We start from the raw sequence: 57,671 nt of genomic DNA on the forward strand, positions 1-57,671 counted from the left end.
CCCGAAGGGTCAATGTTGTCGTTTCCGCTCGACTTGCATGTGTTAGGCCTGCCGCCAGCGTTCAATCTGAGCCATGATCAAACTCTTCAATTTAAGATTTTGTCGGCTCAATGAATACTGACTTCAAAACTGTCCCTTACTTAAAAAGTAAGAAGTAATTTTAAAGCTATTAYCGTTCCAACAGAACGATAATGAATTTTGACTGTGTGACAGTAAGCGAGCTTACTACCCTTAGGTCACGTGTTCATTGAAAACCATTTTACTTCCGAAGAAGTGGTTCGTTTCTACTTTGCAGCAGAAGCAAACATAATGATTATCATCAACAAGTGTCCACACAGATTGATATAGGTCTATATTGTTAAAGAGCTTGTTTCGAGGCTTGCTCAAAACGGACGGCCATTTTAGCTAGATAAGCTTCAGTGTCAAACACTTTTTAAAACTTATTTTGCTAAGCTCATTGAGCTTAATAACCTTCTGACTCGTTCTCGGTTTTTGTTGAACCGTTCCCGTGTCAGCGAGGGTGCATTATAGAGATCCGAATCACATTGGCAAGCCCTAAAAGTCACTTTTTCAACTTTTTTTATCTGTCTGATTGTTTTTTATTCTTAATGGTTAAAAAACCGCTTAAAATCAGCATAAATCACATTACAAACTCTCAACTAAGAGATAAATATGACTTCAGTTCGTAGTTTCAAAGGAATTTGCCCGCAATTCGACTCTTCTGTCTATATAGATATGACTAGCGTTATCGTAGGAGATGTTCACCTTGGTAAGGATGTGAGCATTTGGCCATTCGTCTCTGCACGTGGCGATGTCAATCGTATTGAGATTGGAGACAGAACGAATATTCAAGACAACTCCGTCTTACATGTTACCCACAGAAATATGGATAACCCTGAGGGTTATCCATTATTAATTGGTAGTGATGTCACTATTGGTCATCAGGTTATGCTTCACGGCTGCACCATTCACGACCGCGTGTTGATTGGAATGGCTAGCATCGTATTAGATGGTGCCATCATTGAATCCGATGTAATGATTGGTGCGGGAAGTTTAGTTCCACCAAATAAGCGCCTCGAAAGGGGCTACCTATACGTGGGAAGCCCGGTAAAACAAATTCGTCCACTAACAGAAAAAGAAACCACATTTTTACAGACGTCATCAAACAATTATGTACAGAACAAAAATGACTACATTAATCATGTTGACGTTATTCGCTAGCCCACTTTAATATTACCTTGGTCATCGAAGTCCTCATCTTCAATGAGGGCTTCTGCGCACTCTTCAATATCAAACTGCGCTTTTTTATATGCTTCGATAGCCTCTTCTTCATTATTCACTCGCATAGAGGCTAACTGACCTAGCTTTTCAGCATCAATAGTACAAGTAATTAGCATGCCGGACTGATTGGCATGAAATGCTAATGTCTGCGTGAGGGAATTCCATACAATGTCATCAGAAAACAATATTGATTGATTCATTTTACTAACTTTCCAGATTTCTACGAAGTTCGCGCAAGATTTGTCGAGAGCCCGGGCGTAGCCCACGCCATAGCATGAAGCTTTCAGCGGCTTGCCCCACTAACATACCCAGTCCGTCATAAGTGACCGCAGCACCTGATTGACTGGCCCACTGATTGAATGTCGTTAGTCCTTGACCGTAGGCCATATCATAACTCACCGTCTGCGGACCAAAAATTGCGTGACTTATACTTGGACGTTCGTTGTACAGACTTGCAGATGTAGAGTTGATAACAACATCATAGCTTTTCGAAACACTCGACATTTCGATGGCATTGATAGCCCCAAAGCTGGAAAAAATACCCACTAAGTCTTCTGCTTTTCCAAAAGTGCGGTTGGTCAAGGTGATTGAGGACGGTTTTTGATCTAAAAGCGGTTTCAGCACACCACGAGCGGCTCCACCAGCCCCTATGACAAGAATTGATGCGCCCTCGAGCATCACTTGATGCTGTAATAAGTCCTGAACTAATCCTTCACCATCAGTATTGTCTCCAATGATCTCACCATCATCGACTTTCTTTAACGTGTTAACCGCTCCAGCCAATTGCGCTCTTTCTGTTAGGCGGCTTGCAAATTGATAAGCTTCTTCTTTAAAGGGGGCAGTGATATTGCACCCTTTACCACCCTCATTAAAAAACACTTCAACTGCAGATATAAACTCTGTGTTATCCGGCTGCTGACGACCATACTCCATATTTTGCGCAGTCTGCTTAGCAAACAAGGTATGAATAAAAGGAGATTTACTTTGAGTGATAGGATTTCCGAAAACAACATACTGATCTGGCTTGCTCATGTCCCTGCCTGCTGCATACTAAAGTGATATTAAAGACACTATCACTTCAGCATGCTTTCGCCAAGTTACCAGTCTCTTGGCTTCAAATAGTCCGAGTAAAGCGTCGCTTCTGGTGTATTTTCTTCAGGCTGATAACTATATTCCCAGCGCGCTAATGGTGGCATCGACATTAGTATCGACTCAGTCCGCCCGCCACTTTGCAAGCCAAACAGTGTTCCACGGTCATAAACGAGGTTGAACTCGACATATCGACCACGGCGATAGAGTTGAAAGTCACGTTCACGTGAGCCAAACTCTAAACTCTTACGTTGATTCACTATCGGCAAGTACGCATCGAGGTAACCATTGCCAACCGCCTGCATATACTGAAACGACTTATCAAAGCCCCACTGATTTAAATCATCAAAGAACAAGCCCCCAATACCGCGGGTTTCATTTCGGTGCGGTAAGAAGAAGTAGTCATCACACCATTTTTTATGTTCGGCATAGACGTCATCGCCAAATGGCGCACATAAATCCTTAGCTACCTGATGCCAATGCTGACAGTCTTCCTCAAAAGGGTAAAAGGGGGTTAAATCAAAGCCACCACCAAACCACCAGATGGGTGCTTCGCCCTCTTTTTCTGCCACAAAAAATCGCACGTTGGCGTGCGATGTAGGCACATAAGGGTTCTTGGGATGCAACACTAAAGAGACTCCCATGGCTTCGAACTTGCGTCCCGCCAATTCTGGGCGGTGAGCGGTAGCAGACGCTGGCATTTTATCTCCAAAGACATGGGAAAAGTTTACGCCACCTTGTTCAAACACCCCACCATCTTTAAGCACGCGACTTCGCCCGCCGCCGCCAAGTTCTCTTTGCCATTCATCTTCAACAAATTGCGCTACACCGTCTACGCTGGTTAGTTGTTCACAAATGGAATCTTGTAATTGCAACAAGAATGCTTTCACTTGATATTTATCTACGCCTGACATTGTCTATCGACCTCTCTACCCTTGCCTAATCATTTTCCCGGTTCTTGCGTCACGAATTTCGCTCGGGTTTTCACGCCCACCCACTTCACCATTAAGAATACCCGCTAGGCGCTCTCCAAGTTGAACCTTCACTTCATTTACCGTCATACATGAAGGCATACCGGTTAAGTTAGCGCTCGTCGATGTCACTGGCTTACCAAATTCTTGGCATAATGCTTGAACAAGAGCATGGTCGGTCACCCTTACTGCAATCGTATCAAACTGACCACTCAACCAAGGAGATACCTTTCTACTGGCTGGCATCACCCAAGTATAAGGGCCTGGCCAAGTAGAAAAAACACGTTCAAGTTGCGTCTTGCTGAGTTGAGTCTCGTCAATATAGGGACGCAGCTGTTCATAACTACTCGCAATCAAAATCAGCCCTTTCTCTACAGGTCTTTCTTTCACTGCCAATAACTTTTGAATCGCTTCTATGTTGTCCGGATCACAGCCGACACCAAACACCCCTTCCGTTGGATAAGCAATCACCTCACCCAACTTGAGCATATCGACAATAGAGAGAACGTTATTCACTGCGCCTTCCTTTCCTTAAATCTAAACATTTTTTTTACAATTCACCGCACTATGCTCAAAACCCTGCCTAGAATCCAGAAAAAAACCCAACTTTAACTCACGCAAACGTTTTCCTATGAAAAAAATACTCGTATAATGCGCGCAATTTAGTCCATTTGAACATGCTTTGAAGGAGCTTCGGATGAAAGTCGGTATTATTATGGGTTCAAAATCAGACTGGCCAACAATGCAACTGGCTGCTGATATGCTAGACCAATTTGGTGTGGAATATGAAACGAAAGTTGTTTCCGCTCACCGCACACCACAACTACTAGCAGACTACGCGACTTCTGCCAAAGAGCGCGGTATTTCCGTTATCATCGCAGGAGCTGGCGGTGCTGCACACCTTCCAGGTATGGCTGCAGCATTCACGAGCATTCCTGTATTAGGTGTGCCAGTGCAAAGTCGTGCGCTAAAAGGAATGGACTCACTGCTCTCTATCGTTCAAATGCCAAAAGGCATTGCAGTCGGTACTTTAGCCATTGGTGAAGCTGGTGCTGCAAATGCGGGCATCCTAGCGGCTCAAATCATCGGCATTCACCAACCAGCGGTTATGGAAAAAGTCGAAGCATTCCGCCAAACACAAACGGATACTGTACTCGCAAACCCTGATCCATCAGAGGATTGATAATGAAGCACGTATTGGTTTTAGGAGCTGGTCAGTTAGCACGAATGATGGCTCTGGCTGGCGCACCTCTCAATATCAAGATATCGGCGTTTGACGTAAACAGCGAAGACATCGTCCACCCCTTAACACTTGAAGTGCTGGGTAACGGTTTACAGCAAGCTATCGACCTTGCCGACGTGATTACGGCTGAGTTTGAGCACATCCCGCTTGCAGTTTTAGACATCTGTGAAAAAAGTGGCAAGTTTCTCCCTTCGACACAGGCGATCAAAGCCGGTGGTGATCGACGCATTGAAAAAGCCCTGCTTGATCAAGCAGGTGTAAAAAATGCCAAGTACGCCATTATCCGCTCACGACAAGATTTCGATGCGGCCATTTCTCATGTCGGCTTGCCGATGGTGCTAAAAAGTGCGCTTGGTGGCTACGACGGTAAAGGTCAATGGCGACTTAAAACCCTAGATAACGTCGAATCAATTTGGGCGGAAATGCTAGTGTGTATTGAACAGTCAGAGAACCAAGCGATTGTCGCGGAAGAATTTGTCCCTTTTCAGCGTGAGGTCTCACTGATTGGCGCTCGTAATCAACAAGGTGATATTGCGATTTATCCTTTGGCGGAAAACGTGCATACCGACGGCGTATTAACACTATCAACCGCGATTGATGAAAGTGAGCTACAGCAACAAGCAGCCAAAATGTTCACCGCCGTTGCAGAGTCTCTTGATTATGTCGGTGTACTGGCGTTAGAGTTCTTTGACGTCAATGGTGCTCTACTCGTCAATGAAATTGCCCCGCGCGTGCACAATTCTGGACACTGGACACAACAGGGCGCCGATACTTGTCAGTTTGAAAACCATTTACGCGCGGTTTGCGACATGCCACTTGGCTCAACGCAGCTCACCCGCACAACGTCAATGGTCAACATCTTAGGCGAAGATTGCGTCCCAGAGGCGGTACATCAGCTACCAGGTTGTCATGTACATTGGTATGGCAAAGAGAAACGAGCTGGGCGTAAGATGGGGCATATTAATGTGTCAGCCTCTGACAACGCAGAACTGAAAGCGACGCTCATTAAGCTCGCTGATATTCTCGACCCAGCGGCATTTCCGGCACTAAAGCCTGCGGCGCACGCGTTGTAGCTGCCCAAGCATACTCTCCGGTCAGTGATTATCTCATCCCAATAAAAAACGGCTCATTAAGAGCCGTTTTCATTTTGAATTTTATGACACGAGCGTGAAGCACATTCAAGTACCACTCCAGACGCCCGTTTCTTTTCCGTCAATAACGGATAACCACAACCATCGCAGCTGCCAACCACAGGCGGGTGGTTCACTGCAAACTTGCATTTCGGATAGGCATCGCAAGCGTAAAAAGCTTTACCAAATCGTGATTTTCTCTCTATTAAGTGTCCCTTCCGGCACTCAGGACAAGAAACATCAGCGACACTATTCTGTTCGTTGTCTTCAGGTTTATTGGGCGATTGAATAAAATGACATTCCGGATACCCGCTGCAACCAATAAACATTCCGTAACGACCTTGGCGAAGCAATAGCTCACGACCACAGTCTGGGCATGACACCCCTAATGATTTAATGATATGGCCATCATTTTGATGCAGTGGCTTAATAAATTCACAGCTAGGGTAATCACTGCAACCTAGAAAAGGGCCGTGCTTACCATTCTTTAGCTGTAACGTACCGCGCTGGCATTGCGGACATGACTCTTTATCGAGCGCATGTTCATGAGCCGAAAACAGTTGATGATCAATTTTACCGCTCATGAAACTCTCTTCTGTAAACGTTAGGGGGCGGGTTTCTAATGAACCATGCCTTGCTCCGTGGTGTAGATCAGCTCTTCCATCAGCGTATATTCATTTTCATTACCGGGAACATTGAACAATACCATTAAGATAATCCACTTCAGATCATCCAATTCAAATTCACTTGTTTCCAGTCCCATCACTCGATCTATCACCATCTCACGAGTTTCTGTCGTCAAGACACCCACTTGCTCTAAAAACATCAAAAAGCCTCGGCTCTTAACGTCAATACGAGACATTTCTTTGGCGGTGTAAATACGAGTTGAGGTGGATGCACTCATCGAGATAGCAGAGTGCTTATCGGTATCTTGCAGTTCCGCTAAGTCTTCTAACCATTGCAGTGCTTTGTAAATATCTTTTTGCTGAAAGCCTGCTCGAAGCAATTCATCTTCCAGTTCGTCTTGGTCTACCTGTAGTTCCGCATCGCTATGGATATAGGTTTCAAACAGGTACATCAGTATGTCCATCATCATAGCTTGCCTCTCCCACTAAGAATATAACCACCGGTAACGGCAACAATATGGCCAAGTAATTCAAGCTCAAGGAGCTGTTGCATGACCTCATGCACAGGAATATGGGTCTTTTGAGCCAAAATATCAACAGGTGTCGGCTCTATTCCTACGTTAGCCAACAGTTCTTGATATGGCAATGCTTCTTTATCAGACACTTGCCTCTCAGGTGGTGAGTCAAAAAAACTCGGTTGATGATCTTTAGACCAGTTTGTCAGCGATTCTATTTCATCCAACACATCCTTTGGTGATTGTACGAGACAAGCACCATTTTTTATCAATGAGTGGCACCCGTTATGAAAAGGGTGTCGGATTGAGCCCGGAATAGCGAACACATCTCGACCTTGCTCAGCAGCATATCGCGCTGTAATTAATGAGCCACTTTTTTCTGTTGCCTCAACCACCACAACACCAGCCGCCAAGCCACTAATAATACGATTTCGACGTGGGAAAAACTCCGGCCTCGGTTTACTGAAAGGGGGATGCTCGCTAATTAAAGCGCCTTGTTCCTGAATTCGACTCGCAAGTCCTTTGTGTCGATGAGGATAAATATGCGCTAAGCCAGAGCCCAATACCGCCACCGTTTTACCACCGGCATTCAACGCCCCCTGATGAGCGTGTCCATCCACACCCAGCGCCAAGCCACTCGTGACAACAAACCCTTGTTCAGAAAAAGTATGCGCATAACTCGATGCTGTCTCTAGCCCTTCTATTGTGGCATTTCGGCTGCCAACCATCGCAATTTGCGGAGCACTCAATACTTGTGGATGACCAATAACGAACAGTATCGGTGGATACCCCTTTGTTTCTTTAAGTAAAGCAGGGTAATGAGGGTTTATCGACAACAATATATGGTGGTATGGGCGATTCTGCCATTCTAAGCAAGCTTGCACGACGTTCGTGGCATCATGGCGAATAAAACGAATTTGTTTTTCTTTTAGACCAATAGCACGTAGCTGAAGTTCATCAAAATCAATCAGCGTTGAGGGTGCCGCAATCGCGCATAACTTATGAAACGTCACCGAACCAATACCCGGACACAAGGCCAACGTCAGCCATGCGGCTAATTCGTCTTCTAACGATTTACGCTCAACCATCAGTGTCATTACCGTTCTGGTGCTTCAATGATTGCCATCATTGATACCGGTTCTGTCGATGTCGTGATCACGGCGATACTAAAATGCGCATACGGACGAATCACCATCAATTGCCCAATTTCAACTTTAGGGAATGTGGATACCTCCGTGGCTTTGGTGAGTCCTTTCTCCCCTGATGAAAAGCGAAAATCTTCCGAACGCCGCTTGATAAGGTAAGTACTTCCCTGCTTCACGCTATCCAATGCACCAACATTGAGCACCACTGTCTGTCCTTGCACGGCATAGTTCAACGAATTTAGCGAGCCCAGAAGCTGAACTGGCTTAGACGTAATATCGGGTCCAGGTTGAGGAGAAAAACTGGCGGCTAGAGACATATCCTGATGGACGCTAAACGGAATAACGAGATCACCTTTTTTAAGCTCTCTTTTAAGGCTGGTTATAATTAACGTCGTCATTCCTTCTTTCTGATCAACGGTATGGGCTTCCGCCAATAGGCGAATTTCCGTCATTTCAACCTGCTCATCGCTCGATATATACGCTTTACCAACCCGATAAATACCCCACTTACGCTCTGCCCCTTTATATTGAATGTAGAGCTCATCACGATCCGTCACATAGTCCAGACCACGACTTGACCCTGCAACAACCGGGAATGCCTCTAATCGAGAGGATTCGACAAGCCCTTCTTTTTCTAGATAACGAGTCACCGTAGAGCGCTCCGCGCCCGAAATGGCAACTTTTTGGTTAGTACGAATACGAGGTGATAGCTTTTCAAAGGCCTTCTTTGTCAGACGAGGCTTGCCATCAATCCAGATGAGCGAGAGTCGATCGCCAGGGTAGATTAGGTGTGGGTTATCGATGTGCTGGTTTTGCCCCCAAAGTTCAGGCCATCGCCATGGTGACTGCAAATATAATGTAGAGATGTCCCACAACGTATCTCCTGCCACAACCACATAAGACTTAGGGACATTGGATTTGATCTTCAACTCATCGGAATCCACAGGAAAGCAAACAAATACAGAGAGTGTAAGCAGAATAAAATGCCACTTTGATCTCAATATTTGTTGTTTCATCGTCAGCATTCCCTTGCTTTGTTTCATGGGATGCTGTCATTTAGGTGCGAAAATGTCTAGAATTGAACCAACGAAGTCCGTGCCTATTCGGCACAGTTCAATATTTTGAGTGTATATGTCTGTATTACAAGTATTAACTTTCCCGGATGAGCGCCTAAGAACAGTCGCAAAGCCTGTCACTGAAGTCACTCCGGAGATTCAAAAAGTCGTTGATGACATGATTGAAACCATGTACGACGAAGAAGGAATTGGTCTAGCGGCAACGCAAGTAGACTTCCACCAGCGTATTGTTGTGATCGATATTTCGGACACACGCGATGAGCCTATGGTCCTTATCAATCCAGAAATCACCGAAAAACGCGGTGAAGACGGCATTGAAGAAGGCTGCTTGTCCGTGCCTGGCGCACGCGCACTCGTAGCTCGCGCAGCAGAAGTCAGCGTCACTGCGCTTAACCGCGATGGTGAAACGTTCTCCTTTGAAGCCGATGACTTACTCGCCATTTGTGTTCAGCACGAATTGGACCATTTAGAGGGCAAACTTTTTGTCGATTATCTTTCCCCTCTAAAGCGTAAGCGTATCAAAGATAAATTAGAAAAGATTCAGCGCTTCAACGCGAAACAATAATAACTTAAGTGAGGTTTCTGTGAGCCAATCATTACGCATTGTGTTTGCCGGTACTCCAGACTTCGCCGCCCGTCACTTGGCGGCGTTATTGTCTTCGGAGCACGACATTATTGCCGTTTACACCCAACCAGATCGACCGGCGGGGCGCGGCAAAAAGCTAACCGCTAGCCCTGTAAAAACGATGGCGATTGAGCATGATATTCCTGTCTACCAGCCAGTGAATTTTAAGTCAGATGAAGCCAAACAAACGCTGAAAGATTTGAATGCTGATCTTATGGTTGTCGTTGCGTATGGTTTATTGCTCCCACAAGCAGTCCTTGATACCCCTAAATTGGGTTGTATCAATGTTCACGGTTCTATTTTGCCTCGCTGGCGTGGCGCAGCGCCAATCCAGCGCTCTATTTGGGCGGGCGATGCAGAAACAGGCGTGACTATCATGCAGATGGATATCGGTCTTGATACTGGTGACATGCTAAAGATCGCGACACTTCCTATCGAAGCCACCGACACTAGTGCCACTATGTATGACAAGCTCGCCGAGCTAGGTCCCCAGGCTTTAGTTGACTGCTTAGGTGACATTGCTGTTAACAATACAAAACCAGTAAAACAAGACGACGAGCAAGCCAATTACGCCAGTAAGTTGAGCAAAGACGAAGCGAAGATTGACTGGTCGCTAGACGCGGAGTTTATCGAGCGCTGCGTGCGTGCCTTTAACCCGTGGCCAATGAGCTTCTTCTCGGTGGAAGAGAACAACATCAAAGTTTGGCAATCTCGTGTCGAGGCAAGTACGACAGAAATGGCAGTAGGCACTATCCTTAAGGCTGATAAAACAGGAATTTACGTTGCTACTGGAAAGGACACCTTAGTTCTGGAGCAGATCCAGATCCCAGGAAAGAAAGCCATGCCGGTCAGTGATGTACTAAACTCCAAAGCCAGCTGGTTTGAAGTCGGCAGTATCCTAGGTTAACGATACTCCCTACATACAATCTTTAGGGCCAGTACTGACCAGTGCAGGCCCTAGTTTGTTTTAATAACAACACAATTTTAGGTAACTAACATGAACGTTCGCGCTGTTGCGGCCAACATCCTGTTTCAAGTGGTTGATAAAGGTCAATCCCTATCCAATGCGCTTCCTGCCGGTCAACAGCAGGTCAAACCACGTGACCAAGCTTTACTGCAAGAAATTTGTTTTGGCGCCCTGCGAATCCTACCTCGCTTGGAATCCATTGCTTCTGAGCTCATGGAAAAACCTCTTAAAGGCAAACAGCGTGTTTTTCATCACCTGATCCTTGTCGGCATTTACCAAATTGGCAATATGCGCATCCCAGCACACGCCGCAGTAGGTGAAACGGTTGAAGCAACGAAAACGCTAAAAGGCCCGAAATTGCGTGGGCTCATCAATGCGGTATTGCGAAATTATCAACGCAATCAAGAACAGCTCGATGAAATATCCATGAGTCACAATGCCGGTAAATATGGTCACCCAGGCTGGCTGCTAAAACTGCTCCAAAATAGTTACCCAGAGCAGTGGGCGGATATTCTAGAAGCGAACAACACCAAGGCACCGATGTGGTTACGTGTGAATCACCAGCATCACACAAGAGATGAATACCTAGAACTGCTCAAAAATGAAGGCATTGATTGCACAGCACACTCAGAAGCGCAAGATGCTCTAAAATTGGCCGCACCTTGCGACGTCAACAATTTGCCAGGCTTTGATAAAGGCTGGGTATCGGTACAAGATGCCGCAGCGCAACTCTCTCTTAATTATCTCCAACCTCAAGATGGTGAGTTAATTCTAGATTGCTGCGCCGCGCCAGGTGGCAAAACGGCTCATATTCTTGAACGCACGACAGGCAGCAAAGTCGTTGCCATTGATTGCGATGAAACCCGCCTCAAGCGCGTTCACGACAACCTGCAGCGTTTGCAACTTCAAGCGACTGTCGTTTGTGGTGATGCAAGAACACCACAAGAGTGGTGGCAAGGTGAACAGTTCGACCGCATCTTGTTGGATGCGCCTTGCTCTGCAACGGGCGTTATTCGTCGCCACCCTGATATTAAATGGCTGCGTCGAGCTGAAGACATTGCGGCTCTTGCTGAGCTGCAGCGTGAAATATTTGATGCAATGTGGCAACAGCTCAAAAGCGGCGGCACCATGGTGTATGCAACATGCTCAATTACACCGCAAGAAAACGTAGAACAAGTGAAAGCATTCTTGGCGCGAACCAGCAATGCCCAGCTAGTAGATTCAGATATCAACCACCCAGGACGTCAGATTTTGCCTGGAGAAGAAGATATGGATGGCTTCTATTACGCAGTATTAAAAAAAGCATAGAATGCTAAGGTATTGATAGTTATTCTAGCGACTCGTTGAGTCGACATAATCAAAAGAGCGAAACGTTATGAAAATCATCATTCTTGGTGCAGGGCAAGTCGGTGGCACACTCGCAGAAAACCTCGTGGGTGAAAACAATGATATTACCATTGTAGATAAAAACAGTGACCGTCTGCGTGAACTACAAGATAAGTATGATTTACGGGTGGTCAACGGCTATGCCAGCCACCCCGACGTATTGCGTGAAGCTGGCGCTCAAGATGCCGATATGTTGGTTGCCGTCACCAATATGGACGAAACCAATATGGCAGCCTGTCAGGTGGCGTTTTCGCTCTTTAACACCCCAAACCGTGTCGCTCGTATTCGCTCACGTGAGTACCTCATTGAAAAAGAAACACTGTTTAATTCAGGGGCGGTACCCGTTGATCACTTAATTGCGCCAGAAGAGTTGGTCACCAGTTATATCGAACGCTTAATTCAATATCCCGGCGCGCTGCAAGTGGTCAGTTTTGCCGATGAGAAGGTCAGCCTAGTGGCGGTGAAGGCCTACTATGGCGGTCCACTGGTAGGCAATGCCCTATCAACATTGCGTGAACACATGCCGCACATCGACACGCGAGTCGCTGCCATCTTTCGACAAGGTCGCCCTATTCGCCCTCAAGGCACCACAATTATTGAAGCCGACGACGAGGTGTTTTTTGTTGCGGCCAGTAACCATATTCGTTCGGTCATGAGTGAGCTTCAACGTCTCGAAAAACCTTATCGTCGCATCATGATTGTTGGTGGGGGTAACATAGGTTCAAGCCTGTCGAAACGCCTAGAACAAAACTACAGCGTTAAGCTCATCGAACGCAGTTATCAACGAGCTGAGAAGCTTTCTGAGCAACTCGAAAACACCATCGTGTTCTGCGGTGACGCGGCGGATCAAGAATTGCTTGCCGAAGAAAACATCGACCAAGTTGATGTCTTTATTGCGCTAACCAATGAAGATGAAACTAACATCATGTCTGCAATGTTAGCGAAAAAGATGGGCGCTAAAAAAGTGATGGTGCTCATTCAACGAGGCGCGTACGTTGATCTCGTTCAAGGTGGCACCATTGACGTAGCAATATCACCTCAGCAAGCCACTATTTCCGCGCTGCTAACCCATGTAAGACGTGCTGACATCGTTAATGTATCGTCATTAAGACGCGGCGCTGCTGAAGCCATTGAAGCCGTCGCTCGTGGTGATGAAACCACATCCAAAGTGGTAGGCAAAGCCATTGGTGAGATCAAGTTACCACCAGGCACCACCATTGGCGCGATTGTTCGTGGCGAAGAAGTGCTGATTGCTCACGATCGTACCGTCATTGAGCAAGATGACCACGTGGTCATGTTCCTTGTGGACAAAAAGTATGTTCCCGATGTAGAAGCACTATTCCAACCAAGTGCATTCTTCTTATAAGGCACATTTATGGTCAATGCTCGTCCAGTCGCGTTCGTTATTGGGTTAGTTCTTTCAAAACTGGCCCTATTTATGTACGTCCCGACATTAGTCGCCTTTTTCACGGGTACCGATGGTTTTCTTGATTTTGGTTTAGCGGTAGCCATTACCCACCTTGTGGCATTTCTATGCCTATCAATAGGTCGCACCAAGAATTTTCACCTAAGTGTGCGTGATATGTTCCTGATTACCAGCCTCGTCTGGATGATTACCAGCGCATTTGCCGCACTACCTTTTGTGTTCATCAACCATATCAGCTTTACCGATGCGTATTTTGAAACCATGTCAGGCATTACTACGACTGGCTCAACCGTTCTCAGCGGGCTCGACAATATGGCACCAAGTATTTTGCTATGGCGTTCTATTTTGCAATGGCTTGGTGGTATTGGCTTTATTGTTATGGCGGTGGCGGTATTACCGATGCTTAATGTCGGGGGGATGCGCTTATTCCAAACCGAATCGTCCGATTGGTCAGATAAAAGCAGCCCAAGAGCAAAAACCGTCGCTAAAAATATTGTCTTAGTCTATTTGGTATTGACCGCGCTGTGTCTGCTTGGTTACTTAGCAACTGGCATGTCATTGTTTGATGGCATTAATCATGCCTTTACAACGCTATCTACTGGGGGCTATTCCACCTCCGATGGTTCGATGAACCACTTCTCCAATGGTGCCCATTGGGTGGGCACTATTTTTATGTTTTTGGGTGGGTTACCTTTCCTACTCTTTGTCTCTGCGCTCACTAAACGCAATCTTCGTGTCATCATCAATGACGCGCAAGTTCGCGGTTTCACCTATTTGTTCTTAGTATCCAGCACCATTGTTGCACTGTGGCTCATTATCAAAAACGATTACGCATTGACTGATGCGTTTCGAGTCGCGATGTTTAACATCGTCTCTGTCGTGACAACCACTGGCTTTGGTTTAGAAGACTTTACCGCGTGGGGAGCCTTACCCAGCGTTATTTTTGTATTTATAATGATGGTAGGCGCTTGCTCTGGTTCTACGTCTGGTGGCATCAAAATATTCCGTATTCAGATTGCCATTACGCTCTTAAACAAACAGATGATGAAGCTTATCCATCCATCAGGTGTCTTCGTACAACGCTACAACCATCGCCCCGTCAATGATGATATTGTTCGCTCTGTTGTCGCGTTTGTATTGATGTTCTTTGTTACTATTATAGTGCTTGCGGCATCACTGAGCGCGATGGGACTTGACCCAGTCACCAGCATTTCAGGGGCAATTACGGCCGTGGCTAACGTAGGGCCAGGAATGGGAACCATCATCGGCCCTACAGGCAATTTCTCATCACTGCCCGATGCCGCTAAATGGTTATTAAGTCTCGGCATGTTAATGGGACGCCTCGAGATTTTGACACTACTTGTGCTCTTTTTCCCTGCGTTTTGGCGTCGTTAACATCAGTGCCCTTATGACTTAACGAGGCTGTACATACCAATAAATAGCGAAAAAGTGACAGGCTGCGCCTGCCAAAACAAACACATGCCAAATAGCATGATTGAATGGAATGCGCTCACACGCATAAAATACCGCCCCCAAGGTATACGTCACCCCGCCCAGCGCCAACAACATAACACCTGACGGATCTAAGCTTTGAGATAACTGATACAACGGAATAAGCGATAGCCAACCCATGGTTAGATAAGTCAGCAATGAAAAACGCTTAATACGGTGGGCATAAAAAAGCTTCATGACAACACCCACTACTGCCAACAACCAAACAATGACCATAACTGACACGGCAAGAGGTGTTCGCAAACACACCAGCATAAACGGTGTATAACTCCCTGCGATCAACAGGTAGATAGCACAATGGTCAAAAGTCTTCAGGCGACGTTTTTGCGTGGGGTCATCAATAGAGTGGTAGAGTGTCGAAGCCAGAAATAATGTCACCATGCTGCAGCCATAAACACTCATGCTAATGAATGTGAGCGCATCGGCATTAGCTTGAATCGATTTCAATACAAGTAACACTAAGCCAACGGCAGACAAAGCGACACCAAGTGCGTGGGTAACACTATTCGCGCGCTCTTCGTGCAAACTATACAATGAAGCTGATGACATGGTACATACTCAAGATAGGACTTGTTTGCAGCATGACACATTCAGCTTACAAATGTAAGCTGAATGATTGAGCATTCCTTTTCTAAGAGGTTTGATCGAGATAATCGAGCACTTTCTTACCCGCTTCTTCTGCAGTCATTGAGCTTGGTAGGGTTAGTTCACGCTTTAACTGCCCCAACCCAATCAAGCTAGAAAGCATTCCGCCAATGCCATCTCTATTTCTATCAATTTCAAACCACAATTTAAGTTCGCTTTCATCCCGGTAAGCTACTATTTCTAGTTCTCTCCAACGACCATGGTAAGGCCCGGTGGTCGGCACAAATTCAAACTCTTGCACAAACGGCATCGCAAATCCTTTTGCCGCTTCGCATTCAACTTGTCGAATTCGCAACCCTTCATGCTCTAGCGTAGAAAAAATTCCATCAAGCAAAGGATCGGGTCTCACGGTAAGTAAATCTTTATCTGTGGGGTCGGCGGCTAGTGCGATATCAAGCCCTGTTTCGAGCCACACTTTAGAGTCACCCAAAGTGACGGGAGTATTCCAGGGAACCGCCAGTTCTACTTCAAAATCTCGCGTTTCACCGGGCTCAATCGTAAACGCGTAAGGTAACGTCCACGTTTCCAATTCATAGGTTTTCGCTACACGCTTCTTAGGACTGCCTGGCTGATTCTGGTTATCATGATGACTACGAGCGACTTCATCAATATAACGGCAGCATAAACGCATATTAATATTATCGACCGTTTGGGCGGTTTTGCCGCCATAGACATGAACCGTCACTTTGACGTTCTCGCCAGGATAAAGGAACTCCTGGTGCAATACAGAGTCCACTCGCGCCGCACCAATCCCAAAGCTTGCTAAGGTTTTCTTAAAAAAAGACATACGCACCTCCATTCACTACTCACCGTTTTATCGCAATTGATACGATAAAACAAATATACATAGCAAAAAAACCACATGTGCAAAAAAGCAGCAATTAATTTTATCTAGGCTATCGAACCAAATAACACTTGGTGATATTCTATACGTGATATGCATGCATATCGTTATTCCTGATTATTTATTAGGACTGGCATCCGCCAAAAAAGAGCCATTGTATTTCAATGACTCATAAATAATCAGGCCATTAGATTGGCAATGGAATTGCCTGACTGTTAGGTATAGCAATGCGCCCTACTCCTGTCAGGTTTTCGCACTCAAATCGTGGTGCGTCGCGTCGTCGCAGTGGTTTTGCCCCTGCTTTTGTCGCAAAACAGGCCGCTCCTTCTATGACGCTTGTTGAAAAAAGTGCTCTTTTGGCACCGACTCCAACAAAAGTCGTTAAAGCAGCATAATAAAAAAGCGCAGACACCCTGCGCTTTTTTTATGCCTAGCGCTTTCTCATATTGGTTATTCTCACGATATTTGATATTTTGATGCAAAAATTACTATAAATATTGTGGAGAAATTTATGAAGTGTCATCGCCTCAACGAGCTCATCGAACTTATGCAGCCAGAATGGCAAAAAGAACCAGATCTCAACCTAATGGAGTTCATCGCTAAACTCGCCAATGAAGCTGGCTATAGCGGCGAACTTGCTGAACTGACTGACGATGTACTCATTTATCATCTCAAAATGCGTAATAGCCAAAAGGACGACATGATCCCTGGCCTTGCCAAAGACCAAGAAGATGATTTTAAAACCGCATTATTGAAAGCTCGCGGTATTATCAAGTAGTCATACTCACCTTTTGTCAAAACGCTCCTCACTTAGTAGGAGCGTTTTTATATCCATTGATTTCATATTTCTTGTTAAAGGTTGATAGCCTTAAAGAAAAGAGTTTGTTATCGAGGTTATAATCGGCGCGTTTTCTATTTACGTAGAAACTTATACTTTATCAATGATTGCTAGCTCTTAGCGCTTCTCATGGGTAAAGGTTACCTCGCAATGTCGGAAAAATAGAGCATGTCAAACATGCCGTCAGCCTAAGAAGGACCGCTTCACATGAGTCAGGATAAGATTGACATAAAGGACGTGACGCCAAAAACGTTCAATCCTAAAACACACAAAGGCAACGGAGATCGCTTTAACCCTAGCAATCGTATTTACGTACGTGAAAGTAAAGGGACATTTCAAAAACTAAGACGCTACGGCGGTTGGTTCCTACTCGTTCTATTCGCTATTGTTCCTTGGATCCCATATGGGGAAAGGCAGGCCATTCTTCTCGACATTGGCAACCAGCAGTTTAACTTTTTTGGCACCACCCTTTATCCGCAAGACTTAACATTACTTGCGCTGCTGTTTATGGTCGCCGCCTTCGGACTGTTCTTTATTACCACCTTTTTAGGGCGCGTATGGTGTGGATACTTATGCCCCCAAACCGTTTGGACCTTTATGTACATCTGGTTTGAAGAGAAGTTAGAAGGCAGTGCCAACAAAAGACGAAAACAAGATTCAAATAAACTCACTGCAAACCTTGCCGCAAGAAAAGCCCTAAAACATGTCGCATGGTTAGCTATCGCACTCGCGACCGGCTTTACCTTCACCGGGTATTTCGTTCCTATTAGTGATTTAGTGGTCGATTTCTTTAGTTTCAACGCCAGTTTTTGGCCCGTCTTTTGGGTATTGTTTTTTGCCGGTTGTACCTATGGTAATGCTGGTTGGATGCGCTCTATCATGTGTATTCACATGTGCCCCTATGCACGCTTCCAATCCGCAATGTTTGATAAAGATACGTTTATTGTCGGCTACAATCCTAAGCGCGGAGAACAGCGTGGTCCACGCCCTAGGAAAGCCGATCACAAAGCGCTCGGATTAGGCGACTGCATTGATTGCGATCTGTGCGTTCAGGTATGTCCAACGGGCATTGATATCCGTGACGGACTGCAATACGAATGTATCAACTGTGGTGCCTGTATTGACGCATGTGACAAGACAATGGATCGCATGGGTTACGAAAAAGGTCTGATTAACTACACCACAGAGCATCGACTATCAGGTAAACATACTAAAGTCATGCGACCAAAACTGCTTGGGTACGGCGCCATTCTTCTTGTGATGATTGCCCTATTCTTTGTGCAAATATCCGCTGTGGACCCTGCCGGATTAAGCGTGTTAAGAGATCGCAGCCAACTATCCCGGACCAACAGTGATGGTCTCGTTGAAAATACCTACACCCTAAAAATCATTAACAAAACACAGCAAGAACAACAATACACTCTTTCTGTTTCTGGCTTAGAGTCTGTTGTTTGGTATGGAAAACAAACGATTACGGTTGAACCTGGCGAAGTGTTAAACCTGCCAATGAGCCTTGGCGTTGACCCAGAACAACTCAGTTCACCCGTTGCCACAATTCAGTTTATACTGAGTGACAATAATGACTTTTCGATCGAAGTGGAAAGCCGGTTTCTTAAGAAACTCTAGCCGAGCACCCCTTCACCATCAATAATAGGAAAAGGCTCAGTAATGAGCCTTTTTAGTTGGATAATGACAGACCAAGCGTTCAATTTTGACGCTCTAACACCAGACTTTATGTGGTATGCACTAGAGAGTATTGGTATACGAGCCGAATCCGGACTTCTTCCGCTTAACAGCTACGAAAACCGGGTCTATCAGTTTACCGATGAAGACAAAAAGCGGTATGTCGTCAAATTTTATCGACCACAGCGTTGGTCACTTGCTCAAATCCAAGAAGAGCATGACTTTGCCCATGAACTGGTCGCGCATGATGTACCTATTTCAGCGCCTCTTGTTTTAAATGGCACAACCATTCATCAATATGAAGGCTACTTTTTTACCCTCTTTATTAGCGAGGGAGGCCGACAATTTGAAGTCGACAACTTAGAACAGCTAGAGTGGGTTGGCCGCTTTCTGGGTCGAATGCACAAAGTAGGGGCAGCGAAGCCTTTTGAGCACCGCCCAACCATTGGTTTGGAAGAATACCTCTATCAACCAAGAAAGCTACTGCAATCGTCTAATTTTATCCCTATGCATCTCGAGAACGCTTTCTTCAATGACCTCGATATGCTCATTGCTCAAATTGAAACGCATTGGGAGCCGAGCAGCATCATTCGCTTACACGGTGATTGCCACCCAGGTAATATTCTGTGGCGCGATGGACCAATGTTTGTCGATTTAGATGACGCTAGAAATGGTCCAGCCGTACAAGATTTATGGATGTTATTAAGTGGCGACAGACAAGATAAAATGATGCAGTTAGACATTATTCTTGAAGGCTACCAAGAGTTTAATGACTTTCCTTCTAGCCAGCTGAAACTAATTGAGCCTCTGCGCGGTCTACGTATGGTGTATTACATGGCTTGGCTTGCGAAGCGCTGGAATGACCCAGCCTTTCCTTTGGCTTTTCCTTGGTTCAATGACCCTAAATATTGGGAAGGGCAAGTGCTTGGCTTTAAAGAACAAATGGCCGCACTCAATGAAAAGCCACTTTCATTACAGCCACAGTGGTGACAAACTAACAACTATCCGTTTTTAAGGATTTAAATTGTACATGGAGACAACAATGAAAAGATTTATCGCATTATTTGCTACGCTTCTTGTGAGTGTAGGTGTAAGCGCTGCGCAATTTGAAGAAGGCACCCATTATAAAGTGCTAGAAACAGAACCGACTACTAAGCCGACAGTGACTGAATTTTTCTCTTTTTATTGCCCACACTGTCATAGTTTTGAGCCAATCATAGAGCAGCTAAAAACAAAAATCCCGGCTGACGCTAAGTTCCAAAAGAACCATGTGTCATTCATGGGCGGCAACATGGGCATGTCGATGAGTAAAGCGTACGCCACTATGATTGCTTTAAAAGTCGAAGATAAAATGGTTCCGGTACTATTTAATCGCATTCACACTATGCAACAAGCGCCTCGTAACGACGAAGAACTACGCCAAATCTTCTTAGATGAAGGTGTTGATGCTAAGAAATTCGACGCGACATTCAACGGTTTTGCCGTCGACTCAATGGTTCGTCGCTTTGATAAACAATTCAAAGACAGTGGCCTTTCTGGCGTTCCAGCGGTAATCGTTAACAACAAATACCTTGTCGAGGCGGGCGGTATTCAGTCGCTCGATGAGTACTTTGCGTTGGTGAATTTCCTACTGAAAAAATAGCCACGACACACACATAAAACCGAGCGACTACGCTCGGTTTTTTTTCACCTATACAATATACCTCACCACAAACCGATGAATTTATTGTCTTGTTAGTCACACAAAACACGCTTATTCTGTTCCAATAAGCTAACAGAAACATATAATTAGATTAACAACGTCTTTAGACAAAAAAAGGAAAGGTATGAATCTGACATGGACTGTCATAGCAATTGCCGTCAGCTGCGTTTCAGCGCCTTCTATTGCCAAGCTTGGAGAAAGTAACGGCTTTAGTGGTGAGATTGCTATTAATGCTGCCTATAGCAGCAGCACCTCTAACTTAACCAACACTGATGATAAGTTTCGACTTTATAATGGAGACCAACAAAACAACAGTTCTGCCCTCGTTTTACCTCTGGGTAACGTGCAGTACACGTTTGGTTCCCACTCAAATCATCAGGTATTTCTCGGCACATCAAGAGCGGATATTGCCGTCGGTACCGTCGCACTAGAAGCTGGCTACAAATATTTATTTAAAGACCGCACAAAGGTCAGTTTATCTATTTTGCCCACCATTCTTGAAGGTGAGGTATGGCAAGACCCATATACCAGCGACGCTCGAACAACCACCAATGAAAAAGGCACTGCCTACCGAGTGCAACTCGACAATATTGCAGGTTCACTATTCAGTCTTGACCTCGCCTATGGTAAGCGAGAGCTGGATGAAGAAAAGTCCGGCTTCGGCAATAACGTTAACGCGACTATCACACCCGAACAGGCGAAGACACTCAACCGTAATGCTGACATTCTCTACGGTAAATTTAAAATGATGCTGCCTATCAGCCGAGAAGTCTTACTCTACCCAGCCCTAATCTACACCCAACAGGACGCTGACGGCAGTGCAATGAAGCACAACAGCTACGGTGCCGAAGTGTCTTCTTTTGCCTCACTTGGCAACCACAAGTTGGCGTTCACTTTGGGGTACTTAAAACGAGACTATGATGCAAGCAATCCCCTCTACGATAAGACTCGTAGCGATGATGAATGGAAGGCGTTCCTAGCTTATGAGTATCCGGGCATATTTTATTCCAATAACCTTTCCCTTGTTGCCTTTGGAGGTGTCACCAACAGTACCTCCAATATTGCTTTTTACGATGAAAAGAACTGGATTACTGCGGTTGGTTTAAACTGGGCCTTTTAATAGGTTACCTAACCACCCATTAGCTTGAGTGATAGTTGGCTTAACAAGGCATTTTGTTAAGCCATTTTTTATCGCTACAGTACCCCCTAAATTTTTGAAGCGGATGAATCACAAGCCTCCGATTCACTTACCACGGGATGGACAATGACTGCACGGCTGCTTTCTCTCTTACTTTTCACTTCTCTCACTTATGCCCCTGCGTCATTTGCAGCCTTAGCTCCTGCCCAAGGGTTCAGTGGCGAAATATCATTGAGCACCGCTAAGGTCGGTGATAAATCGAACCTGATCGCCAGTGATAACCCTAATATCAGTACCTCGGAAGAAGCATATGATGACTTTTGGTTACCTTTGGGGACCTTAAACTATACGTACGGAGCAACGCGCAACAAACAATGGTTTTTCGGTACATCCCGCAATGATATCGCCGTTGGTACCTTTGTACTTGAAGGTGGTTACCGACAGCAATTTTCAGATAACTCTATTTGGAGTGTCTCTTACCTGCCAACCGTGGTTGGGGAACCGATTTGGAAAAATCCGTACGTTGCCGCAGACCAATTGGAGCAAGCAGAAGCCACTGGCGATGCCTATCGACTACAAATAGAAAACATTGCCGGATCCTTATTTACCTTAGACATGGCATATGGAACGCGAGTGGTGACCGATGAAGCTTCTGCGACTCAAAGCCCGACCTCTCACGCGACCCAGTACGACCGAAACAGTGACTTTTACTATGTGAAAAGCTCCTATACGTTAGCGCTTAATGAGTCGTGGACGATGTTCCCATCGGTTATCTACTTACTCGATGATACCAAAGGAAGCGCCGTCAATAACCAAGGTGCAGGTGGTGAACTAACCACCCTGTTCGCTTTGAACCAGCATAGCTTTGCGATCACCATGAGCTACATGAACCACGAGTATCGCGGTCACAATATCATTTTTGACCGAGCAGGCAGAATCGATGACAAATACAGTGCCTTCTTAGCTTATGAATATCTCTCGTTATGGAACATCGAATCACTCTCACTGATCTCCTTATCAGGGTACAACGCGACTGACTCAAGTATCACTTTTTATGACTCTTCAGATTGGATTACCTCAGTAGGTATGAACTTCGCCTTTTAAACCGACTGGGCCGTAAGCTGCTTAAGCAAGCGATCCATGGCGCGATACCCTAATGCCTCCGCTAAATGGGCTCGTTGAATCTCGGGCTCATTAGACAAGTCTGCAATAGTTCGCGCCACTTTAATAATGCGGTGATAGGCTCGAATGGATAAGCCGAGTCGATGCAAAGCGCTTTCTAAAAACTCCGCATCCGGCTTCGCCAACGGGCAATACTGTTCAATCTCACGGCTTTGCAGTAACGCATTGGCTTTACCAGATCGCGCTAACATTTTGTCTCTTGCTTCAATAACTCGTAACTTTACATCCGCCGTCGACTCCCCACGATCCCCCCCTTCAGCAAGTACGCCTTTAGGAAGTAAGGGGATTTCAATCGACATATCAAATCGGTCTAACAGAGGACCGGATAGTCGACTTAGATAACGCAGAATCGCCTGAGGTGCAACGCGAGCTTGACTCTCATCATAGTAACCTGTTGGACTCGGATTCAGAGCACCGACTAATTGAAAGCGCGCCGGAAAACGGGTTTTTCCTTGCGCACGAGAAATAACAATCTCCCCTGATTCTAGGGGCTCACGTAATGAATCGAGGACTTTACGTTCAAACTCAGGCATTTCATCCAAAAAAAGTAACCCGTTGTGTGCTAAGGATATTTCCCCCGGTCTAGGAATGCTCCCTCCACCGACTAGCGCCGCCATAGAGCTCGAGTGATGCGGCGCTCGAAAAGGTCGCTGTTTCCAATTGTCTTCATTAATCTCTAACTGGGTGAGCGAACCAACAGAAGCGGTTTCAATGGCTTCCATATCACTCATAACCGGTAATAAATCACACAACCGTGACGCTAACATTGTTTTGCCAGTGCCCGGAGGGCCTAAAAAAAGCAAATTGTGATTGCCCGCCGCCGCTATCTCTAGCGCGCGCTTTCCTTGCTGCTGCCCTATGATGTCTTGCAGATCTCTAGCGTCTTGTTTCACTGCTTTAATTGCTGGTGACGTCACCAAACCCAACGCCTGCTGCCCCATCAAATAGGCACACACTTCCAGTAATCCCGAGGCAGATTTATGCTTATCTTTACCCACAAGAGCTGCCTGATTCGCATTCCCTTCTGGCACAATGAGCTGGCGGGCTGATTTATCCGCCGCCAACGCCGCAGGCAGCACCCCTTTAACCGTTCGTAGTGATCCCGATAAAGCCAGTTCCCCGATAAATTCATGCTGCAACAACAGACTCTTGGGCAACTGTTCAGAGGCCGCTAAAATGCCTAAAGCAATAGGAAGATCAAACCGCCCGCCTTCCTTAGGTAAATCAGCAGGCGCTAGGTTGACCGTGATGCGCTTAGCAGGAAACTCAAATCGTGAATTAATAATGGCGCTGCGAACTCGGTCCTTTGATTCCTTCACAGTCGTTTCTGGCAACCCAACTAAGGTAAAACCAGGCATACCATTACTGATATGTACTTCCACTGTAACGAGCGGTGCTTCGACGCCAACACTTGCTCGGCTATAAATAATCGATAATCCCATGTCATTCCTTTTTCCAACTAAATTCATTCGATAAACCCTCAAAAATGCAGAGTTTTATAAATAGTCCTTGTTATATAGCCTGATTTGATGCTGATAAAATGTGAAAAAAGAATGAGGTTTTGCTTGTCAGGTAACAGAAATATGTGATACCACTAAGGACATAGATACTTTTGTTCAACACAAAGCAAACGATTAGATATTTGAAATGACTTTTAGTGCTTATGCTCACACTCTGATTACTCTGATTATTGTGGTCCTGATTAGGAACACACGGGGGAATGTGGGCAGAAAATAGCCGCAAGATTCAAAAAACCCCCGCACTGAAAAGTCCGGGGGTTTTTTTACAAACTCTAAAACGAAAATTTGATGACGGTCACGAAAACGAGAGTCACCTCATTACAATGATAAAACGGAAGATATGGGAGCACACAATGTGCAGTCGAACGATAGAAAACCGCAAGTCACTATGCGGTCAACAAGGAGAAAGCAATGACAGGTGCTGAGTTAGTTGTTGCTGCATTAGCGCAACAAGGTATTAAGACCGTGTTTGGTTACCCCGGTGGAGCCATCATGCCCATCTACGATGCACTCTACGATGGCGGGGTAGAACATATTCTATGCCGACACGAGCAAGGTGCAGCGATGGCCGCAATCGGCATGGCAAGAGCCACCAAAGATGTCGCCGTCTGTATGGCAACCTCGGGTCCAGGTGCCACCAACCTCGTTACCGGCCTTGCCGATGCTTTTCTTGATTCCATCCCTCTCGTCGCCATCACAGGCCAAGTCGCCAGCTCCCACATCGGTACCGATGCCTTCCAAGAAATGGATGTGATTGGTATGTCATTGTCTTGTACTAAACACAGCTACCTCGTTACCGATATCAATGATCTCGCGCCGACCTTAGCGGAAGCGTTTGAAGTTGCAAAAACCGGTCGTCCTGGCCCTGTCATCGTCGATATTGCTAAAGATGTTCAACTTGCTCAGACCCCAGTTGATGTTTTACCTCCCTTTACACCACCAGCAATGCCAGTGGCAAACCCAGAGCAAATACAGCTAGCACAACAGCTTCTTAACCAGAGCTCTCGTCCAGTTCTCTATGTAGGTGGTGGGGTACAACTCGCTCATGCTACGGATTCTGTGCGTGAATTTCTCCGTTTAAACCCAATGCCATCAGTCAGCACCTTGAAAGGCCTGGGTACAATCGAACGCGATGACCCACACTATTTGGGCATGCTAGGAATGCACGGCACTAAAGCCGCTAACTTAGTCGTGCAAGAGTGTGACCTGCTTATTGTCGTCGGTGCACGATTTGATGACCGAGTCACTGGTAAGCTCGATACCTTTGCTCCCCATGCTAAAGTGATCCATATTGATATCGACGCGGCAGAGTTTAATAAATTAAGAACGGCGAATGCCGCTTTGCGCGGTGATATCAATGTCATTCTGGCCCAGTTAGAGCTATCTAAAGACATTTCCCCTTGGGCTCACCATAGCGAAAGCCTAAGAAGTGGCTTCAAATGGCGCTATGACCATCCGGGTGATCTTATTTTTGCGCCATTACTACTTAAGCAGCTGTCTGACATGATGCCGGAGTCATCTATCGTCTCAACCGACGTCGGTCAGCATCAGATGTGGGCAGCACAGCATATTCAACCTCGCCTGCCTGAAAACTTCATTACTTCTGCTGGCTTAGGCACGATGGGCTTTGGTTTACCTGCCGCTATGGGCGCCGCCGTAGGGCGACCTGACGACCAATCCATCCTCATCTCCGGTGATGGGTCGTTTATGATGAACGTGCAAGAATTGGGGACTCTCAAACGCCGCCAAATCCCAGTAAAGATGGTATTACTCAACAACCAACGTTTAGGCATGGTGAGACAGTGGCAATCCCTGTTTTTTGATGGTCGCCACAGTGAAACCATTTTGGATGACAACCCAGACTTCGTCATGCTTGCTAAAGCGTTCGATATTCCGGGTAAAACCATCACTCGAAAAGAAGAAGTCGAGCCAGCTCTAAAAGAGATGCTGGAAAGCAAAACCGCCTACCTCTTACACGTACTGATCGACGAAGAAGAGAATGTATGGCCATTGGTACCACCTGGTGCCTCAAACAGCGAGATGTTGGAGAACACCTAATGAACCGATACCTACTAGACATAAAAGCCGATGATAAAAGTGTGTTACTTGAGAGAGTATTGCGCGTGATCCGCCACCGTGGATTTATCATCAAGCAAGTTGCCGCAACACAAAATCATGAAAGCAGGATTGCCAGTGTAGAGATAATCGTTGATAGTGATCGTCCGATTTCTACGCTGATCAATCAGATTGAAAAACTCTGGGATATTCGTACTGTTGATGTCACTGAACTCAAAACTAACCAGTTGACCAATCACAACCTACAAGAACAAAGTGCATAAGGAAGAACGCTAAATGGCTACAAGTACAGCAGATTTTATTTGGTTTAATGGTGAAATGGTTCCGTGGGCTGAGGCAAATGTTCATGTCCTTACTCACGCTATGCACTATGGTACGTCGGTTTTTGAAGGCGTTCGTTGTTACAACACTCCGAACGGCCCGGTTATCTTCCGCCACCCAGAGCACGCCAAACGTCTAAAAAACTCAGCAAAAATCTATCGCTTTCCGATTCCTTATACCGAAGAAGAAATCATGGAAGCGACACGTGAAACGGTTCGCCAAAATAAACTCGAGTCGGCGTACATTCGCCCTCTAGGTTTTGTTGGTAATGTCGGGTTAGGTGTTTGCCCTCCTGAAGATTCTGTCATGGAATTAATTATTGCCGCCTTTCCTTGGGGTTCTTACCTGGGTGAAGAAGCGCTTGCAAATGGTGTCGATGCCATGATCTCTAGCTGGAATCGCGCAGCCCCTAACACTATCCCAACAGCCGCAAAAGCAGGTGGTAACTACCTATCGTCTTTACTTGTCGGTGGTGAAGCGCGTCGTCACGGTTATGACGAGGGTATCGCTCTGAGTGTTGATGGCTACCTCTCCGAAGGTGCCGGTGAAAATATCTTTGTGATTAAAGATGGCATTATCATGACTCCACCTGCCACCAGCGCGATTCTGCCAGGTATCACTCGTGACAGCATCATGACCATAGCCAGAGACATGGGTTATGACGTTCGTGAGGCTAACATTGCTCGTGAAGCACTCTACCTTGCCGATGAAATTTTCATGACGGGTACTGCCGCTGAAATCGTGCCAGTTCGCACGGTTGATAAAATTGAAGTTGGCGAAGGAAAACGTGGTCCAATCACTAAAGTCATGCAGGATGCTTACTTTGGTCTTTTCAACGGTACTACTGAAGATAAATGGGGTTGGCTCGATTATGTTTACCCACAAGACGCCGACAAGAACACTGCATCAGTAAAATAAGGAACGAGTACAATGCCTATCTACAAATCCGCGACCTCAACACATGGTCGCAACATGGCGGGTGCTCGTGCACTTTGGCGAGCAACAGGCGTGAAAGACGAAGACTTTGGTAAGCCTATCATTGCCGTCGTAAACTCGTTCACTCAATTCGTTCCAGGCCACGTTCACCTTAAAGATATGGGTCAATTGGTGGCAGGTGAAATTGAAAAAGCGGGCGGGATTGCCAAAGAATTCAATACGATTGCCGTTGATGATGGTATCGCTATGGGTCACGGCGGTATGCTGTATTCATTGCCATCACGCGAGCTAATCGCCGACTCGGTTGAATACATGGTTAACGCGCACTGCGCGGACGCTATGGTATGCATCTCCAACTGTGACAAAATCACCCCTGGGATGATGATGGCAGCCATGCGCCTTAATATTCCGGTAATTTTTGTCTCTGGCGGACCAATGGAAGCGGGTAAAACCAAGCTTTCCGATCAGATCATCAAACTAGATCTGGTCGATGCCATGATCCAAGGCGCTGATCCAACCATCTCTGATGAACAAAGTGAACAAGTTGAACGTTCTGCGTGTCCAACATGTGGATCATGTTCTGGCATGTTTACGGCTAACTCAATGAACTGCCTAACAGAAGCGCTTGGTCTTTCTCAACCTGGTAATGGCTCAATGTTAGCGACACACGCTGACCGTGAACAGTTATTCCTAAATGCCGGTAAACGCATTATCGAATTAACCAAGCGTTACTACGAGCAAGATGATGAGTCTGCGCTACCACGTAATATCGCTAACCGTGCCGCATTTGAAAATGCTATGGCGTTGGATATTGCCATGGGCGGTTCAAGTAATACCGTTCTGCACCTTTTAGCTTCCGCGCAAGAAGGTGAGATTAACTTCGATATGAACGATATCGATGAAATGTCACGCCGAGTCCCACACCTATGTAAAGTGGCACCATCGACACCTAAATACCACATGGAAGACGTGCACCGTGCTGGTGGCGTAATGGCGATTCTTGGTGAGCTTGATCGCGCAGGATTACTCAATAGCGATACACGTACTGTACTGGGTCTTTCTATGAAAGAGCAGCTAGCGCAATACGACATCATGCAAACCGAGGATGAGGAAGTATTAAAATTCTTCAGAGCGGGCCCTGCAGGTATCCGTACGACGAAAGCTTTCTCTCAAGATTGTCGCTGGGATCGCCTTGATGACGATCGCAAAGATGGCTGTATTCGTACCAAGGAAAATGCCTTTAGCCAAGAAGGCGGACTGGCGGTACTGAGCGGAAATATCGCCGTCGACGGTTGTATTGTTAAAACAGCTGGCGTCGATGAAGGTAGCCTAGTCTTCCGTGGTCCAGCGGTCGTTTTCGAAAGCCAAGAAGACGCGGTAGATGGCATTTTAGGCGGCAAAGTCAAAGCGGGCGATGTGGTCATCATCCGTTATGAGGGGCCTAAAGGTGGTCCTGGTATGCAGGAAATGCTTTACCCAACCACGTACCTGAAATCTATGGGTCTAGGTAAAGAATGTGCACTACTCACCGACGGTCGCTTCTCTGGCGGTACTTCTGGCCTATCTATTGGCCACGCGTCCCCAGAAGCCGCTAACGGTGGCACCATTGGCCTTGTGAACAATGGCGATATTATTGATATTAATATCCCAGCCCGCTCCATCTCACTGGACGTCCCAGAGGAAGAATTGGCGGCTCGACGTAACGCGCAAGACCAGCTTGGTTGGAAACCAGCCAATCGTGAACGTGTGGTTTCTTTAGCGCTGAAAGCGTATGCGAGCATGGCAACGAGTGCTGATAAAGGTGCGGTACGAGATAAGTCTAAACTCGAGGGATAGTCTAATGAGTAGCGAAAGTTATCCCAAAACCGGCGCAGAGTACCTGCGCCAGGTATTGCGCGCTCCTGTTTACGAAGTGGCGACATTAACGCCACTGCAAGATATGCCTCGCTTATCTGCTCGTATTCATAATAACGTGCAAATCAAACGTGAAGATCGCCAGCCCGTGCATTCATTTAAGCTACGTGGTGCCTATAATATGGTATCCAACCTTACTGAAGCGCAGAAAAAAGCAGGGGTTATCGCAGCCTCCGCGGGCAACCACGCACAGGGCATGGCGTTGTCTGGCACCAAACTGGGTATTAGTACAACGATCGTGATGCCTAAGACCACGCCAGACATTAAAGTGGATGCGGTACGCAGCTTTGGCGGTCACGTTGTATTACACGGCAACAACTTTGATGAAGCAAAAGCCGAAGCAGAGCGTTTATCCGCTTTGCACGGTTACACCTTTGTGCCTCCCTTTGATCACCCGCTTGTCATTGCAGGACAAGGTACGATCGGCATGGAAATGCTGCAGCAAAATGGTCACCTCGACTATATTTTTGTTCCAGTCGGCGGCGGCGGTTTAGCCGCTGGCGTCGCGGTATTAGTTAAACAACTGATGCCAGAAATCAAAGTGATTGCAGTGGAACCGGAAGATTCTGCCTGTCTAAAAGCCGCGCTGGACGCTGGAAAACCCGTCGCTTTAGATCAAGTAAGTATGTTTGCTGATGGGGTTGCGGTTAAAATTATCGGTCAAGAAACCTTCCGTCTATGCCAAGAATATATTGATGGGCATATTACCGTCTCCAGTGATGAAATCTGCTCTGCTGTAAAAGATATTTTCGAAGACACGCGCGCCATTGCAGAGCCTTCTGGCGCGCTTGCTCTAGCTGGACTTAAAAAGTTTGCCGAAAAACACACACTGCAGAACAAACAGCTAGGCACAGTGCTTTCTGGAGCCAACACTAATTTCCATGGCTTGCGTTATGTTTCCGAACGTTGTGAGCTTGGTGAAAAGCGTGAAGGTTTGTTGGCCGTGACGATTCCGGAACATCAGGGCGCATTCTTTGAGTTCTGTAATATCATTGGTGGGCGAGCCGTTACTGAGTTTAACTACCGCTACAATGATGACAAACTGGCGAATATTTTTGTCGGTGTGCGTCTTGCGGGCGGTCAGGAAGAGCTCGATAGTATCATCAAAGATTTACGAGCAGGTGGCTACCCGGTTGTTGATCTGTCTGATGATGAGATGGCTAAACTACATGTCCGTTATATGATTGGTGGCAAGCCTTCTAAGCCACTTCAAGAGCGCTTGTATAGCTTTGAGTTCCCAGAATATCCAGGAGCTCTGCTGAAGTTCCTGAGCACGCTGGGGACACATTGGAATATCAGCTTATTCAACTACCGTAACCATGGTGCTGACTACGGTCGGGTACTGTGTGGTTTTGAGCTACAAGAAAGTGATCTCGCTGAGTTTTCTTCACATCTACGTGAACTAGGCTACCAGTGTAAAGATGAAACGGATAACCCATCTTATCAATTTTTCTTGTCTTAACACGCTGCAGTAACGAGCGCTAAATTTCTATTTAGAATCAAAGCCTTACCTAATAAAAACGCCTCTAATGAGGCGTTTTTTGATGGCAAGTTTCTCAGTAATCCCCTATTACTGGTTTTCAACCAGTCCAAGCTCCGGAGATTTAAATTCATTGTACTGCTGATAGTTTACCACTCGGTCTCGCCCTTGATCTTTTGCTAAGTACAAGGCTTTATCTGCCATCTTAACCAACGCTTCAATATCGGAAGCCGGATCAGGGTACGTTGCGACACCAATTGACACACTCAACTGCCCTAAAGATAACCCCTTATGCTCTAGGTGCATGGTTCGGATTAGATTAACAATGTTATTAGCGTATTCCGTGGCATCAGCCATATTGCAGTGCGGTAAGATCACCGCTAACTCTTCCCCACCTAATCGGCACGCTATTTCATCATCGGCGACGGTTCTTTTGAGTAAAGAACTGATCTCTTTTAGCACATAATCTCCAGCATCATGGCCGAAATTGTCGTTAAAACGCTTAAAGTGGTCGAGGTCAAGCATGAGTAGTGACAATGACTCGCTGCTCGTTGCTGAGTTATTAGTATGCTCTGTCAGCTTTTGTTCAAAGAAGCGACGATTGTATAGACCCGTTAATGGGTCGCTTAGTGCCTGTGAACGTAATTTTTCTTGTAAACTTAAATTCGCCAGAGCTAGGCCAAGATGCTCCGCGACACTGTAAGCCAACTGAGTGGTAAGCTCATCCACTTCTATCCCACCCTGGCCAAAATATAAATGCATAATACCGATGGTGTTGCCGTGTGCGGTTAACGGGATGCACAGGGTCTGATTATTATCAATCGATGACATATGCTCACACGATAAATGGTGAAACGCTTCAATAGATAAATGGCTGCGCCCAGTACGTAATGACCAGCACTCATCAGGAGCAAAGCTTTTACTTCCTGGCCACTTCTCCCCCCAATCTAATTGATTAACCAGTTGGTTTCTGGATGAACGCATCAATGAAATACTGCCATTCACCTGTCCCAGAATTCGCGGCACAATATCCTCAACGACACGCTGGGCTTCTACAAGGTTTTGACACGCTGCCAGCATATTCGCTAAACGATGCATAAGCTCTATCTCAAGAGTTCGCTGATGAATACGTTCATCTTGTTTGTTCTTTTCCGCCCTGACACTCGCCTCTATCTGACGATGACTAAGTAGAGACGTCGCAACAAGCATGGCAATACTTAACAGCGCTAAGCCGACTAAGATACTCATTAATTGAAACGTCATATTCTCCAAGTGGTGCATGGGGACGGCTAAAACCACGACATACTCTTGCTGATCAATCGTCACTTTTCGAGAGGAGTACAACAAGTCGACAGATAGCACAGAACTAAAACGAACATCTCCACCTGAACCCGTCTCCCAAGCTTGAATAAATTCAGGTCGGTTTGCGTGGCTGTCCAGATCTACTAACGCTCGGTCAGATAGCGCGGTATCGCCCACCACGATCCCGTTACTATTGATCACCTGAATTCTGGCGTCTGCATCAGCCTGAGTCAGATCGCCAATATAATCATCTATTTGTAGACTATTGGTAAAACTCGGATTATCTTCGTGAATTTCGTAAATTACATCAGTCAACAGAGAGTCCGTTGTCCGCTTTACTGACCCATGAACGAGACGTTCTAAGGTAATATTAAATCCATATAAACCACCTATCATAACCACAGAAAGGGCAATCACCGGTAGCAACTGCCACTTCCTATCAATTAACTTCGACATTCTAAAACCCTTTACCGAACAGCGTATTAACAATAAACAAAATAGCGTGCTTTTTAATCAAGGGCAATCAGAATATTGGCCAACTCAGTGTTTTAACCAATCCGAATTCAATTGGTTTGATGAGCCAAGATAGTTAAGCATCCATTGAATCAACTTATTACTGTCATCCTTACGCCAAACTAAACAACACTGGCTATCGATGGTGTCATTGTTCAGCGATCGCGCCACCAGCGAGCCACTATCAATAAGGGGCTCTGCAATATGTCGAGGCATGTAACCAATACCGACACCACTTTTCAAACACTCTATTGCCGAATACCAATTGGGCAACAATAGTCGCCGCTGCCTAGGACTGTGTTGGGTATGGCGCTTTGGCAACACACGTGAAGTGTCGTCTAAGCAAATAGCTGGAAACTGACTGGCAAACTCTTCATCTAACTCAGCCACTTGCGCACAAGGATGTAGGGGTGACATCACTAAGGTCCACTGTAGCTCCCCCATCGGCCTCACCCCATACTCTCCACTAACCGGAATCGCCGATGTCGCACCAATCACAATATCCGCTCGCTGTTCGGAAATCGCCTCCCAAGAGCCGTTGTACACTTCCATATTGATCTGTAATTCTGCCGACTCAAATTCAGCATAAAAATCATCTATCAACACCGACAATTTATCGACTTTTACAATGTTATCCAAAGTCAACTTGAGTCGCTTCTGCCAACCTGAAGCCGCACGCCGAGTATGGCGTGTCAATTCATCCATTTGACGAAGCAAACGTCTCGCCTCTGCAATAAATACCTCGCCAGCAGGTGTTAGCTCCACACGACGAGGCAATCGCCTAAACAAAGGAGTACCAATCTCTTGCTCTATCTGGCGTACGCTATAACTGATTGCAGATGGGACTTTATGCAATGCTTCTGCTGCCGCACTGAAACTGCCGAGTCGTGCAATCATATCTAACATTTCAAGTGACGGACGTGAGTACATAACCTTACCTTTCAATTTTTTTGATTTATAACTACAAAATATAGCGTTTTATTTTTTCTAATTCCAAAAATAGAATACACCACACTAACAGCATGGGCTGGCGCCAACTCATTCCTGTGAAAAAAATTCAAAGGAATAACAATGAAAATCTCAAAACTGCAACTTATCTATCTTTCCATCTTGTCCATGCTTGGCTTTATTGCCACAGATATGTACTTGCCTGCGTTCAAATTAATCGAGCAATATTTTGCTACCGGGCCTGAACAGATCGCGTTATCGCTGACAGTCTTTTTAGTGGGTATGGGACTAGGACAATTTGTTTGGGGCTTAGCCAGTGACCGTTTTGGCCACAGAAAAACCCTTTTTACTGGCTTAGTCGTATTTACTATCGCATCGATTGGTCTCGCCTGGAGCCAAGAAGTATGGCAATTGCTGACATTACGAATGCTTCAGGCCATTGGTGTTTGTGCACCCGCGGTTATTTGGCAATCGATGGTTATCGACAAGTTTGATAAAAAGACCAGCCAACAAATCTTTGCGACTATCATGCCGTTAGTGGCACTATCTCCAGCACTTGCACCTCAACTTGGCGTACTGCTCACTGAATTTTGGGGTTGGCACAGTATTTTTGTCGTCCTTGCGATGACAGGTGCATTGCTAGCACTCATCACTTTATCGATGAAAGATAGCAGTAATACTAAGGTCAAAACAACGTCCGTCTCTACCGATCTAAAGAGCTTATTAGGATCGCGAGACTATATCGGTAATGTGGTTATTTACGCTGTCGCTTCGGCTGCATTTTTTGCTTACTTAACCGGTATGCCGGAAATCATGAGCCAGCTGGGCTATTCAGCGAAAGATATTGGACTCAGCTTTATCCCGCAAACTATCGCCTTTATGGTCGGTGGTTACATGGGTAAGAAGTTAGTGGCTAAACTTGGTGATGAGGCCGTTCTCAAACAACTGCTCGGATTAGAAACGGTTGCTATTCTGCTAGTGTTCGCAGCATGCCAATGGCAATTAACCTCAGTATGGCCAATATTGGCGCCCTTCTGTCTACTCGCCGTTGCAAATGGAGCGATCTATCCAATTGTTGTCAATCGTGCCCTTTCTAGCGCACCACATTGCTCCGCCACGGCAGCGGGTCTACAAAACAGTATTCAGATAGGGGTGAGTAGCTTGGCAAGCGCTCTTGTAGCAACGTTCGCCGTGGTTGCACAAACGGCTGTAGGTTATGTCATCTTAGGGTGCTTAGTATTGATGTGGCTAGGGTATGTTATTTCAAACCCTGCAATAACTAGCGAGCTGACCATTCCTGATAACTCACGAGTGGCTAATGATGAGTAAACTATAACCCGTATCACCACTACTGCAGCAAACAAAGTAAAAAAGGGCGATCATGTCGCCCTTTTTACTCAGAGACTTTTTAGCCCCCACTTTTCCGCTGTTTCATCAAAGAAGCCCTGAGTCTGTTTCAATTCGACCCAGTGATTAACATAGTTAATCCAGACTTGGTCTTTTTGCGGTAATAGCATTGAAATAGGCGTAGGCTTGCGTGGCTCTTTCACCGGCACTATCGCCAACTGCTTAAATTTCGTCACCAACGTCGCCGCTTCAACATTCGAGGTGACTGACACATCGGCACGACGAGCTAACAGCTCTTGAAAATCTCGCGCTGGCGCTTCAATAACAATGTGTTTTGCATCAGGAAAGAAGGCCTTAACCATTTTTTCTTGCACAGTACCAAGCGTCGCGGCCACTTTTACATCAGGCTTGTTAAAGTCTGACCAATCGGAAAACTTCTGCAGATCTTTTTTCTGAACCACAGGAACAAACGCTAAATAAAAATACGGCTGGCTATAGCCCGCTACTTTTGCCCGTGACATGTTCAGTGAAGCACTACCGGTAATGTCATATTTATTTGCCGTGATCCCATTAACCAGTGTTTTCCAGTCAGTAGCTACATACTCAACCTTAACGCCAAGATCTTTGGCGAGCTCTGTCGTCACATCGATATCAAAACCACGATATGAATTGGTCGCCGGATCTTTCATCGTCATGGGGTTCCAATCACCCGTTGTTCCCACTCTTAGTACACCTGCATCCAATATTGCTTGTAAGCGACTTGTTTCTGCCGCAGCTTGCCCAATCGACAAAACCGTAATGATAAAACCAAGAATCCACTTCTTCATTAATGCGTCCCTAAAATTATTAAACATTCATTATATAACCTTGATAACATAGCAGTAACAGATGGAATTTTCAGGGAAAATTAGGGACGTTTGTGAGCTATCGAATATTAACTATCATACTGTGCTTACCCATATTATCAGGCTGCTCTGACTACGAGTGGGGGTGGTATGTGTTAAATCCAGCGACCGAACAAGGTCAAGTCAATCTTAAGTTTCTACTTGCGGGTTTCAAAGACACAATTTATGTCTCTCTGCTCAGCATGTTGTTTGCGATGTCCATTGGGTTGCTGGTGGCCTTCCCGGCTCTATCTAATAACAGCTGGCTCAAAGCGATGAACCGAATCTATGTTGAGGTGATTCGTTCGATTCCAGTTTTGGTGTTATTACTGTGGGTTTATTATGGTATGCCAACCCTAATGGATATTTCTCTTAATCATTTTTGGGCTGGCGTCATTGCTTTGACTATCGCAGAAAGTGCCTTTATGGCTGAAGTCTTTCGAGGTGGGATTCAGGCAATCTCCAGAGGGCAGCACGAAGCATCCGAATCCTTAGGGTTAAACTATTGGCAAAAAATGCGCCTCGTCATTTTGCCTCAAGCTTTCAGGCAAATATTGCCACCGCTTGGGAATCAGTTTGTCTACATCCTCAAGATGTCATCACTCGTCAGTGTCATTGGTTTAAGCGATCTCACACGCCGTGCCAATGAGTTAGTGGTAAATGAGTACTTACCATTAGAGATCTATAGCTTTTTAGTACTGGAGTATTTAGTTCTCATTCTTGTGGTATCACAAGGAGTACGCTGGGTAGAAAAGCGTATTGCTATCCCAAGCCACTAACAATAAAAAAGGCCTCAAAGAGGCCTTTTGCTCAATACTAGAGTACCGAGCTACACGTTAAAGTGTGATGACTATTTTTTCTTTACAGGGCGAATCCAGCCAGCAATGCGGCGTTCTTTGGCGCGAGTAATCACTAACTCACCTGCTGCTACATCTTTCGTGACGGTTGCGCCAGCGCCAACGGTTGCACCATCTGCAATGCTAACCGGTGCAATCAACTGCGCGTCAGAACCAACAAAAACATCATCGCCAATTAACGTCTTGAATTTATTGGCGCCATCGTAGTTACACGTAATCACACCTGCGCCAACATTCACTCGCTGACCAATTTCTGCATCACCAAGGTAAGTAAGATGGTTGGCTTTAGATCCTTCACCCAAGCGAGTATTCTTCACTTCAACAAAGTTACCCACATGTGAGTCATTGCGAAGATCCGCGCCAGGACGAAGACGGGTAAATGGTCCAACAGTACAGGCCTCACCAACAGTAGCACCTTCAATCACACTGTATGGACGAACAATCGTGTTGTCATCAATTTCACAGTCTTTCAGTACGCTACCCGCACCGATAACCACGTTATCACCCAAAGAAACTGACCCTTCAATTACCACATTCACATCAATCTCTACGTCCATACCACACTGCAGCTGACCACGCAGATCAAAACGATTTGGGTCGCGTAGCATCACGCCCTGCTCTAGCAGTTTTTGAGCTTGCATTGATTGGAAGGCACGCTCAAGGCGAGCAAGTTGAGCTCGGTCATTCACCCCTTCTACTTCAATAGGGTTCGCTGGATGGACCGCCTCTACCGCACGACCTTCATTGTGCGCTGCCGCGATAACATCCGTCAGGTAATATTCACCTTGCGCATTATCATTACTAAGGCCTGACAACCAACGTTTAAGATCACCACCGGTCGCCACCATCACACCAGTATTGATCTCTTTAATTAGCTTCTGCTCTTCTGTCGCATCTTTTTGCTCCACAATCGCCACAACCGGGCCATTCTTACGCACGATACGGCCATAACCCATCGGGTTATCCAGAACCACGGTTAACAACGCAATTCCACCATTTGGTTGAGCATCTAATAAATTTTCAATGGTCTGCTCTGAGATAAGTGGAACATCACCATAAAGAACCAACACTTTTTCATCATCAGCAAAGTGGGGAGAGGCTTGGTCAACAGCATGACCTGTGCCTAGCTGATCGGCTTGCAATACCCAGTTAACACGCTCTTGTTGTAATTCTGATTGCATCATTTCTCCACCGTGGCCGTAGACCAAGTGGATATTTTGCGAGCCTAAGCCTTCACATGTGTCAATAACATGCTTAACCATCGGCTTTCCAGCAAGCGTATGTAACACTTTAGGTTTATTGGAATACATGCGAGTACCTTTACCCGCGGCAAGCACAACTGCACTAAATTTCATTATTATTAACCACTGACGTTTATTTAAGCTGCAACCATTCTAGCGATGATTGAGTGGGATGTTAATTCGGTAACGCTATATTTTTTCTTTAAATAGACAAATGATCGACAGAAAGCAAAAAGGCGACCATAAGGCCGCCTTTCTCATCGCTGCTAATCGAGATTAGCGACGTTTTTTTGTCAGCTCAATTACTCGAAGCTGAGCAATGGCTTTAGCCAGTTCACTGGCCGCTTGCGCGAAGTCCATATCGCCATGCTGATTCGAAATATTCTCTTCAGCTTTGCGTTTGGCTTCTTCTGCCTTTGCTGCGTCTAGCTCTTCAGCACGAATTGCTGTATCAGCCAGTACAGTCGCTGTACCAGGCTGAACTTCAACAATACCACCCGAGACATAAATGAACTCTTCGTGGCCGTGCTGTTTAACGATACGCACCATACCAGGCTGAATAGCGGTCAGCAGCGGTGTGTGACCATGGAAAATACCAAGTTCACCTTCGCTACCGGACACCTGAAACGTCTCAACAAGACCTGAGAAAAGTTTTTTCTCAGCGCTTACTACGTCTAGGTGAAAGGTTATTGCTGCCATATCGCCTCCTATTTAGCCTTATAGCTTCTTAGCATTCTCGATAGCATCGTCGATAGTACCGCAGTACATAAACGCTTGCTCTGGAATGTCGTCGTAGTCACCAGCTAGTAGACCTTTAAAGCCACGTAGTGTCTCTTTTAGAGATACATAGATGCCTGGGTCGCCAGTAAATACTTCAGCTACGTGATAAGGCTGAGTTAGGAAACGTTCAATCTTACGTGCACGAGATACAAGTTGCTTATCTTCTTCAGACAGCTCATCCATACCTAGAATCGCAATGATATCTTTCAGCTCTTTATAGCGCTGAAGCGTTTGCTGAACACCACGTGCCACATCATAGTGCTCTTGACCTACTACAAGTGGATCAAGTTGACGAGATGTAGAATCCAGTGGGTCGATCGCAGGGTATAGACCCATTGCAGCAATGCTACGGTTTAGTGTAACCGTTGCATCCAAGTGCGCGAACGTCGTTGCTGGAGATGGATCCGTCAAGTCATCCGCAGGTACGTATACCGCTTGAATCGACGTAATCGATCCTGACTTAGTTGACGTGATACGCTCCTGTAGTACACCCATCTCTTCTGCAAGAGTTGGCTGGTAACCTACCGCAGATGGCATACGACCTAGAAGTGCCGATACCTCTGTTCCCGCTAAGGTATAACGGTAGATGTTATCGATGAACAGTAGTACGTCACGACCTTCGTCACGGAAACGTTCTGCCATCGTTAGACCAGTCAGTGCAACACGTAGACGGTTGCCCGGTGGCTCGTTCATCTGACCGTAAACCATTGCTACTTTTGATTCTTCAGGATTTTTAACGTTTACAACGCCAGCTTCCTGCATCTCAAAGTAGAAATCGTTACCTTCACGAGTACGCTCACCAACACCTGCGAATACAGACAAACCAGAGTGTTGTAGTGCGATGTTGTTGATAAGTTCCATCATGTTGACGGTCTTACCTACACCAGCACCACCGAATAGACCAATTTTACCACCCTTAGCGAATGGGCAAATCAAGTCGATTACTTTAACACCTGTTTCTAGAAGAGATGTCTCGCTAGATTGCTCTTCATAGCTTGGCGCTTCACGGTGAATCGCATAACTTTCTTCCGCACCGATCTCACCACACTCATCAATCGCATCACCAAGAACATTCATGATACGACCAAGAGTCTTAGTACCTACTGGTACTGAGATTGGAGCGCCAGTGTTTTCTACTGTCAAACCACGACGTAAACCATCAGAGCTACCCATTACGATACAACGAACTACGCCACCGCCTAGTTGTTGTTGAACTTCAAGAACTAGACGCTCTTTAGATTCTGTAACGTTTAGAGCGTCGTATATACTAGGTACATCGCTCTGTGGGAACTCTACGTCGACTACCGCACCGATGATCTGTACGATCTTACCTGTAGCCATCGTTAATCCTCTATCTATTTCGTTTTACCTAAGCTTAAACTGCAGCCGCACCTGAAACGATTTCTGATAGCTCTTGTGTAATAGCCGCTTGACGCGCTTTGTTGTACACAAGTTCTAAATCATCAATCAGGTTGCTCGCGTTATCTGTTGCAGCTTTCATTGCAATCATTCGAGCCGCTTGCTCACAAGCAAGGTTCTCTACCACACCCTGATACACTTGAGATTCGATATAACGAAGCAATAGTGCATCTAGTAATGGTTTTGGCTCAGGCTCATAAATATAGCCCCAAGAATGATTACGCTGCATTTCTTCGCTTTCTGATTTAGGCAAAGGTAGCAATTGATCGATCGTTGGTTCCTGCACCATAGTGTTCACAAAGTGGTTATACACTACATACAGGCGATCCAATTCGCCGTCGTCATATTTCTTTAGCATGACGCCAACCGTACCGATAAGGTCTTCTAAGCTTGGGCTATCGCCTAAACCAGACACCTGTGCCGCTACTTTAGCGCCGCTATTATTAAAAAATGCCGTTGCTTTTGAGCCAATTACCGCCAGCTCAATCTCAGCACCTTTTTCTTTCCAATCCTTTAGCTCAAGGACAGTTTTCTTGAACAAGTTAATGTTCAAACCGCCACATAAGCCTCGGTCGGTAGAAACAATGACGTAACCAACACGCTTGGCTTCACGCTCTTCTAGGTACGGATGTTGGTACTCTAGATTTGCATTTGCCAAATGACCGATCACTTTACGCATAGTTTCAGCGTATGGACGAGAAGCTTCACGCGAGTCTTGCGAACGACGCATTTTTGAAGCTGCTACCATTTCCATCGCTTTCGTAATTTTCTGAGTGCTCTTCACACTACCGATTTTATTACGTATCTCTTTTGCGCCGGCCATCGTTACTCTCCATAAGTGGTGACCTAAAGGTCACCCACTAATTACCAAGTCTGGGTTGCTTTGAAATCGTCCGTCAGCTTTTTCAGCTGAGCTTCGATTTCTTTGTTGTAAGCACCCGTTGTGTTGATCTCTTTAATAAGATCAGCATACTGGATTTGAGCGTACGATAGTAAAGCTGCTTCGAAGTCTAGAATCTTATTGATTTCTACATCTTCCAAGTAACCACGTTCCGCTGCAAAGATCACAAGCGCTTGGTCAAATACTGACATAGGAGCGTATTGCTTCTGCTTCATCAACTCAGTCACTTTCTGACCGTGGCTTAGCTGACGCTTAGTTGCTTCATCTAGATCAGATGAGAACTGAGCAAACGCTGCTAGCTCACGATAAGCCGCTAGTGCAGTACGAATACCACCTGATAGCTTCTTGATAATCTTAGTCTGAGCTGCACCACCTACACGAGATACTGAAATACCAGGGTCAACCGCTGGACGTACGCCCGAGTTGAATGCTTCAGTTTGTAGGAAGATTTGACCATCGGTAATCGAGATTACGTTCGTCGGTACGAATGCAGATACGTCACCAGCTTGAGTTTCGATAATAGGAAGAGCAGTTAAAGAACCAGTCTTACCTTTTACCTCACCGTTAGTGAAACGCTCTACGTACTCTTCGCTTACACGAGCTGCACGCTCTAGAAGACGAGAGTGAAGGTAGAATACGTCACCAGGGAAAGCCTCACGGCCAGGTGGACGTTTCAATAGTAGAGAGATCTGACGGTAAGCTACCGCTTGCTTAGACAAGTCATCATAAACAATTAGTGCATCTTCACCACGATCACGGAAGTATTCACCCATTGCACAACCAGCATATGGTGCTAGGTATTGTAGTGCAGCAGACTCAGACGCCGATGCAACAACAACGATAGTATTCGCTAGTGCACCATGCTCTTCCAATTTACGTACTACGTTAGCAATTGTTGATGCCTTTTGGCCAATCGCTACGTAGATAGAGAAGATACCAGAATCTTTCTGGTTAATGATTGAGTCGATCGCCAGTGCTGTTTTACCAATCTGACGGTCACCGATGATAAGTTCACGTTGACCACGACCGATTGGGATCATTGAGTCAACAGACTTATAGCCGGTTTGTACTGGTTGATCTACCGATTTACGGTCGATTACGCCAGGTGCAATCACTTCTACTGGTGAAGTAAGCTTAGCTTCAATTGGACCTTTGCCATCAATAGGCTCACCTAGTGTGTTTACAACACGACCAAGCATTTCTGGGCCAACTGGTACTTCAAGAATACGACCAGTACCTGTTACTTTCATGCCTTCTCTAAGGTCGGCATATGGTCCCATTACAACTGCACCAACCGAGTCACGCTCGAGGTTAAGTGCGAGTGCATAACGGCCACCCGGTAATTCAATCATTTCACCTTGCATCACGTCCGCTAGGCCGTGAATGCGAATGATACCATCGCTTACCGAAACGATTGTACCTTCATTACGAGCTTCACTCACAACATCGAAAGATTCGATACGCTGCTTGATTAGGTCGCTTATTTCTGTGGAATTAAGTTGCATGCTCCAATCCCCATCAAGACTGCATTGCATCACTCAGGCGGTTCAAACGACCGCGTGCTGAGTTATCAATTACAAGATCTCCGGCTCGAATAATAACCCCACCAAGTAGGGTCTCATCTACACTGCAATTCAGCTTAACTTTACGCTCAAAGCGTGTTTCAAGTTTGCTACTGATCTCAGCAATTTGCTCATCGGTTAGTTCGCTTGCAGACATGACGTCTACATCGATAAGTTTCTCGTGCTGTTTTTTCAGCGCAACAAACTCAACTAACACGGTAGGCAATACCGCTAATCGACCATTTTCAGCCATCACTTTTATCAAGTTATGACCAAAGGCATCAAACTGTTCACCACCAACAGTAATGAAAATCTCTGCAATTTTATCTGCAGTCACAGAACCTGAAAGCAGGTCTGCGATATTTTCATTGCTGGCGATTTCCGCGGCGAAAGTGAGCATGTCGACCCATTGGTCTAGTGCGTTCTTTTCAACCGCAAAGTCAAAAGCTGCTTTAGCATAGGGGCGTGCAATTGTTGTCAGTTCAGACATGGGCGCCCCTCGCTTTAAAGTTTTGCAGTAATGTTATCAAGAATATCTTTTTGCGCATCTTTATCGATACTACGCTCAAGGATTTTCTCAGCACCAGCTACAGCCAGAGTTGCAACTTGTTTGCGCAGCTCATCGCGGGCACGGTTACGTTCAGCTTCAATTTCTGCTTCCGCTTGCGTTAGGATGTTCTGACGTTCAGTCAGAGCTTCTTCACGGGCTTCATCAACAATTTGTGCTTTACGCTTGTTTGCCTGTTCAATGATCTCAGTTGCAGTGCGCTTCGCTTCTTTCATTTGGTCAGAAGCGTTGGCTTGTGCTAGATCCAAGTCCTTTGCAGCTCGTTCAGCTGCCATAAGACCGTCAGCAATTTTTTTCTGACGTTCTTCAATCGCATTCATGATTGGTGGCCATACATATTTCATGCAGAACCAAACAAACATAGCAAATGAGATTGCTTGACCTAGCAGAGTTGCGTTCATATTCACAACAGCTACCCCTCTAATATTTCATCGATTAGCTAAAATTAATCAGATGACAAGTCCAAAACCTGTCAGAGAAAAGCTGATTAACCTAGCTGACCAACGAATGGGTTCGCGAATGTGAATAGCAGTGCGATAACCACACCGATCATAGGAACCGCATCAAGTAGACCAGCGATGATAAACATCTTAACTTGAAGCATCGGAGCCATTTCAGGTTGACGAGCTGCGCCCTCAAGGAATTTACCACCTAAAAGACCGAAGCCGATCGCCGTACCAAATGCTGCCATACCGATCATGATACCTACGGCGATTGCAGAAAAGCTCAGTAAAGTTTCCATTACTATCTCCAATTTATAGTTGTTGGCTTAAAGTTGCCCAAATAAAAAGCGTTAATTAAATAATTAGTGATCGTCTTCGTGAGCCATTGATAGATAAACAATTGTTAACATCATGAACACGAAAGCTTGGATCAAAATAACTAGAATATGGAATATTGCCCATGGTAATGAGCCCATCCATTGTAAATACCACGGTAGCATTGCAGCACAAAGAATAAAGACAACTTCACCCGCAAACATGTTACCAAACAAACGCATACCTAGTGATAGTGGCTTCGAAAGCAAAGACACAACCTCGATAAGCATGTTAAATGGAATCATGATTGGATTGTTAAATGGGTGGAGTGTCAACTCCTTGATGAACGTTACTGGTCCTTTAACTTTGATGCTGTAGTAAATCATCAGAGCAAAAACACCTAACGCCATAGCCATGGTGATATTAACATCTGCAGAAGGAACCACTTTCATATAAGGGATGCCTATCTGCTCCGCAGAGTAAGGAATGAAGTCAATTGGAACCAAATCCATGACGTTCATTAAAAATACCCAACAGAAGATAGTTAGTGCTAAGGGTGCTATTAGCGCATTGCGTCCATGAAACGTTTCTTTGACGTTTTCGTCAACGAATTCAACGATCATTTCAACAAAACACTGCAGCTTGCCCGGCACACCAGCTGTTGCTTTCTTAGCAACTGAACGAAATACTCCTAGGAATATAAGACCAGTAAACACAGAAAAAAACAGGCTATCGATATGTACGTTCCAGAAACTCGTCTCCTCCACTAAACCTAAACTTCCTAAAGAAAGGTTAGTTAAGTGGTGAGAGATGTATCCGGCCGATGTAAGCGCTTCACCTGGCGCAGCCATAACTCATCCTATTTTTTGTTGTTAACGACAATTACTGGCGCCATAAGGTTAATTAAGAGAGCCAGTAAAAATGTGAAATTCAAGGGAAGTACTTCCACCTGAATATACATGTAAGCGATTGAAAATAGAGCCGCCGTAATGAGGATTTTCAATGCAGCCCCCGCATAGAAAGACGCAGCTACCTTTTGAGCAGCACGAGCCCCACTAAACAGAAATGCACAAAACGCAAATGTTGCATTGGCGATAACAAAAATGCCACCTCCAATCAGCGCTGAAATTCCCCACTCAGCATTTACGGCAACTGTCATTCCAACAGCTACAAACGTAACCGCGCACACTTGAATCAGCAACAATCGCTTTGCGAGCTCTCGTCCTGGTTTAGCTAGCACTGCTACCATGTATTCTTACCTTTGTTTATATCCACTACGCACCTATTACTACTGTGCAAAGAGATTTGCGAAAATTATACGTTTCAACAAAGTATTTGCAATCAAAGCACAGCAAAAAGCTGCACTTTTGTTCACAAAACCATAACTTTCGCACAAAAAATCAATTTCTAGATAATTGACCTACATCAATTATCTCATTTAGCTTTCAAGCTTGGCAATAAGTTGCTCTAATTTGTGAGCCTCATCAAGACTTATAGTAAGTTTTGCTTTTCCGCTTGCATTTCGAGTTAAAGATACTTTTGCCCCTAACTTTTCACTCAAACGCTGTGAAATTTCTTGTGCAGCGCTATCTTCTGACTGTTTTTTATCTGAAGAGTTCGGTTTTAAGCACTTTTTAACTAAATCTTCGGTCTGACGAACCGTGAGATTCTTCTTAGCCACGCTTGCGGCAACATCGCACTGAAGCTCACCCTCAAGAGCAAGTAGCGCTCTTGCGTGCCCCATATCTATTTTTTTACTTTCAACTAGTGCCTTAACAGGCAATTCAAGCTGATTGAGACGAAGCAAGTTGCTCACCGCTGTTCGCGACTTTCCAATCACGTCAGCCACTTGTTGGTGCGTTAATTCAAACTCATCTTGCAGACGCTCTAACGCTTGGGCTTCTTCGATTGCGTTTAAGTCTTCACGTTGTATATTTTCTATCAACGCCATCGCGATTGCGGCTTTATCCTGTACATTTTTAATAATGCACGGCACTTGCTTCAAGCCTGCTTGTCTTGCCGCACGCCAACGCCTCTCTCCAGCAATAATCTCATATTGCTCATGGTCAACCTGTCGAACCACGATAGGCTGGATAATACCTTGAGATTGAATTGACGCAGACAGCTCTTCAAGCGCCTCAGGCGCCATATCTTTACGAGGCTGATATATACCTGGACGTAAGCTATTAATCGATAGATCGGTTAAGTCGCCATCCGAAGAAAGCGATTGGCTATGAGTGGCAACCTGCTGCTTTTCTCTAGCCATAGAGCTAGTCGACAACAGTGCATCGAGTCCTTTTCCTAAACCACGTTTAGACATTCAATCAATTTCCCTTAAGAGTGTTATACCAGTGTTTCTTCACGTCGAAGCATCTCACCTGCAAGGGCGAGGTAAGCCTTAGCACCAGCAGAATACTTATCGTAATACATCGCTGGTTTACCATGACTTGGCGCTTCTGCTAGACGAACATTCCTAGGAATGACAGTTCGGTAAACTTTATCACCAAAATGTTTTTTTAACTGATCAGACACCTCATTCGAAAGTCGATTGCGAGGGTCGTACATGGTTCTGAGTAAGCCTTCGATTTTGAGATTCTCATTCACGACAGCCGCCAACTTACTAATGGTATCCATTAGCGCCGTGAGTCCTTCCAATGCAAAATACTCACATTGCATTGGCACCAATACAGAATCTGCAGCAGCCATCGCGTTAATTGTAAGTAGGTTGAGAGAGGGAGGACAATCGATAAAGATGAAATCATAGTTATCGCGGATTGGCGCAAGAACATGTTTTAAGCGAACTTCGCGTGCAAACACTTCCATTAATTTTATTTCAGCAGCAGTCACGTCACCATTGGCCGCAATTAAATCATACTGGCCAGATGTGTGTTTACAGACTACTTGTTCAAAAGGAAGCTCATCAACAAGCAAATCGTAAGCAGTTGTTTCGATTTGATACTTGTCGACACCACTGGCCATTGTCGCATTGCCTTGAGGATCTAAATCGATCACCAAAACCTTACGCTTGGTCGCAGCCATTGATGCCGCCAAATTAATACATGTTGTTGTTTTTCCTACGCCACCTTTCTGGTTGGCGATAGCGACAATTTTTCCCACGACAACTTCTCCATCATCCCTGTTTGGACAAGATTACAAGATGACGGTCACCTTCCAACTCAGGAACTTGCAAAGGTTTGATATCGGTCACAGAACACCACTCAGGTAAGTCAGAAACTTCTTGTTCATGAACTTGGCCCTTAAGTGCGTAGAAGCATCCTGTTGATTCTTTAGGTAAATGTTTACACCAATTCACCATATCTGTCATCGACGCAAAAGCTCGGCTTAATACGCCATCAAATCCACCCTCTGGGTCGAATTCTTCAACGCGAGATTGAACAGCAGTGACGTTCTCAATACCTAACTCATGAACAACTTGTTTGATAAACCGAATGCGTTTTCCCAAACTATCAAGCAAAACAAAGTTTTTATTGGGGTGCATGATAGCTAAAGGGATCCCAGGTAAACCGGGGCCTGTACCCACATCAATAAAGCGTTCGCCAACAATATGCTCACCCACTACCACACTATCAAGAATATGTTTCACTAACATATCTTCAGGGTTTCTAACGGAAGTCAGGTTATACGCCTTATTCCACTTGTGTAGCAGCTCAACATATCCGACAAGCTGTTTCTTTTGAAGATCAGAAACTTGCAATGACGTTTCTGATAGTAATTGATCTAATTTTGCTAGTAGAACGCTCACGCTACTTCACCTTTTTTAAGTAAACCTTGCTTCTTGAGGTACACAAGAATAATGGAAATAGCCGCAGGTGTAATACCCGAAATACGAGAAGCAATACCGACTGTTTCCGGCTTAGCTTCTGTCAACTTGGCAACAACCTCATTGGATAAACCGCTCACATCGCCATAATTAATATTGGCGGGAATCGCGGTATTTTCATGACGCATTGCTTTAGCAATTTCATCTTGTTGTCTTTGGATATAGCCTTCATATTTCACTTGAATCTCAACTTGCTCTGCCGCTTGTTGATCTTCGATCGCTGGTGAAAATGAATCCAAAGAAGTTAACGTTTGATACGTGATCTCAGGACGTCTTAATAGATCCTCACCGCTCGCTTCTCGAGAAATTGGCGTTTTTAGTAATGCGTTAAGTGCATCGATACCTTCAGATTTAGGGTTAACCCATGTTTCTTTAAGGCGTTGACGCTCTGACGTCAGGTTTTCCATTTTCTCGTTAAAACGTTGCCAGCGACTATCATCAACCAATCCAAGCGTTCTCGCCTGTTCTGTTAAACGCATATCAGCATTGTCTTCACGAAGCAGTAAACGGTATTCAGCGCGAGAAGTGAACATACGATAAGGTTCTTTCGTCCCCATCGTCGATAAATCATCAATCAGTACGCCCATGTAGGCTTGATCGCGACGCGGGCTCCAACCTTCTTTTCCTTGGCTGAATAGACTGGCATTTAGCCCGGCCATTAACCCTTGTGCAGCCGCTTCTTCGTAACCAGTCGTACCATTAATTTGTCCAGCAAAGAACAAACCTTGGATAAATTTCGTTTCATAAGTTTGCTTCAAATCGCGCGGATCAAAGAAATCATATTCAATCGCATACCCTGGACGAACGATATGAGCATTTTCGAATCCTTTCATAGAACGAACAATTTGGATCTGCACGTCAAATGGTAAACTGGTCGAAATACCATTCGGATATAATTCATGTGTCGTTAGACCTTCTGGCTCAATAAAGATCTGATGGCTATTTTTATCAGCAAAGCGCATGACTTTGTCTTCAATTGATGGGCAGTATCTTGGTCCAATGCCTTCAATCACACCTGCATACATAGGGCTGCGATCGAGGTTAGCTCGAATAACATCATGTGTTTGCTCATTGGTATGAGTAATAAAACATGGGATTTGAGTTGGATGCTGCTCACGCTTGCCAACAAAAGAAAAGACAGGGGTTGGATTGTCACCGTGCTGGGCTTCTAGAACGGAAAAATCAACACTACACGCATCAATTCGAGGTGGTGTGCCTGTTTTCAAACGATCGACTCTAAATGGTAAATCACGAAGTCGATTAGCCAGCGCAATAGACGGTTGATCACCCATACGTCCGCCAGATGAGCTTTCCATTCCAATATGGATCTTTCCGCCAAGGAATGTCCCTACCGTCAACACTACGGCCTGTGCGTGGAACTTTAAACCCATTTCAGTTACCACACCGCGAATTTGATCATTGTCTACGATCAAATCATCCACAGATTGTTGGAATAACGTCAGATTAGGCGTGTTCTCAAGTACATTACGGACATACGCTTTGTATAACGCACGATCAGCTTGAGCTCGAGTTGCTCTCACTGCTGGTCCTTTAGAGGCATTTAGTGTTCGAAATTGAATACCAGAATGATCGATCGCATTGGCCATCAAACCACCCATAGCATCGACTTCTTTGACTAGATGACCTTTACCGATCCCACCAATGGCAGGGTTACATGACATCTGACCTAACGTATCAATATTATGTGTCAGTAAAAGTGTTTTTTGCCCTGTACGGGCAGATGCGAGTGCGGCTTCCGTTCCTGCATGTCCGCCACCGACTATGATGACATCAAATGTTTCGTGATAAAGCATGAACCGACCTCGTATTCAATCGACAAAATGGACTAACCAAAAGGAGACGTATTCTACCGCTTTTCTTGTAGCGAGAACATCGCTTTTCACAACTTTTGGATCTTGCTAAAAAGAACTATTAAATAGGGATCTATATATATGATCTTTTATTAGATCTATTATTAGGATCGACCATTTCTGTGGATAACTAGAAAATGATCAACAAAACCATGGATCTTTTTATGATCAGTTCTTGTGATCTTTCTTTGATCTAGTCTTGTATTAGCTGGGATCAAAATGGCTACTTATACACAGGCGGGTGGAAGGGGAAAAGTTACTATTTGGATAAATATAGCTTTTACACTGGAAAGTGTACGACTTATCCACATGAGATTAGTGATTTTTTTGAGTATTTGCTAAGAAAATAACGAGGAAAGTTATGCACAATTGTAAAAAAAGCGGCTTGCGCCGCTTTTTTTTTATTGGAATTTGCCGATGTGTTCGTTAAGCCAAGCTTCTGCGGCATCTTCCGGGACTTGATCATTAAGTATGTCTATTTCGAGACCTTCTGTGATTGGTGTTGCTCCTATATCCTCGAGAAGATCAAAGGCATGTTTACCTGCGGCGCAAAATGTATCATAGCTTGAGTCGCCAATCGCAATGACGGCATACTTTACTGTCGACATTCGGGGTGGGGTGTTCTGCAAGCCTGCAATGAACGGTTGAATATTATCTGGATAATCGCCCGCTCCGTGAGTTGAGGTGATAATGAGCCAAATACCATTTGCTTCAATGTCGGCGAGCTGGGGTTGATTGTGAATTGTCGTGGTTAGCCCTTGCTCTTTGAGTAGATCGCTTAGATGGTCACCCACATACTCCGCACCACCAAGTGTGCTACCTGTAATGATATGAATCATGCTCATTCCTTTATTTACCGATACAAAATGATGAGAAAATACGGCCCAGTAGATCATCTGAGCTAAATTCGCCCGTAATTTCATTGAGGTGCTGCTGAGTAATTCTTAGCTCTTCAGCAAGAATTTCACCCGCCATATAGCCTTCAAGTTGTTGCTGACCAATACTAAGGTGTTCCGCTGCACGCTCTAATGCGTCGAGGTGACGTCTTCTAGCCATAAAGCCACCTTCATTCGCACCAGAAAAGCCCATGATCGACTTTAAATGTTCTCGAAGCGCACCTATGCCTTCACCGGTTCGTGCCGATAGGCGAATCAGTGTTGGATCGTTTACGTGACAGATCCCAAGCGCCTCATTAGTTTCATCCACTTTATTGCGAATTACGGTGATGCCGATAGATTCTGGAAGACGATCGATAAAATCAGGCCATATTTCTTTTGGATCCGTTGCATCTGTCGTGGTGCCATCAACCATAAAGAGAACACGATCGGCTTGGTTGATTTCTTCCCAAGCACGCTCAATACCAATACGTTCAACTTCATCTGACGCGTCACGTAGGCCTGCGGTATCGATTATATGCAGTGGCATGCCATCAATGTGGATATGCTCACGTAGTACGTCTCGCGTAGTGCCTGCGATATCCGTTACGATGGCAGACTCTTTACCGGATAAGGCATTGAGTAGGCTGGATTTACCTGCATTTGGACGGCCTGCTATGACGACTTTCATGCCTTCGCGCATGATCGATCCCTGGTTGGCCTCTTTTCTAACGGCCTCAAGGTTATCGATTATCGACTGTAAGTCATTAGCGACCTTACCGTCGGCTAAGAAGTCAATTTCTTCTTCGGGAAAGTCAATGGCTGCTTCTACGTAGATTCGTAGGTAAATTAGGGATTCCACCAGCACGTGTATACGTTTAGAGAATTCACCTTGCAGTGATTGAAGGGCCGATTTTGCCGCCTCTTCTGAACTGGCATCAATAAGATCGGCAATCGCTTCTGCTTGTGTTAAATCCATTTTGTCGTTCATGAAGGCACGTTCGGAGAATTCTCCCGGTCGTGCTGGGCGAACGCCTGGAATAAGCAAAATACGCTTAATCAGCATATCCATGACCACCGGGCCACCATGGCCCTGCAGTTCTAGGACATCTTCACCAGTAAAGGAGTGCGGGTTTGGGAAATACAGGGCGATACCTTGGTCAATTTCTGAACCATCGCCAGATTTAAAGGCAAGGTATTCTGCATAACGCGGTTTAAGTTCACGTCCGGTGACGGCAAGCGCAACCTGAGATGCCGCAGGGCCTGAGACGCGGATAATACCGACGCCACCACGGCCAGGTGCGGTGGCTTGTGCCACAATAGTGTCTGTTGTCATGGGGTTTGCCTTAATCGCAATACGTTAGCCAAATTGTAATCATGGAGACTAAAAAAGGCGACCCTTAAGGTCGCCTTTTATTATTATTTACTCGTTTTGGGATTACTTAGAGTGCAATCCTTTCTTTTCCAACGCTCGGTAGATTAGAGTCTGTTGAATAAGTGTCACGATGTTTGAAACCAACCAGTATAGAACTAGGCCTGATGGGAACCAAAGGAAGAAGAAAGTAAACATAACCGGCATAAAGGTCATGATCTTCTGCTGCATTGGATCCGTCACCGTTGTTGGGCTCATTTTTTGAATCAAGAACATACTCGCACCCATCAATAATGGAAGGATGTAGTAAGGGTCTTGTGCTGAAAGGTCAGTGATCCAGCCAAAGAATGGCGAGTGACGCAGTTCAACCGATTCCATCAGTGCCCAATAAAGCGAAATGAAGATTGGCATCTGTAAGATAATTGGAAGACAGCCACCCAGTGGGTTCACTTTCTCTTTCTTATACAGTTCCATCATTTCTTGGCTCATACGTTGGCGGTCATCACCAATACGTTCACGCATTGCTTGCAGCTTAGGCTGTAGCATGCGCATTTTTGCCATCGATGTGTATTGAGCCTTCGTCAGTGGGTACATAGCACCACGTACGATGAAGGTTAAACAAATAATCGCTAGACCCCAGTTCACGACAATGCCTTGAATAAACGACAATAACGTGTGAAGAGGTTTTGCAATAAACCATAACCAACCGTAATCCACTACAAGGTCAAGGTTTGGCGCTGTCGCGGCCATTTGGTCTTGTAGCTTAGGACCCGCCCAAAGCGTTGCTTTAAGTTCAGCGGTTTGGCCATTACCAATGGTCTGATTTGGCATACGAACACCGATATCAGCAAGGTTGCCAATAACACGAGTGTAGAGATTTGTACCAGGCGCTTCGCGTGGGATCCATGCAGCTGCAAAGTAGTGCTGGATCATTGCTGCCCAACCTTGACCGTCAGTCAGGTTAAGAGACAGGTTGCGATCTTGCATATCTTCAAAGCTGTATTTTTTATAACGCGTGTCTTGAGTTGAATAAGCACCGCCGTTATAAGTTGGCATTGTAATACTGCCGCCCTTATCCTGAACATTTTGTCTCAGGTGAGCGTACATACCAAACGTTGCGTTTTGGCCTGATTGGTTGTCGATGTTGTATTCAACATCAACGGCATAACTGCCACGCTTAAGAACGAAGGTTTTAACATAGTTAATGCCATTCGCAGTAAACGTCATAGGGATACGAAGTTCATCCTGACCATCTTGTAGCGTCAAGTTTTCTGTCGAAACCTGGTAAGCCGGACGGTCGGTACTGCTTAAATCAATACCTTGAGGACCAACAAGACCACTTTGTGCAATAAACTGATGACCTTGTGAATCTTTAAGAAGCTCAAAAGGGTCTGCTGAATCTTGCTCAATCGCGTATTCGTTAAGATCTGCTGTTACTACATCGCCACCGATCGTATTGATGCCAAGCGTTAGCACATCAGTTTTCACTGTGATGATTTTCTCTGCAGCTGAAGTATGACCAGGAGCTGGATCATGTTCATCAGCGAAAGATGGTGCAGGTAGGGTACTACCTTGAGCCTGTTGTGTCGGTACTGGTGCTGGATTCTTGTACGATTGCCATTGGTTAAATAGCAAAAAAGAAACTAACGCCAAGCCGATTAACAGAATATTACGTTGAGAATCCATCGTTATTTATCTCTGTCTTGTTTTTGGACTGGTGGAATGGGGTCGTATCCCCCTTCATTCAAAGGATGACATCTTAATAGACGTTTGCCAGATAGCCAACACCCTTTTACAAAACCGTGAGCTTGTAAGGCTTCTATAGCGTAACGGGAGCAAGTTGGGGTAAACCGACAGCGAGGTCCGATTAGGGGACTAATGGTCCATCTATAAAGATAGACAAGTCCTATTGCTAACCACGCGAAGGGCGAGACAGGCGATGCCATAGTTTATCGAGAAGTTGGAACATTTCATCATTGCTAAGAGTTTGGGCACTCTTCTTTGCAATAACAACAAAATCTTTGTTTGGAAGTTCGTGTTGTTTGTTACGAAAGCTTTCACGAGTAAGTCGTTTAAAGTGATTTCTAGCGACAGCTGTTTTTATCTGTTTTTTAGGAACCGCAAGACCGAGACGTGGGTGTGAAAGAGAGTTTTTACGAGCAATGATGGTGAAATGAGGGGAGCCGGCTCGATGAGCTTGCTTAAATACGTTTTGATAATGCTCGGGAGTTAACAAACGTAACTCCCGAATAAAGGCGTGCTTCTTATTCAAAATAGTCAATTATTTTGAAAGACGCGCACGGCCTTTTGCACGACGTGCATTAATTGTTTTACGACCGTTCTTAGTCGCCATGCGTGCACGGAAGCCGTGAGTACGCTTGCGCTTTAGAACTGAAGGTTGAAAAGTGCGTTTAGACATGGTTATTACCTTTACTGATCAGTAGTTTTAGGTTCTCGTTGAACCCGGCGTGGGAGAAATACCCTTCTCTATAAATAAAGAGGAAATCCGACGCCTCTCAACAAAGAGGCGGAATTGTAATCACTGTGGCTCAAAGAGTCAATAATCAGTTCAATTTCAATTCCGGTCGGCGGATTATACGTTTTGTGAGCCAGAGCGCAAGGATCCTTATTCGATCCCGACCTGATTTAGGAACTTTTTTAACTGTATATCCTGTGGATCGTTAAAAATTTGCTCTGGTGGACCTTGTTCCACGATATGACCATTGGCCATAAAGATCACTTTATCAGCGACTTCGCGGGCAAATTGCATTTCGTGAGTAACCACTAACATGGTTTGATGTTGAGTGGCTAATTTTTTCATTAAATTTAATACTTCACCGACCCATTCAGGATCAAGAGCAGAAGTTGGCTCATCAAATAACAGCAATTCAGGTTGCAGTGCCATGGCGCGTCCAATCCCAACTCGTTGTTGTTGACCACCAGAAAGTGACGCAGGGTACTGCTGCGCTTTGTCCCCTAAGCCGATATCATCAAGAATTTGTTGAGCTCGGGCGAGTGCTTGCGGTTTTTTCCAACCTTTTACGGTAATCAAACCTTCTGCAATATTTTGTTTTGCCGTCATATGGGCAAATAAGGCGTAGTTTTGGAATACAAAGCCTGTTTTTCTGCGCAGTGCCAATACTTCTGCTTTGGTGTGATTTTGACAATCAACGGTCACATCATCAATAGAGATTGTGCCTTGGTTGGATTCTTCAAGGAAGTTAACACAACGAAGTAGTGTGGACTTACCGGTGCCACTGGAACCAATGACCACCACGATCTCGCCCTGTTTTATGTCGATATCGATGCCTTTTAACACCTCGGTATCGCCAAAGCGTTTATGAATATTATTTAATTTAATCATCGTTGGTACGCCTTGTTCAATCTTTGTTCCGCCCACACTTGGACACGAGTGAGTACTAACACTACCCCCCAGTAGATAAGAGCGACCGCTAAGAAAGCTTCGAAAAATCGAAAGCTTGAAGAGGCTTCCATTTGAGCTTTGGCCATGATTTCGGCAACACCAAGCGTAAAGGCAAGTGATGTCGATTTGATCATATCAATGAAGTAATTCATTAATGATGGCAGTGCGACTCGTGTCGCTTGCGGTAAAATAATACGGCGCATGGCCTGACTTTTGGTCATGCCGACAGACAGACTGGCTTCCATTTGACTGCGATCAATACCAATAATGGCGGCTCGAATACTTTCTGCCATATAGGCGGCGAAGTGCAAGGTAAGGCCTATAACCGCAGCACTAAAAGCATTGAGTCCTACCATCCACGGAAAAACCTGCGGTAAACCGTAGTAGAGCAGAAAGAGCTGGACTAGCAGCGGCGTGCCACGGAAGAAACTAATATACAGTTGACTAAGTTGGTCCAATACCGGGATTTTAAATACACGGATATTGGCTAATATCACTGACAGTATCAGTGAGAAAAACAAGCCCCATATTGCCATCTCCATTGTGGTACCAAGGTACTTAAATAGTATTGGCAATAGGTCGAGCATGTATTGAAAATCAAATCCCATAACGCATCCAAAACTTAAAAAAATAAACGCCCACTACCGATAAGAGTAGTGGGCGCGTACATAGTGTTCACTTACTTTTTAGTGATATCAGCACCAAACCACTTTTCAGAGATACTGGCCAAAGTGCCGTCTGCACGCATTGCTGCTAGTGCAGTGTTAACCTCTTGCTGTAATTTTTGGCCTTTGTCGTTATTAACAAATGGCCATGCATTTTCAATGGTTTCAAACGGTTCGCCTGCTAACTGTAGTGGAAGGCCTGTCTTTTTAATCAGTTCAAGAGCAGATAAGCGATCCATGACGAATGCATCTGAGCGACCCAGTGCGACATCATGTTCAATACCAGTGTCGTAAGTTTTGATATTGATTTTTCCGTCTTTATCGTAGTGACGCAGCAACTGTTCAAAGTTTGAACCTAAGTTAACGGCGACATTTTTACCGGCAAGATCATCAATACCTTGAATGCTGTCATTGCCTTTACGTACGGTAATTTGCGCGCCATCGATGACATAAGGGTCAGCGAAGAGATATTTCGCTTTACGCTCGTCAGTAATGGTTATTTGATTCGAAATAGTATCAATTCTTCCCGTTTCAAGTAACCCAAATAGGCCTGAAAAGCTGGCCGTTACATATTCGACATTATAGTCATTACGTCGGCCAATTTCGTCCCATAAATCGACTTCAAAACCTTGTAATTTGTCTTGTTTTACAAACGTAAATGGGAAGTAGCGACCAGACATACCCACTTTCACGTCTTGTGCGACTGCAGCATATGCTGCTTGAGATACGGTTGCAGAAAGTGCTAAGGCTGTTAATGCGCCTTTAATCCAGTTTTTCATTTTACTACTCCTTATGTTTATAGGGAGGAATGTTACTGGCAAAGTTGTCGATAAGTTAAATAACTAGTTGTTATTAACCATAACAAACTCGCGGTTGAATGATGAAGCTTTCACCATATTTTGAACCGTTGTCATCATTTGGTGACAGATTAACCACTGATCTATGCACACGTTAGATCAATTGTGAGTAGATCGCCATTTTGTGCATGACTGTGTGAGTAAAATAAGGGAAAATTGTGTGGATCCAAGTGAAATGGCCATGAAAATTGTGAATAACTTAGATCTTATTCACCGTAAGCTCGATCATTTGCTGGCGATCTTGGTTATCAACAGGTAAAATTAGCAGTCTTTCCCCAATTCAATAATAGAGTGAGCGCAACGTGTCATCTTCGCTTTGGTTGCAATGCATGCAACAACTACAAGAAGAGCTACCAGCTACCGAATTCAGCATGTGGGTAAGACCATTGCAGGCTGAGCTTAATGACAATACCCT

At 45.3% G+C, this 57,671-nt stretch carries 60 protein-coding genes and 1 rRNA gene (1 of these 61 running past the window's edge); 23 read left to right on the forward strand and 38 right to left on the reverse strand.

Going from position 1 to position 57,671, the window contains the following annotated elements; all coding sequences use genetic code 11:
- Positions 1-93: ribosomal RNA gene (locus L4D05_RS21935) — 16S ribosomal RNA — on the reverse strand; the annotation flags it as partial.
- Positions 94-672: 579 nt separating this feature from the next.
- On the opposite strand from L4D05_RS21935, the gene L4D05_RS21940 reads away from it, so the two are divergent.
- Positions 673-1,221 carry a gamma carbonic anhydrase family protein gene (locus L4D05_RS21940; protein ID WP_265677959.1) on the forward strand — a complete coding sequence of 183 codons (549 nt, stop codon included), beginning with the start codon at positions 673-675 and terminating at the stop codon, positions 1,219-1,221.
- On the opposite strand, the gene L4D05_RS21945 is transcribed toward L4D05_RS21940, so the two are convergent.
- The 4 genes from L4D05_RS21945 to tsaC form a co-directional block, all read right to left on the reverse strand.
- Positions 1,218-1,481, reverse strand: coding sequence for a DUF1488 family protein (locus tag L4D05_RS21945; RefSeq protein ID WP_265677960.1), 264 nt, complete (start codon positions 1,479-1,481; stop codon positions 1,218-1,220). The genes L4D05_RS21940 and L4D05_RS21945 overlap by 4 nt on opposite strands.
- Before the next feature lie 4 nt (positions 1,482-1,485).
- Positions 1,486-2,313 (reverse strand): shikimate dehydrogenase, encoded by an 828-nt coding sequence (aroE, locus tag L4D05_RS21950; RefSeq protein ID WP_265677962.1) that lies wholly within the window; start codon positions 2,311-2,313, stop codon positions 1,486-1,488.
- A gap of 65 nt (positions 2,314-2,378) precedes the next feature.
- Positions 2,379-3,284, reverse strand: a complete 906-nt coding sequence (gene hemF, locus L4D05_RS21955) for an oxygen-dependent coproporphyrinogen oxidase (RefSeq protein WP_428795288.1) — start codon at positions 3,282-3,284, stop codon at positions 2,379-2,381.
- A 15-nt stretch (positions 3,285-3,299) separates the two neighbouring features.
- Positions 3,300-3,857 (reverse strand): L-threonylcarbamoyladenylate synthase type 1 TsaC, encoded by a 558-nt coding sequence (gene tsaC, locus L4D05_RS21960; protein ID WP_428795289.1) that lies wholly within the window; start codon positions 3,855-3,857, stop codon positions 3,300-3,302.
- Positions 3,858-4,038: 181 nt separating this feature from the next.
- On the opposite strand from tsaC, the gene purE reads away from it, so the two are divergent.
- Both purE and L4D05_RS21970 read left to right on the forward strand, forming a co-directional pair.
- Entirely contained in the window at positions 4,039-4,524 is a 486-nt protein-coding gene (gene purE / locus L4D05_RS21965) for a 5-(carboxyamino)imidazole ribonucleotide mutase (protein WP_265677965.1), read from the forward strand.
- Positions 4,525-4,526: 2 nt separating this feature from the next.
- Positions 4,527-5,657 (forward strand): 5-(carboxyamino)imidazole ribonucleotide synthase, encoded by a 1,131-nt coding sequence (locus L4D05_RS21970; RefSeq protein ID WP_428795290.1) that lies wholly within the window; start codon positions 4,527-4,529, stop codon positions 5,655-5,657.
- A 56-nt stretch (positions 5,658-5,713) separates the two neighbouring features.
- On the opposite strand, the gene L4D05_RS21975 is transcribed toward L4D05_RS21970, so the two are convergent.
- The 4 genes from L4D05_RS21975 to L4D05_RS21990 are packed head-to-tail and all read right to left on the reverse strand — an operon-like array spanning position 5,714 to position 9,016.
- The gene (locus L4D05_RS21975) at positions 5,714-6,298 is read right to left on the reverse strand and encodes a topoisomerase DNA-binding C4 zinc finger domain-containing protein (RefSeq protein WP_428795291.1); all 585 of its coding nucleotides are present in this window, start codon (positions 6,296-6,298) and stop codon (positions 5,714-5,716) included.
- 35 nt (positions 6,299-6,333) lie between these two features.
- Positions 6,334-6,810: a DUF494 family protein gene (locus L4D05_RS21980; protein WP_279348332.1), complete on the reverse strand. Its 477-nt coding sequence runs from the start codon at positions 6,808-6,810 to the stop codon at positions 6,334-6,336.
- The gene (gene dprA, locus L4D05_RS21985; RefSeq protein ID WP_428795316.1) at positions 6,807-7,943 is read right to left on the reverse strand and encodes a DNA-processing protein DprA; all 1,137 of its coding nucleotides are present in this window, start codon (positions 7,941-7,943) and stop codon (positions 6,807-6,809) included. Before dprA ends, L4D05_RS21980 begins: the two co-directional genes overlap by 4 nt.
- An 8-nt stretch (positions 7,944-7,951) precedes the next feature.
- On the reverse strand, positions 7,952-9,016 hold the full coding sequence (locus tag L4D05_RS21990) for a LysM peptidoglycan-binding domain-containing protein (RefSeq protein WP_428795292.1): 1,065 nt from the start codon (positions 9,014-9,016) through the stop codon (positions 7,952-7,954).
- A 115-nt stretch (positions 9,017-9,131) separates the two neighbouring features.
- Here L4D05_RS21990 and def point away from each other — a divergent pair, with 115 nt between their 5' ends.
- The 5 genes from def to L4D05_RS22015 all read left to right on the forward strand — a co-directional run bounded on the left by def (position 9,132) and on the right by L4D05_RS22015 (position 14,875).
- Positions 9,132-9,641, forward strand: a complete 510-nt coding sequence (gene def, locus L4D05_RS21995; protein WP_250619267.1) for a peptide deformylase — start codon at positions 9,132-9,134, stop codon at positions 9,639-9,641.
- Between the two features lie 19 nt (positions 9,642-9,660).
- Entirely contained in the window at positions 9,661-10,608 is a 948-nt protein-coding gene (gene fmt, locus L4D05_RS22000) for a methionyl-tRNA formyltransferase (protein ID WP_428754681.1), read from the forward strand.
- A 90-nt stretch (positions 10,609-10,698) separates the two neighbouring features.
- Entirely contained in the window at positions 10,699-11,976 is a 1,278-nt protein-coding gene (gene rsmB / locus L4D05_RS22005) for a 16S rRNA (cytosine(967)-C(5))-methyltransferase RsmB (protein WP_428795293.1), read from the forward strand.
- 67 nt (positions 11,977-12,043) lie between these two features.
- The gene (gene trkA / locus L4D05_RS22010) at positions 12,044-13,420 is read left to right on the forward strand and encodes a Trk system potassium transporter TrkA (RefSeq protein WP_265676764.1); all 1,377 of its coding nucleotides are present in this window, start codon (positions 12,044-12,046) and stop codon (positions 13,418-13,420) included.
- 9 nt (positions 13,421-13,429) lie between these two features.
- Complete coding sequence (locus tag L4D05_RS22015) at positions 13,430-14,875, forward strand: TrkH family potassium uptake protein (protein WP_428795294.1); 1,446 nt, start codon at positions 13,430-13,432, stop codon at positions 14,873-14,875.
- A gap of 18 nt (positions 14,876-14,893) precedes the next feature.
- Here L4D05_RS22015 and trhA read toward each other — a convergent pair whose 3' ends face one another.
- Positions 14,894-15,541, reverse strand: a complete 648-nt coding sequence (gene trhA / locus L4D05_RS22020) for a PAQR family membrane homeostasis protein TrhA (protein ID WP_265676766.1) — start codon at positions 15,539-15,541, stop codon at positions 14,894-14,896.
- An 82-nt stretch (positions 15,542-15,623) separates the two neighbouring features.
- Positions 15,624-16,424, reverse strand: a complete 801-nt coding sequence (locus L4D05_RS22025) for a sporulation protein (protein WP_265676767.1) — start codon at positions 16,422-16,424, stop codon at positions 15,624-15,626.
- A 284-nt stretch (positions 16,425-16,708) separates the two neighbouring features.
- Between L4D05_RS22025 and L4D05_RS22030 the strand changes: the two genes are divergently transcribed.
- From L4D05_RS22030 to L4D05_RS22060, 7 genes are all read left to right on the forward strand, one after another.
- Complete coding sequence (locus tag L4D05_RS22030; protein ID WP_250619274.1) at positions 16,709-16,876, forward strand: hypothetical protein; 168 nt, start codon at positions 16,709-16,711, stop codon at positions 16,874-16,876.
- Between the two features lie 116 nt (positions 16,877-16,992).
- Positions 16,993-17,259 carry a YihD family protein gene (locus L4D05_RS22035; protein WP_428754684.1) on the forward strand — a complete coding sequence of 89 codons (267 nt, stop codon included), beginning with the start codon at positions 16,993-16,995 and terminating at the stop codon, positions 17,257-17,259.
- A 267-nt stretch (positions 17,260-17,526) separates the two neighbouring features.
- Complete coding sequence (gene ccoG, locus L4D05_RS22040) at positions 17,527-18,945, forward strand: cytochrome c oxidase accessory protein CcoG (RefSeq protein WP_428795295.1); 1,419 nt, start codon at positions 17,527-17,529, stop codon at positions 18,943-18,945.
- A gap of 63 nt (positions 18,946-19,008) precedes the next feature.
- The gene (locus tag L4D05_RS22045) at positions 19,009-19,992 is read left to right on the forward strand and encodes a serine/threonine protein kinase (protein ID WP_428795317.1); all 984 of its coding nucleotides are present in this window, start codon (positions 19,009-19,011) and stop codon (positions 19,990-19,992) included.
- A 52-nt stretch (positions 19,993-20,044) separates the two neighbouring features.
- Positions 20,045-20,644, forward strand: coding sequence for a thiol:disulfide interchange protein DsbA/DsbL (locus tag L4D05_RS22050; protein WP_428754686.1), 600 nt, complete (start codon positions 20,045-20,047; stop codon positions 20,642-20,644).
- Positions 20,645-20,828: 184 nt separating this feature from the next.
- Positions 20,829-21,824: a DUF2860 domain-containing protein gene (locus L4D05_RS22055; protein ID WP_428754687.1), complete on the forward strand. Its 996-nt coding sequence runs from the start codon at positions 20,829-20,831 to the stop codon at positions 21,822-21,824.
- A 144-nt stretch (positions 21,825-21,968) separates the two neighbouring features.
- Complete coding sequence (locus tag L4D05_RS22060; protein ID WP_428795296.1) at positions 21,969-22,946, forward strand: DUF2860 family protein; 978 nt, start codon at positions 21,969-21,971, stop codon at positions 22,944-22,946.
- Here L4D05_RS22060 and L4D05_RS22065 read toward each other — a convergent pair.
- Complete coding sequence (locus L4D05_RS22065; RefSeq protein WP_428795297.1) at positions 22,943-24,466, reverse strand: YifB family Mg chelatase-like AAA ATPase; 1,524 nt, start codon at positions 24,464-24,466, stop codon at positions 22,943-22,945. The two genes, L4D05_RS22060 and L4D05_RS22065, sit on opposite strands and share 4 nt — an antisense overlap.
- 489 nt (positions 24,467-24,955) lie before the next feature.
- On the opposite strand from L4D05_RS22065, the gene ilvG reads away from it, so the two are divergent.
- From ilvG to ilvA, 5 genes are read left to right on the forward strand one after another with little or no spacing between them, the layout of a single operon-like run.
- Positions 24,956-26,602: an acetolactate synthase 2 catalytic subunit gene (ilvG, locus tag L4D05_RS22070; protein WP_428795298.1), complete on the forward strand. Its 1,647-nt coding sequence runs from the start codon at positions 24,956-24,958 to the stop codon at positions 26,600-26,602.
- Positions 26,602-26,883: an acetolactate synthase 2 small subunit gene (ilvM, locus tag L4D05_RS22075; RefSeq protein ID WP_428795299.1), complete on the forward strand. Its 282-nt coding sequence runs from the start codon at positions 26,602-26,604 to the stop codon at positions 26,881-26,883. The genes ilvG and ilvM overlap by 1 nt, the downstream gene beginning before the upstream one ends.
- 13 nt (positions 26,884-26,896) lie before the next feature.
- A complete protein-coding gene (locus L4D05_RS22080; protein WP_428795300.1) occupies positions 26,897-27,859 on the forward strand; it encodes a branched-chain amino acid transaminase in 963 nt (320 codons plus the stop codon).
- A gap of 12 nt (positions 27,860-27,871) precedes the next feature.
- Positions 27,872-29,713, forward strand: a complete 1,842-nt coding sequence (gene ilvD, locus L4D05_RS22085) for a dihydroxy-acid dehydratase (protein WP_428795301.1) — start codon at positions 27,872-27,874, stop codon at positions 29,711-29,713.
- A 4-nt stretch (positions 29,714-29,717) separates the two neighbouring features.
- On the forward strand, positions 29,718-31,253 hold the full coding sequence (gene ilvA / locus L4D05_RS22090; protein WP_428795302.1) for a threonine ammonia-lyase, biosynthetic: 1,536 nt from the start codon (positions 29,718-29,720) through the stop codon (positions 31,251-31,253).
- 108 nt (positions 31,254-31,361) lie between these two features.
- Here the strand turns inward: ilvA and L4D05_RS22095 are convergent, their stop codons facing one another.
- The gene (locus L4D05_RS22095) at positions 31,362-33,029 is read right to left on the reverse strand and encodes a sensor domain-containing diguanylate cyclase (RefSeq protein WP_428795303.1); all 1,668 of its coding nucleotides are present in this window, start codon (positions 33,027-33,029) and stop codon (positions 31,362-31,364) included.
- Positions 33,030-33,113: 84 nt separating this feature from the next.
- A complete protein-coding gene (punR, locus tag L4D05_RS22100; RefSeq protein WP_428795304.1) occupies positions 33,114-34,016 on the reverse strand; it encodes a DNA-binding transcriptional activator PunR in 903 nt (300 codons plus the stop codon).
- A 141-nt stretch (positions 34,017-34,157) separates the two neighbouring features.
- Between punR and punC the strand changes: the two genes are divergently transcribed.
- The gene (gene punC, locus L4D05_RS22105) at positions 34,158-35,363 is read left to right on the forward strand and encodes a purine nucleoside transporter PunC (protein ID WP_428795305.1); all 1,206 of its coding nucleotides are present in this window, start codon (positions 34,158-34,160) and stop codon (positions 35,361-35,363) included.
- 68 nt (positions 35,364-35,431) lie between these two features.
- On the opposite strand, the gene L4D05_RS22110 is transcribed toward punC, so the two are convergent.
- Complete coding sequence (locus L4D05_RS22110; RefSeq protein ID WP_428795306.1) at positions 35,432-36,208, reverse strand: transporter substrate-binding domain-containing protein; 777 nt, start codon at positions 36,206-36,208, stop codon at positions 35,432-35,434.
- A 92-nt stretch (positions 36,209-36,300) separates the two neighbouring features.
- Here L4D05_RS22110 and L4D05_RS22115 point away from each other — a divergent pair, with 92 nt between their 5' ends.
- A complete protein-coding gene (locus L4D05_RS22115) occupies positions 36,301-37,044 on the forward strand; it encodes an amino acid ABC transporter permease (RefSeq protein WP_428795307.1) in 744 nt (247 codons plus the stop codon).
- Positions 37,045-37,115: 71 nt separating this feature from the next.
- Here L4D05_RS22115 and glmU read toward each other — a convergent pair whose 3' ends face one another.
- The 23 genes from glmU to L4D05_RS22230 all read right to left on the reverse strand — a co-directional run bounded on the left by glmU (position 37,116) and on the right by L4D05_RS22230 (position 57,178).
- Positions 37,116-38,477, reverse strand: a complete 1,362-nt coding sequence (gene glmU / locus L4D05_RS22120; RefSeq protein WP_428754697.1) for a bifunctional UDP-N-acetylglucosamine diphosphorylase/glucosamine-1-phosphate N-acetyltransferase GlmU — start codon at positions 38,475-38,477, stop codon at positions 37,116-37,118.
- 162 nt (positions 38,478-38,639) lie between these two features.
- Positions 38,640-39,062 (reverse strand): F0F1 ATP synthase subunit epsilon, encoded by a 423-nt coding sequence (locus tag L4D05_RS22125; protein ID WP_265676785.1) that lies wholly within the window; start codon positions 39,060-39,062, stop codon positions 38,640-38,642.
- Positions 39,063-39,080: 18 nt separating this feature from the next.
- On the reverse strand, positions 39,081-40,484 hold the full coding sequence (gene atpD / locus L4D05_RS22130; RefSeq protein ID WP_265676786.1) for a F0F1 ATP synthase subunit beta: 1,404 nt from the start codon (positions 40,482-40,484) through the stop codon (positions 39,081-39,083).
- A gap of 34 nt (positions 40,485-40,518) precedes the next feature.
- Entirely contained in the window at positions 40,519-41,385 is an 867-nt protein-coding gene (atpG, locus tag L4D05_RS22135; protein WP_265676787.1) for a F0F1 ATP synthase subunit gamma, read from the reverse strand.
- 41 nt (positions 41,386-41,426) lie between these two features.
- Positions 41,427-42,968 (reverse strand): F0F1 ATP synthase subunit alpha, encoded by a 1,542-nt coding sequence (gene atpA, locus L4D05_RS22140; RefSeq protein WP_428754698.1) that lies wholly within the window; start codon positions 42,966-42,968, stop codon positions 41,427-41,429.
- 13 nt (positions 42,969-42,981) lie between these two features.
- Complete coding sequence (gene atpH / locus L4D05_RS22145) at positions 42,982-43,515, reverse strand: F0F1 ATP synthase subunit delta (protein ID WP_265676789.1); 534 nt, start codon at positions 43,513-43,515, stop codon at positions 42,982-42,984.
- Between the two features lie 14 nt (positions 43,516-43,529).
- Positions 43,530-44,000, reverse strand: coding sequence for a F0F1 ATP synthase subunit B (gene atpF, locus L4D05_RS22150; RefSeq protein WP_250619294.1), 471 nt, complete (start codon positions 43,998-44,000; stop codon positions 43,530-43,532).
- Between the two features lie 80 nt (positions 44,001-44,080).
- Positions 44,081-44,335 carry a F0F1 ATP synthase subunit C gene (atpE, locus tag L4D05_RS22155; RefSeq protein ID WP_102470019.1) on the reverse strand — a complete coding sequence of 85 codons (255 nt, stop codon included), beginning with the start codon at positions 44,333-44,335 and terminating at the stop codon, positions 44,081-44,083.
- Between the two features lie 63 nt (positions 44,336-44,398).
- Positions 44,399-45,202, reverse strand: coding sequence for a F0F1 ATP synthase subunit A (gene atpB / locus L4D05_RS22160; RefSeq protein WP_428754699.1), 804 nt, complete (start codon positions 45,200-45,202; stop codon positions 44,399-44,401).
- A gap of 8 nt (positions 45,203-45,210) precedes the next feature.
- Positions 45,211-45,600, reverse strand: a complete 390-nt coding sequence (locus L4D05_RS22165; RefSeq protein ID WP_102470062.1) for a F0F1 ATP synthase subunit I — start codon at positions 45,598-45,600, stop codon at positions 45,211-45,213.
- Positions 45,601-45,789: 189 nt separating this feature from the next.
- Positions 45,790-46,671, reverse strand: coding sequence for a ParB/RepB/Spo0J family partition protein (locus L4D05_RS22170; RefSeq protein ID WP_428754700.1), 882 nt, complete (start codon positions 46,669-46,671; stop codon positions 45,790-45,792).
- Positions 46,672-46,694: 23 nt separating this feature from the next.
- Complete coding sequence (locus L4D05_RS22175) at positions 46,695-47,468, reverse strand: ParA family protein (RefSeq protein ID WP_428795308.1); 774 nt, start codon at positions 47,466-47,468, stop codon at positions 46,695-46,697.
- Between the two features lie 13 nt (positions 47,469-47,481).
- Positions 47,482-48,114 carry a 16S rRNA (guanine(527)-N(7))-methyltransferase RsmG gene (gene rsmG, locus L4D05_RS22180; RefSeq protein WP_428754701.1) on the reverse strand — a complete coding sequence of 211 codons (633 nt, stop codon included), beginning with the start codon at positions 48,112-48,114 and terminating at the stop codon, positions 47,482-47,484.
- Positions 48,111-50,006, reverse strand: coding sequence for a tRNA uridine-5-carboxymethylaminomethyl(34) synthesis enzyme MnmG (mnmG, locus tag L4D05_RS22185; protein ID WP_428795309.1), 1,896 nt, complete (start codon positions 50,004-50,006; stop codon positions 48,111-48,113). Before mnmG ends, rsmG begins: the two co-directional genes overlap by 4 nt.
- Positions 50,007-50,464: 458 nt before the next feature.
- A complete protein-coding gene (gene mioC, locus L4D05_RS22190; RefSeq protein ID WP_428754703.1) occupies positions 50,465-50,902 on the reverse strand; it encodes an FMN-binding protein MioC in 438 nt (145 codons plus the stop codon).
- A gap of 10 nt (positions 50,903-50,912) precedes the next feature.
- Positions 50,913-52,274: a tRNA uridine-5-carboxymethylaminomethyl(34) synthesis GTPase MnmE gene (gene mnmE, locus L4D05_RS22195; RefSeq protein WP_428754704.1), complete on the reverse strand. Its 1,362-nt coding sequence runs from the start codon at positions 52,272-52,274 to the stop codon at positions 50,913-50,915.
- 102 nt (positions 52,275-52,376) lie between these two features.
- Complete coding sequence (yidC, locus tag L4D05_RS22200; RefSeq protein WP_265676796.1) at positions 52,377-53,996, reverse strand: membrane protein insertase YidC; 1,620 nt, start codon at positions 53,994-53,996, stop codon at positions 52,377-52,379.
- Between the two features lie 2 nt (positions 53,997-53,998).
- Entirely contained in the window at positions 53,999-54,256 is a 258-nt protein-coding gene (gene yidD, locus L4D05_RS22205) for a membrane protein insertion efficiency factor YidD (protein ID WP_265676797.1), read from the reverse strand.
- Positions 54,223-54,591 carry a ribonuclease P protein component gene (gene rnpA, locus L4D05_RS22210; protein ID WP_250619304.1) on the reverse strand — a complete coding sequence of 123 codons (369 nt, stop codon included), beginning with the start codon at positions 54,589-54,591 and terminating at the stop codon, positions 54,223-54,225. The genes yidD and rnpA overlap by 34 nt, the downstream gene beginning before the upstream one ends.
- Complete coding sequence (gene rpmH, locus L4D05_RS22215) at positions 54,592-54,729, reverse strand: 50S ribosomal protein L34 (RefSeq protein ID WP_102470009.1); 138 nt, start codon at positions 54,727-54,729, stop codon at positions 54,592-54,594.
- Between the two features lie 207 nt (positions 54,730-54,936).
- Complete coding sequence (locus L4D05_RS22220; protein WP_428795310.1) at positions 54,937-55,674, reverse strand: amino acid ABC transporter ATP-binding protein; 738 nt, start codon at positions 55,672-55,674, stop codon at positions 54,937-54,939.
- Positions 55,671-56,342, reverse strand: a complete 672-nt coding sequence (locus L4D05_RS22225) for an amino acid ABC transporter permease (protein ID WP_250619306.1) — start codon at positions 56,340-56,342, stop codon at positions 55,671-55,673. Before L4D05_RS22225 ends, L4D05_RS22220 begins: the two co-directional genes overlap by 4 nt.
- A gap of 71 nt (positions 56,343-56,413) precedes the next feature.
- A complete protein-coding gene (locus L4D05_RS22230; RefSeq protein ID WP_428754706.1) occupies positions 56,414-57,178 on the reverse strand; it encodes an amino acid ABC transporter substrate-binding protein in 765 nt (254 codons plus the stop codon).
- Between the two features lie 380 nt (positions 57,179-57,558).
- Here L4D05_RS22230 and dnaA point away from each other — a divergent pair, with 380 nt between their 5' ends.
- Positions 57,559-57,671: the start of a chromosomal replication initiator protein DnaA gene (dnaA, locus tag L4D05_RS22235; protein ID WP_250619308.1), read on the forward strand. It continues 1,294 nt past the right edge of the window; only the first 113 of its 1,407 coding nucleotides appear in the window; the start codon lies at positions 57,559-57,561; its stop codon lies beyond the right edge, outside the window.

The sequence above is a fragment of the Vibrio nomapromontoriensis genome (assembly GCF_050337205.1).
Taxonomy (GTDB): Bacteria; Pseudomonadota; Gammaproteobacteria; order Enterobacterales; family Vibrionaceae; genus Vibrio; species Vibrio nomapromontoriensis.

What these genes read in the sequence shown, in the direction of transcription:
- mnmE (WP_428754704.1), bottom strand. Translation starts at nt 52,274, where the DNA reads ATGACAACAGACACTATTGTGGCACAAGCCACCGCACCTGGCCGTGGT.
- L4D05_RS22055 (WP_428754687.1), top strand. Translation starts at nt 20,829, where the DNA reads ATGAATCTGACATGGACTGTCATAGCAATTGCCGTCAGCTGCGTTTCA.
- rpmH (WP_102470009.1), bottom strand. Translation starts at nt 54,729, where the DNA reads ATGTCTAAACGCACTTTTCAACCTTCAGTTCTAAAGCGCAAGCGTACT.
- L4D05_RS21940 (WP_265677959.1), top strand. Translation starts at nt 673, where the DNA reads ATGACTTCAGTTCGTAGTTTCAAAGGAATTTGCCCGCAATTCGACTCT.
- atpG (WP_265676787.1), bottom strand. Translation starts at nt 41,385, where the DNA reads ATGGCCGGCGCAAAAGAGATACGTAATAAAATCGGTAGTGTGAAGAGC.
- atpB (WP_428754699.1), bottom strand. Translation starts at nt 45,202, where the DNA reads ATGGCTGCGCCAGGTGAAGCGCTTACATCGGCCGGATACATCTCTCAC.
- trkA (WP_265676764.1), top strand. Translation starts at nt 12,044, where the DNA reads ATGAAAATCATCATTCTTGGTGCAGGGCAAGTCGGTGGCACACTCGCA.
- trhA (WP_265676766.1), bottom strand. Translation starts at nt 15,541, where the DNA reads ATGTCATCAGCTTCATTGTATAGTTTGCACGAAGAGCGCGCGAATAGT.
- yidC (WP_265676796.1), bottom strand. Translation starts at nt 53,996, where the DNA reads ATGGATTCTCAACGTAATATTCTGTTAATCGGCTTGGCGTTAGTTTCT.
- L4D05_RS22095 (WP_428795303.1), bottom strand. Translation starts at nt 33,029, where the DNA reads ATGTCGAAGTTAATTGATAGGAAGTGGCAGTTGCTACCGGTGATTGCC.
- def (WP_250619267.1), top strand. Translation starts at nt 9,132, where the DNA reads ATGTCTGTATTACAAGTATTAACTTTCCCGGATGAGCGCCTAAGAACA.
- L4D05_RS22060 (WP_428795296.1), top strand. Translation starts at nt 21,969, where the DNA reads ATGACTGCACGGCTGCTTTCTCTCTTACTTTTCACTTCTCTCACTTAT.
- ilvD (WP_428795301.1), top strand. Translation starts at nt 27,872, where the DNA reads ATGCCTATCTACAAATCCGCGACCTCAACACATGGTCGCAACATGGCG.
- L4D05_RS22035 (WP_428754684.1), top strand. Translation starts at nt 16,993, where the DNA reads ATGAAGTGTCATCGCCTCAACGAGCTCATCGAACTTATGCAGCCAGAA.
- L4D05_RS22125 (WP_265676785.1), bottom strand. Translation starts at nt 39,062, where the DNA reads ATGGCAGCAATAACCTTTCACCTAGACGTAGTAAGCGCTGAGAAAAAA.
- atpD (WP_265676786.1), bottom strand. Translation starts at nt 40,484, where the DNA reads ATGGCTACAGGTAAGATCGTACAGATCATCGGTGCGGTAGTCGACGTA.
- aroE (WP_265677962.1), bottom strand. Translation starts at nt 2,313, where the DNA reads ATGAGCAAGCCAGATCAGTATGTTGTTTTCGGAAATCCTATCACTCAA.
- ilvM (WP_428795299.1), top strand. Translation starts at nt 26,602, where the DNA reads ATGAACCGATACCTACTAGACATAAAAGCCGATGATAAAAGTGTGTTA.
- L4D05_RS22065 (WP_428795297.1), bottom strand. Translation starts at nt 24,466, where the DNA reads ATGGGATTATCGATTATTTATAGCCGAGCAAGTGTTGGCGTCGAAGCA.
- glmU (WP_428754697.1), bottom strand. Translation starts at nt 38,477, where the DNA reads ATGAAATTTAGTGCAGTTGTGCTTGCCGCGGGTAAAGGTACTCGCATG.
- mnmG (WP_428795309.1), bottom strand. Translation starts at nt 50,006, where the DNA reads ATGCTTTATCACGAAACATTTGATGTCATCATAGTCGGTGGCGGACAT.
- atpE (WP_102470019.1), bottom strand. Translation starts at nt 44,335, where the DNA reads ATGGAAACTTTACTGAGCTTTTCTGCAATCGCCGTAGGTATCATGATC.
- L4D05_RS22015 (WP_428795294.1), top strand. Translation starts at nt 13,430, where the DNA reads ATGGTCAATGCTCGTCCAGTCGCGTTCGTTATTGGGTTAGTTCTTTCA.
- punR (WP_428795304.1), bottom strand. Translation starts at nt 34,016, where the DNA reads ATGTACTCACGTCCGTCACTTGAAATGTTAGATATGATTGCACGACTC.
- L4D05_RS21975 (WP_428795291.1), bottom strand. Translation starts at nt 6,298, where the DNA reads ATGAGCGGTAAAATTGATCATCAACTGTTTTCGGCTCATGAACATGCG.
- ilvA (WP_428795302.1), top strand. Translation starts at nt 29,718, where the DNA reads ATGAGTAGCGAAAGTTATCCCAAAACCGGCGCAGAGTACCTGCGCCAG.
- ilvG (WP_428795298.1), top strand. Translation starts at nt 24,956, where the DNA reads ATGACAGGTGCTGAGTTAGTTGTTGCTGCATTAGCGCAACAAGGTATT.
- atpH (WP_265676789.1), bottom strand. Translation starts at nt 43,515, where the DNA reads ATGTCTGAACTGACAACAATTGCACGCCCCTATGCTAAAGCAGCTTTT.
- L4D05_RS22170 (WP_428754700.1), bottom strand. Translation starts at nt 46,671, where the DNA reads ATGTCTAAACGTGGTTTAGGAAAAGGACTCGATGCACTGTTGTCGACT.
- ccoG (WP_428795295.1), top strand. Translation starts at nt 17,527, where the DNA reads ATGAGTCAGGATAAGATTGACATAAAGGACGTGACGCCAAAAACGTTC.
- L4D05_RS22230 (WP_428754706.1), bottom strand. Translation starts at nt 57,178, where the DNA reads ATGAAAAACTGGATTAAAGGCGCATTAACAGCCTTAGCACTTTCTGCA.
- purE (WP_265677965.1), top strand. Translation starts at nt 4,039, where the DNA reads ATGAAAGTCGGTATTATTATGGGTTCAAAATCAGACTGGCCAACAATG.
- L4D05_RS21980 (WP_279348332.1), bottom strand. Translation starts at nt 6,810, where the DNA reads ATGATGATGGACATACTGATGTACCTGTTTGAAACCTATATCCATAGC.
- L4D05_RS21990 (WP_428795292.1), bottom strand. Translation starts at nt 9,016, where the DNA reads ATGAAACAACAAATATTGAGATCAAAGTGGCATTTTATTCTGCTTACA.
- L4D05_RS21970 (WP_428795290.1), top strand. Translation starts at nt 4,527, where the DNA reads ATGAAGCACGTATTGGTTTTAGGAGCTGGTCAGTTAGCACGAATGATG.
- L4D05_RS21945 (WP_265677960.1), bottom strand. Translation starts at nt 1,481, where the DNA reads ATGAATCAATCAATATTGTTTTCTGATGACATTGTATGGAATTCCCTC.
- rsmB (WP_428795293.1), top strand. Translation starts at nt 10,699, where the DNA reads ATGAACGTTCGCGCTGTTGCGGCCAACATCCTGTTTCAAGTGGTTGAT.
- punC (WP_428795305.1), top strand. Translation starts at nt 34,158, where the DNA reads ATGAAAATCTCAAAACTGCAACTTATCTATCTTTCCATCTTGTCCATG.
- L4D05_RS22025 (WP_265676767.1), bottom strand. Translation starts at nt 16,424, where the DNA reads ATGTCTTTTTTTAAGAAAACCTTAGCAAGCTTTGGGATTGGTGCGGCG.
- L4D05_RS22110 (WP_428795306.1), bottom strand. Translation starts at nt 36,208, where the DNA reads ATGAAGAAGTGGATTCTTGGTTTTATCATTACGGTTTTGTCGATTGGG.
- L4D05_RS22080 (WP_428795300.1), top strand. Translation starts at nt 26,897, where the DNA reads ATGGCTACAAGTACAGCAGATTTTATTTGGTTTAATGGTGAAATGGTT.
- L4D05_RS22220 (WP_428795310.1), bottom strand. Translation starts at nt 55,674, where the DNA reads ATGATTAAATTAAATAATATTCATAAACGCTTTGGCGATACCGAGGTG.
- L4D05_RS22045 (WP_428795317.1), top strand. Translation starts at nt 19,009, where the DNA reads ATGACAGACCAAGCGTTCAATTTTGACGCTCTAACACCAGACTTTATG.
- L4D05_RS22030 (WP_250619274.1), top strand. Translation starts at nt 16,709, where the DNA reads ATGCGCCCTACTCCTGTCAGGTTTTCGCACTCAAATCGTGGTGCGTCG.
- L4D05_RS22050 (WP_428754686.1), top strand. Translation starts at nt 20,045, where the DNA reads ATGAAAAGATTTATCGCATTATTTGCTACGCTTCTTGTGAGTGTAGGT.
- L4D05_RS22225 (WP_250619306.1), bottom strand. Translation starts at nt 56,342, where the DNA reads ATGGGATTTGATTTTCAATACATGCTCGACCTATTGCCAATACTATTT.
- atpA (WP_428754698.1), bottom strand. Translation starts at nt 42,968, where the DNA reads ATGCAACTTAATTCCACAGAAATAAGCGACCTAATCAAGCAGCGTATC.
- hemF (WP_428795288.1), bottom strand. Translation starts at nt 3,284, where the DNA reads ATGTCAGGCGTAGATAAATATCAAGTGAAAGCATTCTTGTTGCAATTA.
- dprA (WP_428795316.1), bottom strand. Translation starts at nt 7,943, where the DNA reads ATGGTTGAGCGTAAATCGTTAGAAGACGAATTAGCCGCATGGCTGACG.
- yidD (WP_265676797.1), bottom strand. Translation starts at nt 54,256, where the DNA reads ATGGCATCGCCTGTCTCGCCCTTCGCGTGGTTAGCAATAGGACTTGTC.
- L4D05_RS22165 (WP_102470062.1), bottom strand. Translation starts at nt 45,600, where the DNA reads ATGGTAGCAGTGCTAGCTAAACCAGGACGAGAGCTCGCAAAGCGATTG.
- mioC (WP_428754703.1), bottom strand. Translation starts at nt 50,902, where the DNA reads ATGATTCATATCATTACAGGTAGCACACTTGGTGGTGCGGAGTATGTG.